53 protein-coding genes (1 of these 53 cut by a window edge) are annotated in these 56,406 nt (G+C 70.9%); 30 read left to right on the top strand and 23 right to left on the bottom strand.

What is annotated here, in order from left to right; all coding sequences use genetic code 11:
* Positions 1-1,518, bottom strand: the 5' portion of a protein-coding gene (katG, locus tag H293_RS0134925; RefSeq protein WP_020122460.1) for a catalase/peroxidase HPI. It extends 699 nt beyond the left edge of the window; the window shows 1,518 of its 2,217 coding nt (coding positions 1-1,518); its start codon is at positions 1,516-1,518; the stop codon falls past the left edge of the window.
* 24 nt (positions 1,519-1,542) lie between these two features.
* Positions 1,543-1,989: a Fur family transcriptional regulator gene (locus tag H293_RS0134930; protein WP_020122461.1), complete on the bottom strand. Its 447-nt coding sequence runs from the start codon at positions 1,987-1,989 to the stop codon at positions 1,543-1,545.
* A gap of 286 nt (positions 1,990-2,275) precedes the next feature.
* Here H293_RS0134930 and H293_RS0134935 point away from each other — a divergent pair, with 286 nt between their 5' ends.
* The 5 genes from H293_RS0134935 to H293_RS0134955 all read left to right on the top strand — a co-directional run bounded on the left by H293_RS0134935 (position 2,276) and on the right by H293_RS0134955 (position 9,315).
* The gene (locus H293_RS0134935) at positions 2,276-6,469 is read left to right on the top strand and encodes a molybdopterin-dependent oxidoreductase (protein ID WP_397895827.1); all 4,194 of its coding nucleotides are present in this window, start codon (positions 2,276-2,278) and stop codon (positions 6,467-6,469) included.
* Positions 6,470-6,517: 48 nt separating this feature from the next.
* Positions 6,518-7,093 (top strand): hypothetical protein, encoded by a 576-nt coding sequence (locus H293_RS0134940; RefSeq protein WP_028808470.1) that lies wholly within the window; start codon positions 6,518-6,520, stop codon positions 7,091-7,093.
* A 41-nt stretch (positions 7,094-7,134) separates the two neighbouring features.
* Positions 7,135-7,869, top strand: a complete 735-nt coding sequence (locus tag H293_RS0134945; protein ID WP_020122464.1) for a YcnI family protein — start codon at positions 7,135-7,137, stop codon at positions 7,867-7,869.
* Positions 7,870-7,901: 32 nt separating this feature from the next.
* Complete coding sequence (locus tag H293_RS0134950; RefSeq protein ID WP_028808471.1) at positions 7,902-8,543, top strand: hypothetical protein; 642 nt, start codon at positions 7,902-7,904, stop codon at positions 8,541-8,543.
* Positions 8,544-8,730: 187 nt separating this feature from the next.
* Positions 8,731-9,315 carry a sigma-70 family RNA polymerase sigma factor gene (locus H293_RS0134955; RefSeq protein ID WP_020122466.1) on the top strand — a complete coding sequence of 195 codons (585 nt, stop codon included), beginning with the start codon at positions 8,731-8,733 and terminating at the stop codon, positions 9,313-9,315.
* 188 nt (positions 9,316-9,503) lie between these two features.
* Here H293_RS0134955 and H293_RS0134960 read toward each other — a convergent pair whose 3' ends face one another.
* On the bottom strand, positions 9,504-9,983 hold the full coding sequence (locus H293_RS0134960) for a MarR family winged helix-turn-helix transcriptional regulator (protein ID WP_028808472.1): 480 nt from the start codon (positions 9,981-9,983) through the stop codon (positions 9,504-9,506).
* An 82-nt stretch (positions 9,984-10,065) separates the two neighbouring features.
* On the opposite strand from H293_RS0134960, the gene H293_RS0134965 reads away from it, so the two are divergent.
* A complete protein-coding gene (locus H293_RS0134965) occupies positions 10,066-10,581 on the top strand; it encodes a YceI family protein (protein WP_020122468.1) in 516 nt (171 codons plus the stop codon).
* Here the strand turns inward: H293_RS0134965 and H293_RS0134970 are convergent.
* Positions 10,562-12,286 (bottom strand): hypothetical protein, encoded by a 1,725-nt coding sequence (locus H293_RS0134970; protein ID WP_259294592.1) that lies wholly within the window; start codon positions 12,284-12,286, stop codon positions 10,562-10,564. The two genes, H293_RS0134965 and H293_RS0134970, sit on opposite strands and share 20 nt — an antisense overlap.
* Before the next feature lie 213 nt (positions 12,287-12,499).
* Here H293_RS0134970 and H293_RS0134975 point away from each other — a divergent pair, with 213 nt between their 5' ends.
* The 5 genes from H293_RS0134975 (at position 12,500) to H293_RS0134995 (ending at position 16,965) form a co-directional block, all read left to right on the top strand.
* A complete protein-coding gene (locus H293_RS0134975) occupies positions 12,500-12,889 on the top strand; it encodes a cell division protein SepF (protein ID WP_020122470.1) in 390 nt (129 codons plus the stop codon).
* 81 nt (positions 12,890-12,970) lie between these two features.
* Positions 12,971-14,167 carry an AAA family ATPase gene (locus tag H293_RS0134980; protein ID WP_033416010.1) on the top strand — a complete coding sequence of 399 codons (1,197 nt, stop codon included), beginning with the start codon at positions 12,971-12,973 and terminating at the stop codon, positions 14,165-14,167.
* Positions 14,164-14,490 carry a nucleotide pyrophosphohydrolase gene (locus tag H293_RS0134985; RefSeq protein WP_007385303.1) on the top strand — a complete coding sequence of 109 codons (327 nt, stop codon included), beginning with the start codon at positions 14,164-14,166 and terminating at the stop codon, positions 14,488-14,490. The genes H293_RS0134980 and H293_RS0134985 overlap by 4 nt, the downstream gene beginning before the upstream one ends.
* A gap of 177 nt (positions 14,491-14,667) precedes the next feature.
* Positions 14,668-15,132: a DUF6099 family protein gene (locus tag H293_RS0134990; RefSeq protein WP_020122472.1), complete on the top strand. Its 465-nt coding sequence runs from the start codon at positions 14,668-14,670 to the stop codon at positions 15,130-15,132.
* Between the two features lie 261 nt (positions 15,133-15,393).
* Positions 15,394-16,965, top strand: coding sequence for a recombinase family protein (locus H293_RS0134995; protein WP_020122473.1), 1,572 nt, complete (start codon positions 15,394-15,396; stop codon positions 16,963-16,965).
* Between the two features lie 51 nt (positions 16,966-17,016).
* On the opposite strand, the gene H293_RS0135000 is transcribed toward H293_RS0134995, so the two are convergent.
* From H293_RS0135000 to H293_RS0135015, 4 genes are all read right to left on the bottom strand, one after another.
* A complete protein-coding gene (locus H293_RS0135000) occupies positions 17,017-17,811 on the bottom strand; it encodes a hypothetical protein (RefSeq protein ID WP_020122474.1) in 795 nt (264 codons plus the stop codon).
* Between the two features lie 156 nt (positions 17,812-17,967).
* Positions 17,968-18,153, bottom strand: a complete 186-nt coding sequence (locus H293_RS0135005; protein ID WP_020122475.1) for a hypothetical protein — start codon at positions 18,151-18,153, stop codon at positions 17,968-17,970.
* Positions 18,150-18,371 carry a hypothetical protein gene (locus H293_RS0135010; protein WP_051138204.1) on the bottom strand — a complete coding sequence of 74 codons (222 nt, stop codon included), beginning with the start codon at positions 18,369-18,371 and terminating at the stop codon, positions 18,150-18,152. Before H293_RS0135010 ends, H293_RS0135005 begins: the two co-directional genes overlap by 4 nt.
* A complete protein-coding gene (locus H293_RS0135015; RefSeq protein ID WP_020122477.1) occupies positions 18,368-18,574 on the bottom strand; it encodes a hypothetical protein in 207 nt (68 codons plus the stop codon). The genes H293_RS0135010 and H293_RS0135015 overlap by 4 nt, the downstream gene beginning before the upstream one ends.
* A gap of 171 nt (positions 18,575-18,745) precedes the next feature.
* On the opposite strand from H293_RS0135015, the gene H293_RS0135020 reads away from it, so the two are divergent.
* Both H293_RS0135020 and H293_RS0135025 read left to right on the top strand, forming a co-directional pair.
* Positions 18,746-19,501: a DUF6879 family protein gene (locus H293_RS0135020; RefSeq protein WP_020122478.1), complete on the top strand. Its 756-nt coding sequence runs from the start codon at positions 18,746-18,748 to the stop codon at positions 19,499-19,501.
* A gap of 16 nt (positions 19,502-19,517) precedes the next feature.
* Positions 19,518-20,366: a helix-turn-helix domain-containing protein gene (locus H293_RS0135025; protein WP_020122479.1), complete on the top strand. Its 849-nt coding sequence runs from the start codon at positions 19,518-19,520 to the stop codon at positions 20,364-20,366.
* Positions 20,367-20,826: 460 nt separating this feature from the next.
* On the opposite strand, the gene H293_RS0135030 is transcribed toward H293_RS0135025, so the two are convergent.
* Positions 20,827-21,033, bottom strand: a complete 207-nt coding sequence (locus H293_RS0135030) for a hypothetical protein (RefSeq protein WP_020122480.1) — start codon at positions 21,031-21,033, stop codon at positions 20,827-20,829.
* Positions 21,030-21,377, bottom strand: coding sequence for a hypothetical protein (locus H293_RS0135035; protein WP_020122481.1), 348 nt, complete (start codon positions 21,375-21,377; stop codon positions 21,030-21,032). The genes H293_RS0135030 and H293_RS0135035 overlap by 4 nt, the downstream gene beginning before the upstream one ends.
* An 8-nt stretch (positions 21,378-21,385) precedes the next feature.
* On the opposite strand from H293_RS0135035, the gene H293_RS0135040 reads away from it, so the two are divergent.
* From H293_RS0135040 to H293_RS0135070, 6 genes are all read left to right on the top strand, one after another.
* Positions 21,386-21,691, top strand: coding sequence for a hypothetical protein (locus H293_RS0135040; RefSeq protein ID WP_020122482.1), 306 nt, complete (start codon positions 21,386-21,388; stop codon positions 21,689-21,691).
* Positions 21,657-21,938 (top strand): hypothetical protein, encoded by a 282-nt coding sequence (locus tag H293_RS0135045; RefSeq protein ID WP_158694479.1) that lies wholly within the window; start codon positions 21,657-21,659, stop codon positions 21,936-21,938. The genes H293_RS0135040 and H293_RS0135045 overlap by 35 nt, the downstream gene beginning before the upstream one ends.
* Before the next feature lie 68 nt (positions 21,939-22,006).
* Positions 22,007-22,549 (top strand): hypothetical protein, encoded by a 543-nt coding sequence (locus tag H293_RS0135050; protein ID WP_020122484.1) that lies wholly within the window; start codon positions 22,007-22,009, stop codon positions 22,547-22,549.
* A gap of 574 nt (positions 22,550-23,123) precedes the next feature.
* Positions 23,124-24,047: an LLM class F420-dependent oxidoreductase gene (locus tag H293_RS0135060; protein ID WP_020122486.1), complete on the top strand. Its 924-nt coding sequence runs from the start codon at positions 23,124-23,126 to the stop codon at positions 24,045-24,047.
* A 132-nt stretch (positions 24,048-24,179) separates the two neighbouring features.
* A complete protein-coding gene (locus H293_RS0135065; protein ID WP_020122487.1) occupies positions 24,180-25,658 on the top strand; it encodes a 3' terminal RNA ribose 2'-O-methyltransferase Hen1 in 1,479 nt (492 codons plus the stop codon).
* Positions 25,655-28,198, top strand: a complete 2,544-nt coding sequence (locus H293_RS0135070) for a polynucleotide kinase-phosphatase (protein WP_020122488.1) — start codon at positions 25,655-25,657, stop codon at positions 28,196-28,198. Before H293_RS0135065 ends, H293_RS0135070 begins: the two co-directional genes overlap by 4 nt.
* A 20-nt stretch (positions 28,199-28,218) precedes the next feature.
* Here H293_RS0135070 and H293_RS0135075 read toward each other — a convergent pair whose 3' ends face one another.
* Positions 28,219-29,112 carry an NAD(+)/NADH kinase gene (locus H293_RS0135075; RefSeq protein WP_020122489.1) on the bottom strand — a complete coding sequence of 298 codons (894 nt, stop codon included), beginning with the start codon at positions 29,110-29,112 and terminating at the stop codon, positions 28,219-28,221.
* Complete coding sequence (locus tag H293_RS0135080; RefSeq protein WP_020122490.1) at positions 29,109-30,113, bottom strand: SPFH domain-containing protein; 1,005 nt, start codon at positions 30,111-30,113, stop codon at positions 29,109-29,111. Before H293_RS0135080 ends, H293_RS0135075 begins: the two co-directional genes overlap by 4 nt.
* Positions 30,114-30,236: 123 nt before the next feature.
* Between H293_RS0135080 and H293_RS0135085 the strand changes: the two genes are divergently transcribed.
* The 4 genes from H293_RS0135085 to H293_RS53895 all read left to right on the top strand — a co-directional run bounded on the left by H293_RS0135085 (position 30,237) and on the right by H293_RS53895 (position 36,986).
* Positions 30,237-31,460, top strand: coding sequence for an arginine deiminase (locus H293_RS0135085; RefSeq protein ID WP_020122491.1), 1,224 nt, complete (start codon positions 30,237-30,239; stop codon positions 31,458-31,460).
* 59 nt (positions 31,461-31,519) lie between these two features.
* Positions 31,520-32,527, top strand: a complete 1,008-nt coding sequence (gene argF / locus H293_RS0135090) for an ornithine carbamoyltransferase (protein WP_020122492.1) — start codon at positions 31,520-31,522, stop codon at positions 32,525-32,527.
* Positions 32,528-32,628: 101 nt separating this feature from the next.
* The gene (locus H293_RS0135095) at positions 32,629-32,928 is read left to right on the top strand and encodes a trypco2 family protein (RefSeq protein WP_020122493.1); all 300 of its coding nucleotides are present in this window, start codon (positions 32,629-32,631) and stop codon (positions 32,926-32,928) included.
* A 62-nt stretch (positions 32,929-32,990) separates the two neighbouring features.
* Positions 32,991-36,986, top strand: coding sequence for a trypsin-like peptidase domain-containing protein (locus tag H293_RS53895; RefSeq protein WP_158694480.1), 3,996 nt, complete (start codon positions 32,991-32,993; stop codon positions 36,984-36,986).
* Here H293_RS53895 and H293_RS0135105 read toward each other — a convergent pair.
* Complete coding sequence (locus tag H293_RS0135105; RefSeq protein WP_020122495.1) at positions 36,968-37,420, bottom strand: ATP-binding protein; 453 nt, start codon at positions 37,418-37,420, stop codon at positions 36,968-36,970. The genes H293_RS53895 and H293_RS0135105 overlap by 19 nt on opposite strands.
* Before the next feature lie 320 nt (positions 37,421-37,740).
* Here H293_RS0135105 and H293_RS0135110 point away from each other — a divergent pair, with 320 nt between their 5' ends.
* Entirely contained in the window at positions 37,741-38,568 is an 828-nt protein-coding gene (locus H293_RS0135110) for an enoyl-CoA hydratase family protein (protein ID WP_020122496.1), read from the top strand.
* Positions 38,569-38,570: 2 nt separating this feature from the next.
* A complete protein-coding gene (locus H293_RS0135115) occupies positions 38,571-40,847 on the top strand; it encodes a bifunctional salicylyl-CoA 5-hydroxylase/oxidoreductase (RefSeq protein WP_033416014.1) in 2,277 nt (758 codons plus the stop codon).
* A 46-nt stretch (positions 40,848-40,893) separates the two neighbouring features.
* Here the strand turns inward: H293_RS0135115 and H293_RS0135120 are convergent, their stop codons facing one another.
* Entirely contained in the window at positions 40,894-41,706 is an 813-nt protein-coding gene (locus tag H293_RS0135120) for a PaaX family transcriptional regulator (RefSeq protein ID WP_020122498.1), read from the bottom strand.
* Between the two features lie 15 nt (positions 41,707-41,721).
* Positions 41,722-43,314 (bottom strand): AMP-binding protein, encoded by a 1,593-nt coding sequence (locus H293_RS0135125; RefSeq protein ID WP_020122499.1) that lies wholly within the window; start codon positions 43,312-43,314, stop codon positions 41,722-41,724.
* A 163-nt stretch (positions 43,315-43,477) separates the two neighbouring features.
* On the opposite strand from H293_RS0135125, the gene H293_RS0135130 reads away from it, so the two are divergent.
* Positions 43,478-44,605, top strand: a complete 1,128-nt coding sequence (locus H293_RS0135130; protein ID WP_020122500.1) for an acyl-CoA dehydrogenase family protein — start codon at positions 43,478-43,480, stop codon at positions 44,603-44,605.
* A complete protein-coding gene (locus H293_RS0135135; RefSeq protein WP_020122501.1) occupies positions 44,602-45,000 on the top strand; it encodes a RidA family protein in 399 nt (132 codons plus the stop codon). Before H293_RS0135130 ends, H293_RS0135135 begins: the two co-directional genes overlap by 4 nt.
* A 73-nt stretch (positions 45,001-45,073) precedes the next feature.
* Here H293_RS0135135 and H293_RS0135140 read toward each other — a convergent pair whose 3' ends face one another.
* Positions 45,074-45,268 (bottom strand): DUF5999 family protein, encoded by a 195-nt coding sequence (locus tag H293_RS0135140; protein ID WP_020122502.1) that lies wholly within the window; start codon positions 45,266-45,268, stop codon positions 45,074-45,076.
* Between the two features lie 242 nt (positions 45,269-45,510).
* Between H293_RS0135140 and H293_RS0135145 the strand changes: the two genes are divergently transcribed.
* Positions 45,511-45,939, top strand: a complete 429-nt coding sequence (locus H293_RS0135145; RefSeq protein WP_020122503.1) for a DUF6299 family protein — start codon at positions 45,511-45,513, stop codon at positions 45,937-45,939.
* 256 nt (positions 45,940-46,195) lie between these two features.
* On the opposite strand, the gene H293_RS60550 is transcribed toward H293_RS0135145, so the two are convergent.
* From H293_RS60550 to modA, 4 genes are all read right to left on the bottom strand, one after another.
* On the bottom strand, positions 46,196-46,330 hold the full coding sequence (locus H293_RS60550) for a hypothetical protein (protein WP_259294593.1): 135 nt from the start codon (positions 46,328-46,330) through the stop codon (positions 46,196-46,198).
* A gap of 150 nt (positions 46,331-46,480) precedes the next feature.
* Positions 46,481-47,560: an ABC transporter ATP-binding protein gene (locus tag H293_RS0135150; protein WP_028808475.1), complete on the bottom strand. Its 1,080-nt coding sequence runs from the start codon at positions 47,558-47,560 to the stop codon at positions 46,481-46,483.
* 437 nt (positions 47,561-47,997) lie between these two features.
* Positions 47,998-48,861 (bottom strand): molybdate ABC transporter permease subunit, encoded by an 864-nt coding sequence (gene modB / locus H293_RS0135155; RefSeq protein ID WP_020122505.1) that lies wholly within the window; start codon positions 48,859-48,861, stop codon positions 47,998-48,000.
* The gene (modA, locus tag H293_RS0135160; protein WP_020122506.1) at positions 48,858-49,676 is read right to left on the bottom strand and encodes a molybdate ABC transporter substrate-binding protein; all 819 of its coding nucleotides are present in this window, start codon (positions 49,674-49,676) and stop codon (positions 48,858-48,860) included. The genes modB and modA overlap by 4 nt, the downstream gene beginning before the upstream one ends.
* Before the next feature lie 261 nt (positions 49,677-49,937).
* On the opposite strand from modA, the gene H293_RS0135165 reads away from it, so the two are divergent.
* Positions 49,938-50,627: a M24 family metallopeptidase gene (locus tag H293_RS0135165; protein ID WP_020122507.1), complete on the top strand. Its 690-nt coding sequence runs from the start codon at positions 49,938-49,940 to the stop codon at positions 50,625-50,627.
* Positions 50,628-50,645: 18 nt separating this feature from the next.
* On the opposite strand, the gene H293_RS0135170 is transcribed toward H293_RS0135165, so the two are convergent.
* The 3 genes from H293_RS0135170 to H293_RS55540 all read right to left on the bottom strand — a co-directional run bounded on the left by H293_RS0135170 (position 50,646) and on the right by H293_RS55540 (position 52,906).
* Positions 50,646-51,041: a TOBE domain-containing protein gene (locus H293_RS0135170; protein ID WP_020122508.1), complete on the bottom strand. Its 396-nt coding sequence runs from the start codon at positions 51,039-51,041 to the stop codon at positions 50,646-50,648.
* A gap of 51 nt (positions 51,042-51,092) precedes the next feature.
* Positions 51,093-52,622: a helix-turn-helix domain-containing protein gene (locus H293_RS0135175; RefSeq protein ID WP_020122509.1), complete on the bottom strand. Its 1,530-nt coding sequence runs from the start codon at positions 52,620-52,622 to the stop codon at positions 51,093-51,095.
* Positions 52,623-52,705: 83 nt separating this feature from the next.
* Positions 52,706-52,906 (bottom strand): DUF4236 domain-containing protein, encoded by a 201-nt coding sequence (locus H293_RS55540; RefSeq protein WP_078612760.1) that lies wholly within the window; start codon positions 52,904-52,906, stop codon positions 52,706-52,708.
* A 645-nt stretch (positions 52,907-53,551) separates the two neighbouring features.
* Between H293_RS55540 and acnA the strand changes: the two genes are divergently transcribed.
* The gene (gene acnA / locus H293_RS0135180) at positions 53,552-56,269 is read left to right on the top strand and encodes an aconitate hydratase AcnA (RefSeq protein WP_020122510.1); all 2,718 of its coding nucleotides are present in this window, start codon (positions 53,552-53,554) and stop codon (positions 56,267-56,269) included.
* Positions 56,270-56,406 lie beyond the last annotated feature (137 nt).

The following is a 56,406-nucleotide window of genomic DNA, read 5'->3' on the forward strand; positions in this document are numbered from 1 at the left end:
CCAGCCGCGCTGCGGCTCCAGGCGGATGCGGGCGCCGTTGGCACCGCCGCGCTTGTCGCTGCCGCGGAAGGTGGACGCCGAGGCCCACGCGGTGGAGACCAGCTGCGAGACGGTCAGGCCGGTCTCCAGGATCTTGGCCTTCAGAGTCGCGATGTCGGCGGCGTCGATGGTCTCGCCCTCGGCCTGCGGCAGCGGGTCCTGCCACAGCAGCGTCTCGGCGGGGACCTCCGGGCCGAGGTACAGGGACTTCGGGCCCAGGTCACGGTGGGTCAGCTTGTACCAGGCGCGGGCGAAGGCCTCCGCGAACTGGTCCGGGTTCTCGTGGAAGCGCTTCGAGATCTCGCCGTAGATCGGGTCGAAGCGCAGCGAGAGGTCGGTGGTGAGCATCGTGGGCCGACGCTTCTTCGACGAGTCGTGGGCGTCCGGGATGATCTCCTCGGAGTCCTTGGCCACCCACTGGTTGGCACCCGCGGGGCTCTGGGTGAGCTCCCACTCGTAGCCGAAGAGGATGTCGAAGAAGTCGTTGCTCCACTGGGTGGGCTTGGTGGTCCAGGTGACCTCGAGACCGGAGGTGATGGCGTCGCCGCCCTTGCCGGTGCCGTAGGTGGACTTCCAGCCCAGGCCCTGCTCCTCCATGGAGGCGGCCTCGGGGTCGTTGCCGACCGCGTCCGCCGGGCCCGCGCCGTGGGTCTTGCCGAAGGTGTGACCACCGGCGATGAGGGCGACGGTCTCCTCGTCGTTCATCGCCATGCGGCGGAAGGTCTCACGGATGTCGCGGGCCGCGGCCAGCGGGTCCGGGTTGCCGTTGGGGCCCTCGGGGTTGACGTAGATGAGGCCCATCTGGACCGCGCCGAGCGGGTTCTCCAGCTCACGGTCGCCGGTGTAGCGCTGGTCGTCGAGCCAGGTGGTCTCGGGACCCCAGTAGACGTCCTCGTCGGCCTCCCAGACGTCGGCGCGGCCGCCGCCGAAGCCGAAGGTCTCGAAGCCCATGGTCTCCAGCGCGACGTTGCCGGTGAGGATCATGAGGTCGGCCCAGGAGATGGACTGGCCGTACTTCTTCTTGACCGGCCACAGCAGACGGCGGGCCTTGTCCAGGTTGCCGTTGTCCGGCCAGCTGTTCAGCGGCGCGAAGCGCTGCTGGCCCCGGCCGCCACCGCCGCGGCCGTCGCTGATGCGGTAGGTGCCGGCGCTGTGCCAGGCCATCCGGACCATCAGCGGACCGTAGTTGCCGAAGTCCGCGGGCCACCAGTCCTGCGAGGTGGTCAGCACCTCGGCGATGTCGCGCTTCACGGCGTCCAGATCGAGGGCCTGGAACGCCTCGGCGTAGTCGAAGTCCGCGCCGAGCGGATTCGCCACGACCGGGTCCTTGGCGAGGATCTTCAGGTTCAGGCGCTCCGGCCACCACTGGCGGTTGCCGCCGCCCTGGGTCGGGTGCGCGGCGCGCCCGTGCGCGACCGGGCAGCCACCGGAGCCGTCGGTCTTGGCGTCGGTGACGATTGCGTCGGGGTTCTCAGACATAGGGGTCCTTCCGAACGGGGTGGATCACGGAGCTGAAGTAAGCCTTTGGGGGGAGCAGTCGGGGCACAGGCCCCAGTAGATGACCTCGGCCTCGTCGATCGAGAAGCCGCGGTCGTCGGACGCTGTCAGGCAGGGCGCGTGACCGACGGCGCAGTCGACGTCGACGACGGCCCCGCACGACCGGCAGACCAGGTGATGGTGGTTGTCCCCGACCCGTCCCTCGAACCGTGCCGGGCTGCCGGGCGGCTCAAGGCGGCGCACGAGGCCCGCGGCGGTGAGTGAGTGCAGGGCCTCGTACACGGCCTGGAGGGATATGTGGCCGAGACGGTCGCGCACTCCCGTGGCGATCGCGTCGGCCGCGAGGTGGTCACCGGCCCGGACGGTCTCGAGCAGTGCGACGCGCGCGGCCGTCACCCGCAGGCCGGCACCGCGCAGCTCATCGGCGGTGTTCGGAAGCTGGGGGGCGGTCATGGGGACCAACCTACCCCCACAAACACGAATGGTTCAAGAAATGGAACTGTTCCAAGTCTGTGGCGCGTCAGATCGGGGCCCCTCTGATCGACGAAGGCGCTCACAACCGTGCCCGGTGAGGTGTGCGGGCGGTGTAACCCCTGATGAACGGCTCGGGAGACATCTGTGTAATGGGCATTTCGTACGGTCGGTGAGATCGATTCGGCTGAGGTCAGGAGGCGTGCCAGTGGTGCGGACGGTCTGCTCGTACTGCGGTGTGGGCTGCGGGCTGGTCCTCGACATCGGTATGGGCCCCGACGGACGGCGTACGGTCCTGAAGGCCTCCGGCGACAAGGAGCACCCCGCCAACTTCGGCAAGCTCTGCACCAAGGGCGCGACCACGGCCGACCTGCTCGCCGCGCCCGGACGGCTGACCACGGCCCTGGTACGGCCCGAGCGGGGCGAGGAGCCGGCGCCGGAAGCCGTCGGCGTGGCGATCACCGAGACGGCCCGGCGGCTGCGGGAGATCATCGACGAGCACGGCCCCGACGCGGTCTCCCTCTACGTCTCCGGCCAGATGAGCCTGGAGGCCCAGTACCTGGCGAACAAACTCGCCAAGGGGTTCCTGCGCACCAACCAGATCGAGTCGAACTCCCGGCTCTGCATGGCCAGTGCCGGCACCGGCTACAAGCTGTCCCTCGGTGCGGACGGCCCGCCCGGCTCCTACCAGGACTTCGAGAAGGCCGACCTCTTCCTCGTCATCGGCTCCAACATGGCCGACTGCCACCCGATCCTGTTCCTCAGGATGATGGAGCGGGTGAAGTCGGCGGGCGCCAAGGTGATCGTCGTCGATCCGCGGCGCACCGCCACGGCCGCGAAGGCGGACCTGTTCCTGCAGATCGAGCCGGGCACCGACCTCGCGCTGCTCAACGGCCTGCTGCACCTGCTGCACGCCGACGGCCATGTCGACCCGGACTTCATCGCGGCCCACACCGAGGGCTGGGAGGCGATGCCGGAGTTCCTCGCCGACTACCCGCCCGCCGCGGTGGCCGGGACGACGGGCCTCGCCGAGGAGGACATCCGGGAGGCGGCGCGGCTGATCGGCGAGGCCGGTGAGTGGATGAGCCTGTGGACCATGGGGCTCAACCAGTCCACCCACGGCACCTGGAACACCAACGCCCTGGTCAACCTGCACCTCGCCACGGGCGCCCTCTGCCGCCCCGGCAGCGGCCCCTTCTCCCTCACCGGCCAGCCCAACGCCATGGGCGGCCGCGAGATGGGCTACATGGGCCCGGGCCTGCCCGGCCAGCGCTCCGTCCTCGTCGACGACGAGCGGGCCTTCATGGAGGACCTCTGGGAACTGCCCCCGGACACCCTGCGCGCGGACGGCGTCGGCAAGGGCACGGTCGAGCTGTTCCAGAAGATGGCCGAGGGCGAGATCAAGGCCTGCTGGATCATCTGCACCAACCCGGTCGCCTCCGTCGCGGGCCGCCGCACGGTCATCGAGGGTCTGGAAGCCGCCGAGTTCGTCGTCACCCAGGACGTCTTCGCCGACACCGAGACCAACGCGTACGCCGATGTCGTGCTCCCGGGTGCGCTGTGGACGGAGGGCGAGGGCGTCTTCGTCAACAGCGAGCGCAACCTCACGCTGACCCCGGCCGTGGCCGACCCGCCCGGCGAGGCGATGGCCGACTGGCGGATCATCGCCGCCGTCGCCCGCGAGATGGGGTACGAGAAGGGGTTCTCGTACGACGGCGCGGAGGAGGTTTTCGAGGAGATCAAGCAGGCCTGGAACCCGAAGACGGGATGGGATCTGCGCGGGGTGACCTACGAACGGCTCCGGCGGACGCCGGTGCAGTGGCCGGCGGCGAGCGAGGACGGGCCCGACCGGAATCCGATCCGGTACGTGGGGGAGGACGGGACGCTCCGCTTCCCCACCGCGAGCGGGCGGGCCGTCTTCCACGCCCGGCCGCACATTCCGCCGGCCGAGATGCCGGACGACGACTACCCCTTCGTCCTGAACACCGGGCGGCTCCAGCACCAGTGGCACACGCTCACCAAGACGGCGAAGGTGGCGAAGCTCAACAAGCTGAACCCCGGGCCCTTCGTGGAGCTGCATCCGCAGAACGCCTCGGCCCTGGGCGTGGTCGACGGCGACTCCGTCGAGGTGGCCTCGCGACGCGGGCGGGCCGTGCTGCCGGCCGTGGTGACGGACCGGGTGCGGCCCGGGTGCTGCTTCGCGCCCTTCCACTGGAACGACCTGTTCGGGGAGCACCTGAGCGTCAACGCGGTGACGAGCGATGCCGTCGATCCGCTGTCGTTCCAGCCGGAGTTCAAGGTGTGCGCGGTGTCGCTGACGAAGGTGCCCACGCCGGTGACCGTGCGGACCCCGGTGGCCGCGGTGGCCGCGGTGGCTCCGCTTCCGGCAGCCGGGCCGGAGGACGCCGGGATCGCCCCCGCCGCATCGACGGCCGCGTCCAGGGCCGTGTCCGTCTTCGGCCTCGACCCGGCCCCGCCGCCTGTCCTCACCGCCCAGGAACGCCAGTACCTGGTCGGCTTCCTCGCCGGAATCCCCGCCGGTGCGCCCGGGGTGCCGGTCCTGCCGCCCGATGCGCCCTTCAGCCCCGAGCATGCTCTGTGGGTGAACGGCACACTCGCCGGGATGTACTCACGGGCGACGGGCACACAGCCCTCGACGACACAGCCTGTCACCACACAGCCTGCAACCACATGGTCCGCGAGCACCCAGTCCCTGGCCGCACCCTCCACGGCCACCGTTCTGCGCCGTGAGGTCGTCATCCTGTGGGCCTCGCAGACGGGCACCGCCGAGGAGTTCGCCGCCGCCACCGCCGAGCGGCTCACCACCGTCGGCCACAGGACCTCCCTGGTCGGCATGGACCAGGCCGACCTCGGTGAACTGCCCTCCGGCGCCGACCTGTTGCTGATCACCAGTACCTTCGGCGACGGCGACGCCCCCGACAACGGCAGCGGCTTCTGGGAGACCCTGGCCGATCCCGGCACGCCTCGCCTGGAGGGCCGGCGGTACGCGGTGCTGGCCTTCGGCGACTCCTCGTACGACGACTTCTGCGGACACGGCCGCCGTCTCGACCGGCGCCTCGACGAACTGGGCGCGCTGCGACTCGCCCCGCGCAGGGACTGCGAGCCGGACTTCGAGGACGCGGCGCACGGGTGGCTGGACGAGGTCGTGACGGCACTGGCCGACACCCCGGAGCCCTCCGGCACGGGCGGCTCGGCCCCCGTCGTGGCCGGCCCGACCTCGGCCCCTCGGGCCCCGCTCCCGTCGACCGTGGTGCGGCCGGTCCCCTCCGCTCTCCAGCAGGCCGCTTCGGCCCTCCCGGTCACTCCGCCCCGCTCGAAGAAACCCGCCCCCGTCCTCGCCCGTCTCACCGGCAACCGCCTCCTGAGCCTGCCCGGCGCCGGCAAGGAGGTCCGCAGGTTCACCTTCGACACCCGGGACGCGGATCGCCCGCTGCTCTACGAGGCGGGCGACGCCCTCGGCATCCGTCCGCTCAACTCGGCCGACCTGGTCGAGGAGTGGCTCGCGGTCACCGGCCTGGACGCCGGCGCCGCCGTGGACGTCAACGGCGTGGGCGAGGTCGCGCTCGGCGAGGCGTTCCGGCGCCACCTCGACATCACCAGGATCACCCCTGGACTGCTCCGGTTCGTCGCCGAACGCACCCGGGACCCAAGGGAGTTGAAGAAGCTCCTGCGTCCGGACAACAAGGACGAGCTCGCCAAGTGGGGCTGGGGCAGGCAGGCCGTGGACGTGATCACGGAGTACGCCGTGGAGGCCGGCCCACAGGAGTGGGCGCAGCTCCTCGGACGCCTCCAGCCGCGCCTGTACTCCATCTCGTCCAGCCCGCTGACCGACCCGCACCTCGTCTCGCTGACCGTGTCCGTGGTGCGCTACGAGAACCTGCACGGCAGGCCCCGCCAGGGCGTGTGCTCGCCCTTCCTCGCCGACGCCGCCGCGGACACCCCCGTGCCCGTCCACGTCCAGCGCTCCCCGCACTTCCGCCCGCCGGCCGACTCCGCCACGCCCATGGTCATGGTCGGCCCCGGCACCGGTGTCGCGCCCTTCGTCGGCTTCCTGGAGCAGCGCCGGGCTCTCGGCCAACGGGGCCCGAACTGGCTGTTCTTCGGCGAACAGCACCGGGCGACCGACTTCTCCTACGAGGACGAGCTGACCGGTTTCCTCGCGGACGGCACCCTCGCCCGACTGGACACCGCCTTCTCCCGCGACCAGCGCGCCAAGGTCTACGTCCAGGACCGGATGCGTGAACACGGCCCCCTGCTGTGGTCCTGGCTCCAGGAGGGCGCCCACGTCTACGTGTGCGGTGACGCCTCCCGCATGGCGAAGGACGTCGACCGGGCACTCCGGGACATCGCGGTCCTCCACGGCGGCATGGACGAGGCGGGCGCGGCGGCCTATGTGAAGCAACTTGCCACCGACAAGCGCTATGTGCGTGACATCTACTGACCGAACCCGTGCCCGGGGCTCGGGCCACACATGGGAGTATCGGTCGCCATGAGGGCGTCCCCTGCGGTCCGGAGCCTGCGCGCGGCGGTGTCCGCCGCGCTCTGCGTGCTGCTGGCCGCCGGCGGACACACACTGGCGACCGGCATGGCACCGCCGGTCTGGACGCAGGCGGCCGGGTTCGTGCCGCTGTTCACGGCCGGGTGGCTGCTCGGCGGCCGCGAACGGTCGCTCGCGGCCATCGGCGGGGCGACCCTCGCCTCCCAGGGCGGACTGCACCTGGCCTTCGGCGCGGCGCGACCGCACACGGTGATGGTCATGCACGGCATGCGCATGACCCACTCGCACGTCCACGCCCTGACTCCGCACGCCACCGCGGCCCACGTCTCGGCCGCCGTCCTGCTGACCTGGTGGCTGCGGCGCGGCGAGGCCGCCCTGTGGTCGATCCTGCGCCGGGCGGTCACGCTCGTACCGGGCCTCGCGGCCTGGTGGCAGGGATACGGCGAACCGGTCGCCCCGGACCCCGTACGCCCACCGGCCGACGGCCCGCGCACCCCCTGCCCGCTCCTGCTCCGCCACACCGTCCACCGGCGTGGACCGCCCACCTCGATCCCGTACGCGATCTGACCCCTTCACCCCTTTCCTGTCAGTACGGAGATCCCTCACCCATGTCCTCAGCACGCACCGCCCTGTGCCGCGCCGGCCTCGGCACCGCCCTCGCCGCCACCGCCGTCCTCACCGCCGCGGGCGTCGCCTCCGCGCACGTCACCGTCCATCCCGACAGCTACGCCAAGGGCGCCACCGACGGCGCCCTCACCTTCCGCGTGCCCGACGAGAGCGACACCGCGAGCACCACGAAGATCCAGCTGTTCCTGCCCACCGACCACCCCCTGCTCGGCGTGCTCGTCTCCCCGCACGACGGCTGGACCGCCAAGGTCACCGACACCAAGCTCAAGACGCCGGTCAAGACGGACGACGGCACGATCACCGACGCGGTCTCCGAGATCACCTGGACCGGCGGGAAGATCGGCCCCGGCCAGTACGAGGACTTCGACGTCGCCTTCGGCCAACTGCCGGACGACACCGCCCGGCTGACGTTCAAGACCCTCCAGACCTACTCCGACGGGAAGGTCGTCCGCTGGATCGAGGAGGCCGCCGGGGGCGGCGAGGAGCCGGAGAACCCGGCGCCCGTCCTGAAGCTGACCTCGGGAACCGGCACGTCCGCCGCCCCGAAGGCGTCGGCGACCGCCTCCGCCGCCTCCGCGAGCGACTCGACCGCCCGCGGTCTCGGCGTCGCCGGCCTGGTCGTGGGCGTCCTGGGGCTGGCGGCGGGCGCCTTCGCGTCGTACGGAGTCGCCGTGCGCAGTGAGCCGGAGCCTGTGGATTTCCGTACCCACAGGTGAAGGCGGGTGCCCGGATGGGAGGATGAGGCGCCATGACAGCAGGGTGGTGTTCACGCACGGTACGGGCCGCGGTGTTCGCGGCCGTCTGTGTGCTGCTCGCCGCCCTGGGCCACGTCCTCATGTCCGGCGCCCCTGTGCCGGGTTGGACACTGGCCGCGGGCCTGGCGGTGACCGGGTGTGCGGGCTGGTGTCTGGCCGGCCGTGAACGCGGGCTGCCGCTGATCGTGGCCGTAGTGGTCGCAGCCCAGACGGCCCTCCACTCGGCGTTCTCCTTCGCGCAGCCCACAACGGCGGCGCAGGACATGGGTGGGATGCACATGGAGTCCATGCACATGAGCGGCATGGATTCCCTCGACGCGGCCCCGGCGGGGACCTCGTCGGGCGTCGGCGCCCTCTCGTTCCTCGTGCCGTTCGGGATGTACGCCGCCCACCTGCTCGCCGCGCTCCTCACCGGGCTCTGGCTGGCGTACGGCGAACGGGCCGCGTTCCGCATCCTGCGGGCCGTCGGGGCGCGGCTGGTCGCCCCGCTGCGACTGCTGCTCGCCCTGCCCGCCACCCCGCACCGCCCGCGTCTGCGGGCACGCAGGGCCCGCTCGCAGCGGGCGCCGCGGCTTCTCCTTCTCGTCCACGCGATCACCCATCGCGGCCCGCCCCCGGGGACCGCTGTCGCCTGACGACAGACGGTTCCCCGAGGCGGCCCTCGCGCGCCTCGGGCTCGGTCGTGCACCCGCATCCGGGCGCTGCCGCACCTGTGCCCTCCGCACGTGTGGTCGCCGCACGGCCGTATCCCCTCACCGGACCGCCGTGCACCCCTGTGCGCCGGAGCGGCCCGGATCACGGCTGACCCGAGAAGGACACCTGGTGATCACTTCCGCCCTGCCCGCCTCCGCCGAACTCCGCGCTCAACGGGAGTCCGCCGACGCCTCCGCCACGGCCTGGGCACTAGCTGCCCGCGCCGGTGACACCGACGCCGTCGACCGTTTCGTCCGCGCGCTGCACCATGACGTCCTGCGCTACGTCTCCTACCTCTGCGCCGACCCCCAGTCCGTGGACGACCTGGCCCAGGACACCTTTCTGCGGGCGCTCGGCAGCCTGCACCGGTTCGAGGGGCGGTCCTCGGCGCGTACCTGGCTGCTGTCCATCGCCCGCCGTGCGGTGATCGACGGGTTTCGGCACGCGGCCGCTCGACCCCGCCGCTACGACGGTTCGGACTGGCAGGCCGCGGTGGAGCGTGCGCAGCCCCGGGATGTGCCCGGGTTCGACGACGGGATAGCGCTGCTTGATCTGTTGGGCGCGTTGTCCGAGGAGCGGCGGGAGGCGTTCGTGCTGACGCAACTGCTGGGCCTGTCGTACGAGGAGGCCGCCGCGGTCAGTGGTTGCCCTGTGGGGACGGTGCGGTCCCGGGTGGCGCGGGCCAGGGGGGTGCTGACGGAACTGGTGGTGTGAGTGCGCCTGTCGGGGTGCCACGAGGGGGGTGTGGCGCGGGTGCGGCAGCGTGATGGCCGGTCGCGCAGTTCCCCGCGCCCCTGAACTCGCTCACCGCCGGTTTGGAGGTCCGGCCGGCCGCAACCGCAACCGCTGCCGGGCAGAGCGGCCCAGCCGCCGGGGTCCGGTGACCCGCACCGCACCGGTGACTACTCCGGTGCCGTCTCCGTGGCGAAGTCGGGCATCAGCGCGCACAACGCCTGGCGCTGCGCCGGGCCCATGAAACGCCCCAGGGCCTCCTTGACCGACTCGGCGAGTGCCTCGGAGGCCTCCTTGAGCAGGCCCCGGGCCTTCTCGGTGAGGGCGACCTCGATGCCCCGCTTGTCGCCGCAGACCGACTTGCGGGTGACCAGACCGGCGTGCTGGAGGCAGGCGATCTGGTAGGTGAGGCGGGTCTTCGGGCGGCCCAGCAGTTCGGCGATCCGGGTCATGCGCAGGGCCTGGCCGGGGTCGGCGGCGAGCAGACACAGGACCAGGAACTCGTCGTGCGAGACGTCCAGCCGTTCCTTGACGACGGAGCGCAGCTCCTGCTCGACGGCCCCCGTCGTGGCCAGCATCAGCATCCATGCGTGCAGCTCAGGGGGCAGGAGCCCACCGGACGTGGCGGGGCATTCGGACGGATCGGCCATGCTTCGAGTGTAGCTGTTGTTCAAATTTGGAGTATGAGCTAGCGTGCTGTCATCCAAATTTGGACTACAGAAGTGAGGGATCATGACCGTCGCCGTCGAAACCGGAACCTGGCAGCTCGACCGGACCGCCACCACCGTCGCGCTCAAGCACAGGACGATGTGGGGCCTGGTCACCGTGAAGGGCACCTTCACCACCGTGGACGGTCAGGGCGAGGTGCGGGCCGACGGGTCCGCCGTCGGCACCGTGACCCTCGACGCCGCCTCACTCGACACCAAGAACGCCAAGCGGGACGCACACCTGCGCGGGGCCGACTTCTTCGACGTCGAGAACCACCCCGAGATCACCTTCGCGGTGCGCAGCGCCGAGCTGCGCGACGGCGACCAGGTCCATGTGATCGGCCAGCTCACCGCGCGCGGCGTCAGCCGCCCCCAGTCCTTCACCGCCCGGCTCGTCGACGCGAGCGCCGACGCGGTCACGCTGCAGGCCGAGTTCTCGGTGGACCGCGAGCAGTTCGGCCTGGGCTGGAACCAGCTCGGCATGATCCGCGGCCTGACCACGATCACCGCCGCGCTCCGCTTCAAGCGCTCGGCAGCGTGACGTAGGTGCTCGACAGCGTCTGCGGAGAGGACGTGAACACCCGCAGCCGGATCTTCTGACCCGGCTTCGGGAGGGCGTACGTCCCCCCGGGCGGCCGCAGCTCGTACGTCGCCGTCGTGTGGGCGGGCAGCGTGGCCGGACCGCGCAGCACCGAGAAGTACGGGTACATGCCCTGGCCCCGGGTGAGGGTGAAGTGGGGCGTGAGGGCGTCGTCGTCCGTGTTGGTGACGCGCAGAGTCAGCCGGGAGAGCGCGCGCACGTCGTGGCGCACCGAGGTGACCTCCATGCGCAGGGGCGGCGACCCGGTGGCCGCCAGCGTCGCGCTCAGCAGAGCCGGACTCAGCAGTACGACGGCCGCGGCGATCCGCGCCGGACGCCGGCGCGGGCCGGCGAGCCGGCGCGTGAACGGCTGCCAGGCCCCCGCGAAATCCGAGGCGGGCGCGGTGACCGCCGCCGCCAGCCACAGCGGGGTCATCATCAGGTAGTAGCCGTCCTGCGAACGCGTCGCCAGCCAGAAGGCCAGCCACGGCAGCACGGTCGCCGCCGGACCCAGGCGGCGCACGAACAGCACGAACAGCGCCAGCAGGCCGGCGAGCAGCAGCAGACTCGCGTACCCGTACCAGTCGAGCCGGTCGCTGCCGTCCGTGAGATACAGCGACACGCCCACGAGGCCCTGGCCGTGCAGCACCGCGCCCTGGATCAGCGGCAGCGCGATCCCCTTCAGCCACGCGACCGGCTGGCTCACGACGAAGTACGTGTTGATCAGCAGCCATACGGTGGTGGCGACCCCGGCGAGCCGCAGCACCACCAGGCCCGCCGCCCGCCCGCCGAGCTCCCCGCGCCGTACCGCGTAGATCCCGGCGAACAGGAACGGCGCGAGGAACCACGGCAGTTGCTGTGCCGCGCACGCCGCGCCCAGACAGGCGGCCTGCGCCACCCCGGCGGGGCCCAGCCGACCGCCCCGGCCGATCCGGGTCCAGCGCACCACCACCGGCACCAGCAGGGCCAGCGCCAGGATCGCCGGGTAGCCGAGACGGCCGTACATGGGAAGCGTCGAGAACCCCAGGCACGTCATGGTCGCCGCCGACCGCCACGGTGCGGGCAGCAGCCACCACAGCACGACCGTGCCGACGAGCAGTGCTCCGGTGCTCATCGCTATGGCCGGCAGGCCGCCGTGCCCGAGCCACAGGAGGGGGGCGGTCAGCAGCGGGGCGAGCGGGGGATAGCCGTACGTGTAGTCGTAGCCTCCCGTGACGGTCGGGGTGAGCGCGATGCCGTTGCCGCCGAAGAGCCAGGGCCAGGGGCGGCCGTAGATCCCGTGCCCGGCGACCAGGTCGCGGGCCGCCTGGGCGGTGAGGACGGACTCGTCGGAGCCGCGGTGGAACAGGACGAACGCGCACAGGGCGAGCGTCAGGCCGGTCACCAGCACGCACAGGTCCACGCGCGCGAGCGACCGCCGGCCGCGCACGACCAGGGCCAGGACACCGCAGACGAGGATCGAGGCGTAGCAGACCGAGATCACCGCGGCCACGGCCGGCCGGTGGGTGGCCGCCTGGGTCCACACCTCGCGCGTGCCGATGAAGAGGCTGACGTCCGCGAGCAGCGTCAGGACGCGATGCCACTGCGCGGGGGGTTCCGGGGCGGCGGACACCGCCGGCTGGGTCGGCCGGCCGGATGCCGACAGCTGAGTATCTGCCAGGAGCACGGCATCGGACGCTAATCGGAGCTGGTGAGGGGGCCTTGGCCGGAGGCCAAGAGTCCGGTGTGAGCCGGGTAAGACCCTTTCGTCCGCGGCGAAGGCGGTGTGATGTGACCGCCGCGACGGTCGCGGACCGTGTCGTTGTTGGGCCGAACGGGTGACTTGGCGTAAGAATTGGCTGGTGCAGGCATTGAAGGCGAGTCGGATCGGGGGGAGCCGGTGAACAGGTACGACGTCACCGATGAACAGTGGGAGGGGCTCGCCCAGGTCGTTCCGTTGCGCGGGCGGGACGCGTGGCCGTCCGCGGTCGGACACCGGTCCATGCCGGAGGCCGAGACCGAGGCCAGACGGCGTTTCGTCGTCCTGCGGATCAACGTCTTCGCGGACGCCCGCGAGGTCGCCGAGACCCTGATGGCGGGCATCCCCGTCCTGCTCGACCTCACCAGCGCGGAGAGCGAGGTCGCCAAGCGGGTCCTCGACTTCAGTACGGGCGTCGTGTTCGGGCTGGCCAGCGGGATGCACCGGGTCGACCGGAACGTGTTCCTGCTCACTCCGGCCGGAACCGAGGTGACGGGCCTGATGGAGAGCGCGGGGATGCCGGGGGCCTGAGCCTCGGGGAGGTTAGCCCGTTCGTAGGAAGGCCACCGCGGAGGAACGGTTCGCCCGGTGGCGGACTCCTACGGTCCGGATATGCGTCTGTCCCCCACCTCCTCCGTAGTGCCGGCTCAGTCGGCCTCTCCGCTCGCGGAGCCGACGCAGGGTGCTGCGCGCCGCCCCGACCGGCCCTGCCTCGTCGAGCTGCGGCTCTCCGCGTACGCCGTGCACCGGCGGGCCGGGCTGCCGCTCGGACCGCTGACCCTGTTCGCCGGGCCCAGCGGCAGCGGCAAGACGAGCGCGCTCAGGGCGTACGAGGCGCTCGCGCGACTCGGTGGCGGCGCGAGCCTCGGCGAGGTGTTCCTCCGGCCCGAGGCCTGTGTCCCCGACCGGGCCCGCCCCGACGCACAGCGCCGCCGCGGCTTCCGGATCGGCTGCACGGCCGACGGGCCCGAGGGGCCGGTCAGGCTCGACCTCGCCGTCCAGGCCGAGCCCGAACTGCGCGTCGTGGGGGAGCGGTTGACCTCCGGCGGGCTCGTCCTGCTGGAGACCGCCCTGCGCGATCCCTCCCGCCGGGCCGTGCAGGCCGCCTGGCACACCGCCGGGAGCGCCCCGGTCACCCGCGCCCCGCTCCCGGACGACCGGCTCGGCACCCCCCTGCTGCCGCTGCGCGTGGCCGGCAAGACGGACGGACAGCGGCGGGTGCTCGCCGCCGCCGAACAGATGGTCGTCGCCCTGCGCTCCGTCTTCGGCTGCGACCCGCGGCCCGGACGCATGCGCCTGCCCGTGCCGACCGGTTCGGGACGGCTGCTCGGCGGCTGCGACAACCTCGCCGACGTGCTGTGGCGCACCCGGGCGGAGTGCGGCCGACGGCACGCCCAACTCGTCGCCGCGGTGCGCGCCGGATGCGCGGGCCCCGTCGCCGACGTGCTCGCCGAACCCCTGGACGCCGGGAGGGTCAGGGCCCTGCTCGACCGCGGGGACGGCGGCCGCACGGAACTCGCGCGGCTGGGCGACGGCGAGTTGAGGTATCTCGCCCTCGCCCTGGTGCTGCTCACCGGGCCGGGGGTGCTGGAGGTCGATCCGGCCGGCGAGGTGCCCGCCGCGATGCAGACGCTCACCGTGCTCGCCGACAACCTCGACCGGAGCCTGGACCCACGGCAGCGGACCGAACTGCTGGGGCTGGCCGTGCGGATGTGCGAGCGCGGGCACATCCGGCTCGTCGGGGCGGTGAGCGACGCCTCGTGGGCCGCCGGGGTGGACGGCGTCACAGTGGTACACCTGGAGCCGTGACCGAACCTCTCGACGTGGCGAAACTGCAGCGCCGGCTGGCCGACTTCGCGGCGGCGCGCGACTGGCAGCAGTACCACACCCCCAAGAACCTCGTCGCCGCGCTCAGCGTGGAGGCCTCCGAACTGGTCGAGATCTTCCAGTGGTTGACCCCCGAGGAGTCGACCCGGGTCATGGACGACCCCGACAGCGCGCACCGCGTCACGGACGAGATCGCCGACGTGCTCGCGTATCTGCTCCAGCTGTGCGAGGTGCTCGGCGTCGATCCGCTGACCGCGCTGGACGCGAAGATCGACCGCAACGAGCGGCGGTTTCCGGCGCCGTGAGGAAGGATTCAGTCCTCTTTCACGTTCCGTGACGAAAAGCTGCTTCGAAACCGATTTGTTGTCCACAGATTTCCGTCTACCTCTGGTTTTTCGTTCCGAGCGAGCTCACTCTGGGTAGTGGACAAGGGAGTTCGGGCGGACGTGCCCGGGGTACGTCGCGACAGACGGGGGCAGCCGATGGACGCGGTGCGGCTCATCGTGACGAGCAGGCGTGCCCTGGCCGGGGGCGGCGAGGCGCCTCAGGTCATGGCGGAGGTGTGGCAGGCGCAGGCCCTGGCCCAGGCGATAGGGAGCCGCCTCGCGGTCGCCGGACCCCCGGAACTCCGGGGCGAGGCGCTGGGGTTGACCGAACTGGCGGGCCGGGGCTGCGGGGTCCTGGAGCGTCCCGACATCGCCCTGGCGGAGCTGCGGGCCGCCCAGCTCACCGAACTCGGCGATGCCCGCCAGGCCCTCCTCTACCTCGGCGGCCTCCTCGGCGAGGTGGGCATAGCCCTGGTCGGCCTCGCCTGCGCGGCGGACGACGAGACGACGTACTGGCAGTGCATGGAGGCGATCGACGCGGCGGACGAGTCGCGGGACCGGGTGCTGCAGATGCTGCGAAGACTGGCGGACCGGGGGGACGAGTTGCCGGAGGCGGGGTGAGTCCTCGGCCGCGGGTGCGTCGTGGCTGGTCGGGTGGGTACAACCGGACACAGCTCGACCGCACCCACTCAGGGGCGCGGGGCTGTGACATCAGCGGCTCCGCCGCGGGGCGCGACCAGCCCCCACCGGCCCGCAGCCGAAAACCGTCCTCAGCCGGCCTCCTCCTCGCCGACCCCCCGCCCCACCGAACCCCCGGATCCCTGAAGGTCCGCGTCCAGTGCCGACAGCTCCAACTTACGTCTGAGGGCGTATTTTTGAAGTATGGCCACGAACCAGACAGCGCGGCAGCTCCGAGCCGTCATCTACACACGCATCAGTCATGACCCCTCCGGCAAGGCCGAGGGCGTCACCCGGCAGCAGGAAGCCTGCCGTAAGCTCGCCGCCGAACTCGGCTGGCGGATCGTCGGTGTAAAGACCGACGACGACCGCACCGCCATCGGCAAGAGCGGTGACCGCGCCCGGCGCCCGGCCTATGCGGAACTGCTCGACATGCTGTCCGCCCGTGAGGTCGACGCTGTGCTCGTCTGGCACACGGACCGCCTGTACCGGCAGGCACGTGACCTCGAACCGCTCATCGACATCGTGGAACGCACGCACGTCGTGATCCGGCCGGTCAAGCAGGGCGAGCTGGACCTTGCCACGGCGTCCGGGCGGATGGTCGCCCGTATCCTCGCCAGCGTGAGCACGCACGAGGTGGAGCACGCCGTCGAGCGCATGAAGGCCAAGCATGAGGCGAACCGCCGGGCCGGGATCAACCACGGCGGCCCGCGCACCTTCGGATTCCGCGCCGTGAAGCCCAAGGCCGTCAAGGACCAAGCCCCCCAAGTCCCAAAGGTGGACCCGAGGGAAGCCGCACTGATCTGTGAGGCCGCCAACGCGGTGCTCGCCTACGCTGCTGATCCTGCGACCGGCCGCACCCTGACCGGCATCTGCCGCGACTGGAACGAACGCAAGATCCCCACCCCGCGTGGGAAGACGTGGACCATCCAGTCCCTGCGTGGAGTGCTGCTCTCGCCCCGGATCGCCGGACGCATCGCGCACAAGGGTGAGGACGCTGGCCCGGCGCAGTGGGACGCCATCGTCGACTACGACCTGTGGCTGGCCCTGCGCAACGTGCTCAAAGACCCCTCCCGGCGCCAGGGTTCTGGGGGTGACGACGACCGTCAACCCAAGTATCTCGGCTCGGGCCTGTACCGGTGCGGCCGGGACGGCTGCGGCGCCGTGGTCCGCCCGGGCGGAGCGAGGGCCGGGCAGCGCCAGCAGTACCGCTGTACCTCCAGCGCGCATATGATCCGCACTGCCGAGCCGGTCGACGACTTCGTGGAGCGCGTGATCGTCGCCCGGCTGTGCCGCGAGGACGCCCGAGCGGCCTTCTCCGCGCCCGTCGAGGCGCCCCCGGCTGGGGTGTCAGCCAAGGACCTGAACGCTCGTCATGCGACCCTGACGGCCCGGCTGGAGGCACTCGCGGAGACCTTCGCAGAGGACGATGAGGCGGACCCCATGGAGTACCGGACCGCCTCCCGCAAGATCAAGGAACGGATCGCCGCCGTCGAGCAGGAGATCACCGAGGCCGCTGCCGCCGCTGCCTCCGCAGCGGCGCCGGGTCCGCTCGACAGCATTGACCTACCGGAGCTGGTCCGACGGCACGAGGCCGATTCGGACGACGCCCTCGTGTGGTGGCGCCAGACGTATCCGCTGGAGCGGCGCCGCAAGATCCTCACGCTGCTCGCCGAGGTGACCCTTATGCCTGGTCGGCGAGGTCGTCCGTTGGGTGTCGCCGCTGGAGGTCTTGATCCCGCCTCTGTCCGCATCGACTGGAAGGGAAACTGCTGACCCCCGCCCGCGCACTGGAGCCCCTGCCGACGGGTGGGGGCTCAGTGCTGCCTACCGCGTGAGCCGGGACAGGAAGCTGTCCACGAACTTCTCAACCTCGGCCCGGCTCTTCACTTCCTCGACGTTCAGGCGGTCGACGTACCTCACCCCTGCGTTCAGGAGCAGACGGCTTCGGCTGTGGTCCCGCCCGGCGTGGCCCTTGTGCTGCGGCCCGTCGATCTCGATCACTCCGACGTACCCGCGATACGTGATCAGCAGGTCGGGCTCAAAGGTCCAGCCCCTCACCCGCATGCCACACAGAGGCACGATCCCGATCGTCTCGTCGTCCGGCAGGGACTCCTGCCTCTCCCTGAGCACCCGGTACACGTCCAGCTCCCACTCGTTGGTGAAGCGCATCTGGTCTTCGACCGGGTGGCCGGGTTCGAGCTGCACCTTGCGTCCCTGGTTGCTCGGCTTGGGGCCGTCGGCGGTCTTCACCTGCCTACGCCAGTCCGGGCCGAGGCGGGGGATCGACGGCCGGGCGAGAAGTTGATCGATGGTCTTGCCCGAGCCCCACAACACCTCGCGCATCACCTCGGCGATGCCCTCCATGGCATCCTCGTCGTACGTCGGGTACAGGCCCGGCTCCACAACGAGCACGATCCGGTAGCCCTCCTGGTTGTACTCGGTGTCCCAGAGGCGCACCTCTGCCGAGGACACATCGGCGATCATCCGGGCGACGTCAGTCTTGTCGAGGTGATACGCCAATACAGCGCTCGTGCCGAGCAGCCACTCACTCACCAGGGGAGCGTTCTCGGGGGTGTCGAGGGCGTGGGACAGGTGGGGCGACGCCAGCTCATCACTCATGCACGGAATTGTGGCAGCCACCACCGACTACGGAAGGGCGCCGGATCAAGCAGGGCTTCCGTCAACGTGGTCAGCCGGCAATGGGGTTGAGAACCGACCTAGGTACGACGGAGCCCGGCCGGGCAGCATCACCGGCCGGGCTCCGCGCTGTTGGGGCTATGCCTCGGGGCGCCCTCGGTGACAGGTGCACCCGCACCGGCGCGCGAGCAATAAGCCGCCGCCGTGGGGCAAGGGCACGTCCTTGGTCTGCGTGCACTGGCCGTGCAGGTCCTCGTACCCGGGCTGCTGGGCGAGCGCGCACTCGGCCGACATGGCCGATGTGTCCACAGCGGGCGCGCTCACGGCGCCTCTCCCCGGCTCCGGGCGTTCGCCAGGGCCACACCCGCCGACAGCCTGTCCGCCGCCGTAGCGGGCCGCAGGGGGCCGCGAGCGTCCCACTCCCGCCCGCCGCCGACCGGCCTCAGTTGCCAGTACGGGCCCTCATGCCCCATCACCCGGCCGACCTTGCGCGTGGCCTCGTCCCACACCAGCTCGCCGGTCTCCGGCTCGTACCGGTTCATGCGCACCCCCGCTGGATCACGTCGGCCAGCCGGAGCGCGACGTCCGCCCGCACCCGGCCGAGGGTGATGAGGTTCAGGGCGGGCGACGCTTCGTCCGCCCCCAGGGACGGCAGCACGATCCCCGCTGCCGTCAGTGCTTCCCGCAGAGTTTCGACCGCCGCTGTGACATCCGAGGTGCCCGGCTCTTGCTGCGCTGTGACCATGAACTCAGTGTTCTGGTATGCCAGTTGAGAGGGCTAGTGCCTATACCCGTTTATTCTCGGGTAGGGACTGCCTATAGCCGTTTATGTCCCCAGGGGCCCGGCGAACCCATACCGTCCACCCCCGAGCGCGTTGATCATGAGGGCATCCGTACCCGGCGAAAGGAACTGACCATGGCGCGACGGCTGCGCTTCAACGGCACGGGCAGTGGCGTGAACGGCTGCCCCGCCGTGCACGAAGATCTCGACACCGGCGAAGTGATCATCCACGGACCGGCGCTCACCGACCCCGACGACATCGCCCGCCTGCGTCATCTTGGCGACGGTGAGGTGCCCATCGTCGTCCCGCGCGAACTGCTCGTCGACTTCGGCCCCAAGGAGGTCACCCGAGTGCCGAACATCATCGGCCTGGATGAGTTCGACCGGCTGTTCACCGGTTTCAAGCACACGGCCTGGCGGCTGGAGACCCGCCGCCGGTACGCCTCCGACGAGGGCACCGACACCTACGCGCAGTTCCTCCGGGGCGAGCCCGTCGACTGGACCGGCCGGGACCCGGAGTGGTGCGCCGAGCGACGCGAACAGGTGGCGCTCGGCAAGCGGTTCGAACGCGTTCGCGTCGTCGACAACCCGCCCGCCCCGGGTCAGCTCTACCTGCTCGACAACGCCCGGCGGAACAGCTCCGTCGGCGAGGACATCCGGCAGCTCTGGCGGGCCGAGGCCGAACGGCTCCAGCTCCCCGAAGAAGACTTCTGGATCTTCGACTCGCGGCTGGTGGCCCGGCTCAACTTCGACGACGCCGACAACCTGGCGAACGTGGAGCTGATCACGGAACCGGTGGAGGTCAACCGGTACGCCCAGGCACGCGATGCCGCCACGCACTACGCCGTGCCGTACGAGGAATTCGCGGCGAGGCTCGCCGCCAGCGAGTAAGCAGGGAGCGGAACCGGTGACCACCGACTACCAGCAGGCGCGCGAAGCGCTCGGGGTGCGGCTGCGTGAGCTGCGGTTGTCCGCGCCGGACGGTCGGCTCACCGGCTCCGCGCTCGCCCGGCAGCTCGGCTGGCCGCAGCCCAAGGTCTCCAAGCTGGAGAACGGCCGACAGACCGCCACGCCCGACGACCTCCGCGCCTGGGCCGAGGGCACCGGCCAGCCGGACGCGTACGACGAACTGCTCGCCCGCCTAAGGGGGTTCGAGTCCCACATCCGTTCCTGGCGGCGGCAGCTCGCCTCGGGGCACAAGCCCGTGCAGGACACCCACCTGAGCGCGCACGCCGACGCCTCGGTGTTCCGGGGCTGGGAGTCGTCCATGGTCTTCGGCATCCTCCAGACCCCGGACTACGCGCGGTCGATCTTCACCCGGTATGCCGAACTCCAGCAGTCGCCCCGGGACACCGAGGGCGCCGTCCGCTCTCGCGTGAAGCGCCAGGAAGCCCTGTACGACCCCACCAAGCGCTTCCACCTGATTCTATGGGAGGCCGCGCTCCGGGCCCTGGTGTGTCCGCCCTCGGTACTGGCCGCGCAGCTCGACCGGCTGTCCGGCGCCGTCGGGCTGGACACCGTGGAGCTGGGAATCATCCCGTTCAGCGCGTCGCTCAAGATCCCGCCCGCCACGGCCTTCTGGGTCTACGACGATGCCCGCGTGATCGTCGAGACCTGGCACTCGGAGCTGTGGATCGAGGACGAGCTCAGCGTGAACACCTACCTGCGGACGTGGAACACCTTGCGGGAGTCGGCGGTCTACGGCTCCGACGCGCATCGGCTCATCAGTGCCGCACGCCGGGACCTCAACGTCTGACCCGGCGATCAAGCGGCTGACCCGTCAGACCACGGCTGCGCGAGAGAGTGTTAGGCCGGAGCGCTTCTCAGACCTTTGACGGGGTCTGACTGATCAGATGCGCGATCGCCGGGATAGCCGCAGGCCGGAGGCCCTTTCGGAGGGCTGACCGGCCGAGCCGACGACGACGGCCTGATCAGGGTCTGACAGGAGCCCCGAACCGGGCTGACAGCCGTGTCACCCACCCGGGACAGCCGTGTCCCGGGAGGGTGACACGGGAGGGACACGCTGTCCCCGTGTCACGGTGTTGTCCCCCGACCGGGGACACGGGCGGGGGACAACTGATCCCCCGTGTCCCCGTGTTGTCCCGTGTCCCGGACAACCGTTCCCGTCTGTCCCCCGTGTTGTCCCCGGCGGGGCTCCGTCGTCAGGTTCTCCATGCTCCTGGGAAGTTGAGTGCCGGCTGGCAGGTCTGCCCAGCTCAGGCGGGCCAGTACCGCCCGTCGCCGTCCCGGCGGACCAGTGACCGGTACAGCACCTCGGACAAGCCCTCGGTGATGAGCAGCCGCATCTGCACGCCGTCGGCCGCCTCCAGCAGCTCGGGGCGTGTCAGACCCGGGTGCTCGGAGACGAAGGCTGCCAGTATCCGCCGCTGCCCGGGGTTGATCTGCGGCAGATGAGCGCTCAACTCAGGCCCGCCTGGATCAAGTTGTCCGCGATCTGCTCGTGCACGTCCTCCAGCAGGCCGGGCATCAGCTCCCCGAGGGCCCGGGGGTCGCTGGGCAGCATCCACTGCCGCACGATCCGCATCGCCTCGACGTACGCGGCGGCCTGCCGCTCCATCCGGGCCAGCTCGGGAAAGTGAGCGTCCATCACGGCAGGCTTCGCGGCGGCCAGCGTGACGCCGGTCTGCTGCTCCACCACCCGGACCACGGCGGCCGACGCCTCTGCCGACGCGCGCTGGATGTCGGCCAGCGCCTCCCGCCCGGCCTCAGCTATCCGTTCGCGTTCTCGGTCCAGTTCACCAGGCATGGTTCGCAGTGGCCGCAGCCGTGCCCGACCTGGACGAGGGCTTCCGCCGCAAGCTCCAGGAGTACGCGCTGACGGTCGCGGGCCGGACGCTGGCGGCCGAGTCGGGCGCCGACCTCGGCCCCGAGCCCGAGGCTCCCCGGCCGCAACTCGCCCTGCCTCCGGGCCCGTCGGCCCCCGAGCTGCCGCGCTGGCGCGAGCGGGACAGCGTGGACGAGGTACTGGATCAACTGGCCGCGATACAGGACGAGTTCGGAGATCTGCTCAACGAGGAGGGCGACGATGGACCGGAAGATGATCAAGGCGAAGCTGCGTGAACTCGCAGCCGACCCCGGCCAGCCGGGTGCGGCGGCCGAGGTACAGCGGCTCAAGGGTGCCCTGCGACGCCTGCCCCGCACGCAGCCCGAAAAGGCTCAGTCGGCCGAGCGCACCCGCTCCGACACCTTACTGCCCGACGGCCTGTCCGAGGCCGACCGGGCCGCCGTGGAGACGTGGCCCCCGGAGTTGTGCGCCCGGCTGCACGATCACGCCCTGACGCAGACCATCCTGCCGTGGCGGGTCTGACGTACCAACTTCTGTGCCGTGCCGTGGCGTTCGCCCGTGGGACGCCAGTCCGTCCATACGATCTCACCATGGCATTGGAACCTGTTGAGGCCACGCTGATAGCCGCGTCGGTCGGGGCCCTCGCCTCGACCGCCGGTGTGCTGCTCAACAACCGGCTGACCCGTGAACGTGAGCGCCAGCACCGTGTGTGGGAGCGTCGCATGAACACCTACCAGGAGGTTTTGCGCACCCGGCAGATGCTGGCACGACATCGGGCGGAGCTGCTCCGGACGCAGTCGTCCAAGATGGACTTCATCGACCCGGAAAGGGAACTCAACGCGGCATCCCTGACCCGGGTCCAGTTGGACATGTTCGGCACATTCGGGATCAGGACCGTGGACATGCTTGTCTGGGTGGCGTTCAACCACTGGGCCCGCGCTGTGTCGGAGTGGCGGGAGCTGCACGCCCGTGCCACGGCCCACCTCAATGACCACGACCTGTGGGGTGAGGTCGACAAGAAGTGGGAGGAGATCAAAGACCTCTCCAAGACCCTCGACCTGGCTGACACAAGGCTGACCGAGGCCATCCGGGAAGAAGCCGACTTCAAGGAGTACGGCACACGCACGCGGTAGGAGCGTCTGAAGGTGGGGTTGCAGCGGCTCCGTGTCCGACCGAGGCCGACTGAGAGCGAGGAGACTGCTCCGCCGACATCCGCCGCCTGATTACACCCCGGGAGAGGGCGCCTTCGACCTGTCCGTCTGCCAACCGTAGGCGCTACGGCCCGTCTGCCTGTGTTTTCCAGCCAGGCTGGCGGGCCGTGATCACGTTGGCGGGTGTAAATCGGCGTCGCCCCAAGTCAGGCGCCCTGTGATTCATCAGGCGGAAAACCCGCTCAGTGCCGCCATCAACTCCTCCATCTGCTGCAGCAACCCCTTCGGCTGCCCAGCCCCCGCAGTCAGCGGCACGGTTTCTTCGGACATGACGGCCTCCTCGGCCCAAGGACCCCGGCGAAGGGACCGACGCGGGTAACGGATCACGCACCGGCGACGACAAGCCGGCTCCGCCCGAGCCAACGATCACCAAAGGGCCGGGTCACTGGCTCGGTCAGCCCGCGCACCCCGTTGCCGGATTTTCACCCGCCCGGGGACGCGCGGGAGCACAGGGACCGATGGGAGTTTTGCGAACCGGTGCGTGCAGGATGGAGTCATGGATCTCCGCATCTTCACCGAGCCCCAGCAGGGCGCGAGCTACGACACCCTCCTCACCGTCGCCAAGGCCACGGAAGACCTCGGCTTCGACGCGTTCTTCCGCTCCGACCACTACCTGAGGATGGGCGACGCCGACGGCCTCCCCGGCCCCACCGACGCCTGGATCACCCTCGCCGGCCTCGCCCGCGAGACCAAGCGGATCCGCCTCGGCACCCTGATGACCGCCGCCACCTTCCGGCTCCCCGGCGTCCTCGCCATCCAGGTCGCCCAGGTCGACCAGATGTCCGGCGGCCGCGTCGAACTGGGCCTGGGCGCCGGGTGGTTCGAGGAGGAGCACACCGCGTACGGCATCCCGTTCCCGAAGGAGAAGTTCTCCCGTCTGGAGGAACAGCTGGAGATCGTCACCGGCCTGTGGGCCACCGAGCCCGGCGAGACCTTCGACTTCCACGGCAAGCACTACCAGCTCACGAAGTCGCCCGCGCTGCCCAAGCCCGCCCAGGACAGGATCCCCGTGCTGATCGGCGGTCACGGCGCGACCCGCACCCCGCGCCTGGCCGCGCGGTACGCCGACGAGTTCAACATGCCGTTCGGCTCGGTCGAGGACAGTGAGACGCAGTTCGGCCGGGTCCGAGCCGCCGCCCAGGAGGCGGGCCGCGAGGCCGACGCGATCACCTTCTCCAACGCCCTCGTCGTCTGCGTCGGCAAGGACGACCAGGAGGTCGCCCGCCGTGCCGCGGCCATCGGCCGTGAGGTCGAGGAGCTCAAGACCAACGGCCTGGCCGGGACCCCCGCCGAGGTCGTCGACAAGATCGGCCGCTACGCCGCCGTCGGCTCCCGCCGGATCTACCTCCAGGTCCTCGACCTCGACGACCTGGACCACCTGGAGCTCATCTCCGCTCAGGTCCAGTCGCAACTGTCGTAAATCGAAGGCACTGGTCACAGCCCCTGTGCGAAGCTGAGGGCGTCGTCCTGCCGAGCCCCCAGGATCACCCGTCCTGGGGGCTCTCGCGCGTACGGCACCCTGTCCCTGCCACCGGCCGGAGAGGCCACTCGCATGTTTCTGACGATCAGCACCACCGGCACTCCCGAGCGCCCCGCCACCGACCTCGGCTACCTGCTGCACAAGCATCCCGAGAAGGCGCAGGCGTTCTCCACCTCCTACGGCAGGGCGCACGTCCTGTATCCCGAGGCGGACGATCAGCGCTGCACGGCGGCGCTGCTGCTGGAGGTCGACGCGGTGGCGCTGGTCAAGCGCGGCAAGGGCAAGGGACACGGCGGCGCCCCGGACGCGGCGCTCGCGCAGTACGTCAACGACCGTCCCTACGCGGCCTCCTCGCTGCTCGCGGTGGCGCTGAGCGCGGTCTTCTCCAGCGCGATGCGCGGCGTGTGCACCGCGAAGCCCGAACTGCCCTCGCAGCCCCGGCCGTTGCGCATCGAGGTACCGGCGCTTCCGGCCCGAGGCGGCCTGGAGCTCGTACGGGGTCTCTTCGAGCCGCTCGGCTGGACCGTGACCGTCGAACCGGTGGCGCTGGACAGCGAGTTCCCGGAGTGGGGCGACTCGCGCTACGTCCGGCTCGAACTGGAGTCCACGCGGCTCACCGTCGCCGAGGCCCTGCGCCACCTGTACGTGCTCCTCCCCGTCCTCGACGACGCCAAGCACTACTGGGTGGCGTCCGACGAGGTGGACAAGCTGCTCAGGGCCGGTGAGGGCTGGCTGGCCGAGCACCCGGAGCAGAAGCTGATCACCAGCCGCTACCTGTCCCGCCGCTGGTCGCTGACGCGGGAGGCGATGGAACGCCTGGAACTGGTGCGGCTCGCCGAGGCCGACGACAGCGAGGTCGAGGACATCGACAACGCCGTCGAGGCGGAGACCGAGACCGAGGAGAAGCCCACCCCGCTCGCCGTCCAGCGCCGCGAGGCGATCCTTCAGGCGCTGCGCGCCGCCGGTGCCGCCCGCGTCCTCGACCTCGGCTGCGGACAGGGCCAGTTGGTGCAGGCGCTGCTCAAGGACCCGAAGTTCACCGAGATCGTCGGCGTCGACGTGTCGGTGCGGGCGCTCACCATCGCCTCCCGGCGGCTGAAGCTGGACCGCATGGGGGAGCGGATGGCTTCCCGCGTCCAGCTCTTCCAGGGCTCGCTGGCCTACACCGACAAGCGGCTCAAGGGGTACGACGCCGCCGTGCTCAGCGAGGTCATCGAGCACCTCGACCTGCCCCGGCTGCCCGCCCTGGAGTACGCGGTGTTCGGCGCGGCCCGGCCGCGGACCGTCCTCGTGACGACACCCAACGTCGAGTACAACGTCCGCTGGGAGTCGCTCCCGGCCGGACACGTCCGGCACGGTGACCACCGCTTCGAGTGGACGCGGGAGGAGTTCCGGGCCTGGGCCTCCTCGGTGGCCGAACGGCACGGCTACGACGTGGAGTTCACGCCGGTGGGGCCGGACGACCCGGAGGTCGGGCCGCCCACCCAGATGGCCGTTTTCGCATTGCGCACAGCTGTGACCACGACCGAGAAGGAGGCGAAGGCGGCATGACCGAGACCCAGCGCACGGGACGGACTCTTCCCGTCACGGACCTCTCCCTCGTCGTCCTCGTCGGCGCTTCCGGCTCCGGCAAGTCGACCTTCGCCCGCAGGCACTTCAAGCCGACCGAGGTGATCTCCTCGGACTTCTGCCGCGGCCTGGTCTCCGACGACGAGAACGACCAGGGCGCGACGAAGGACGCCTTCGACGTCCTGCACTACATCGCGGGCAAGCGCCTGGCCGCCGGCCGTCGTACGGTCGTCGACGCGACCAGCGTGCAGTCGGACTCCCGACGGCAGCTGATCGACCTGGCCAGGCAGTACGACGTGCTGCCCATCGCCATCGTGCTCGACGTGCCCGAGGAGGTGTGCGCCGAGCGCAACGCGGCCCGCACCGACCGGGCCGACATGCCGATCCGGGTCATCAAGCGGCACATCCGCGAACTGCGGCGCTCGGTACGCCATCTGGAGCGCGAGGGCTTCCGCAAGGTGCACGTCCTGCGCGGGGTGGCGGACATCGAGAACGCCACCGTCGTCACCGAGAAGCGCTTCAACGACCTGACCCACCTCACCGGCCCCTTCGACATCGTCGGCGACATCCATGGCTGTGCCGCCGAACTCGAGTCTCTGCTCGGCAAGTTGGGCTACGTCGACGGCGTCCACCCCGAGGGCCGTACCGCGGTCTTCGTCGGTGACCTCGTCGACCGCGGCCCGGACAACCCCGGTGTGCTGCGCCGGGTGATGTCGATGGTCAAGTCGGGCAACGCGCTGTGCGTGCCGGGCAACCACGAGAACAAGTACGGGCGTTACCTCAAGGGCCGCAAGGTCCAGCACACCCACGGTCTCGCGGAGACCATCGAGCAGATGGAGTCCGTGTCCGACGAGTTCAGGGCCGAGGTGAGGGAGTTCATCGACGGCCTCGTCAGCCACTACGTCCTCGACGGCGGCCGCCTGGTGGTCTGTCACGCCGGTCTGCCGGAGAAGTATCACGGTCGCACCTCGGGCCGGGTCCGCTCGCACGCGCTGTACGGCGACACCACCGGGGAGACCGACGAGTTCGGGCTGCCTGTGCGCTACCCGTGGGCGGAGGACTACCGCGGCCGGGCGGCCGTGGTCTACGGCCACACCCCGGTCCCGGAGGCGACCTGGCTCAACAACACCATCTGCCTGGACACCGGCGCGGTCTTCGGCGGCAAGCTCACGGCGCTGCGCTGGCCGGAGCGGGAGCTGGTCGACGTACCGGCGGAGCGGGTCTGGTACGAGCCCACGAAGCCGCTGAAGTCCGAGGCCCCCGGTGGCCAGGACGGCCGGCCGCTGGACCTCGCCGACGTGCACGGCCGCCGGGCGGTCGAGACCCGGCACGCGGGACGGGTCGCCGTCCGGGAGGAGAACGCGGCCGCGGCCCTGGAGGTCATGAGCCGCTTCGCGGTGGACCCGCGGCTGCTGCCGTACCTGCCGCCGACGATGGCTCCGACGGCCACCAGCCACGTCGAGGGCTTCCTGGAGCACCCGGCGGAGGCGTTCGCGCAGTACGCCGGGGACGGGGTCGAGCGGGTCGTGTGCGAGGAGAAGCACATGGGCTCGCGGGCGGTGGCCCTGGTGTGCCGGGACGCGGAGACGGCCCGGAGGCGCTTCGGCGTCGACGGTCCTACGGGCTCCCTCTACACCCGCACGGGCCGCCCGTTCTTCGACGACGAGTCGGTGACGGAGACGATCCTGGACCGGCTGCGGACGGCTGTCGGCGAGGCGGGTCTGTGGGACGAACTCGCCACGGACTGGCTGCTGTTGGACGCCGAGCTGATGCCGTGGTCGCTGAAGGCCTCGGGCCTGCTGCGCTCGCAGTACGCGGCCGTCGGCGCCGCGTCCGGCGCCGTGTTCCCGGGTGCGCTGGCCGCGCTGGAAGGCGCCGCGGCGCGCGGTGTCGAGGTCGCCGACCTGCTGGCCCGGCAGCGGGAACGCGCCGTGAACGCCGCCGCGTTCACCGACGCGTACCGCCGCTACTGCTGGACCACGGACGGCCTGGACGGCGTCCGCCTGGCACCGTTCCAGGTCCTCGCGGTCCAGGGCCGCAGCCTCGCCGGGCTCCCGCACGACGAGCAGCTGGCCCTGCTTGACCGCCTGGTGGAGCACGACAGCACGGGCCTGCTCCAGACCACCCGACGCCTCTACGTCGACACCGGTGACCCGGAGTCGGTGCGGGCGGGCGTCGACTGGTGGCTGGAGATGACCGGGCGGGGCGGCGAGGGCATGGTCGTCAAGCCGCTCGGCGCGGTGGTCCGCAGCACGGAGGGCCGTCTGGTCCAGCCCGGCATCAAGTGCCGCGGCCGGGAGTACCTGCGGATCATCTACGGCCCCGAGTACACCCGTCCGGAGAACCTCGACCGCCTGCGCAAGAGGTTCCTGAACCACAAGCGCTCCCTCGCGATCCGCGAGTACGCCCTCGGCCTGGAGGCCCTGGACCGGCTGGCGGAGGGCGAGCCGCTGTGGCGGGTGCACGAGGCGGTGTTCGGGGTGCTGGCGCTGGAGTCGGAGCCGGTGGACCCCCGCTTGTGAGCGGTGGGGTCACCCCACGGTCACCCCACCAACCGCAACCGTTCCGCGCACACCCCCACCTCCACCGTCTGCCCCCACGTCAGCTCCAGTGAGTCGCCCTCCATCCCGTCCCCGAAGGCGATCAGACGCTCGGACTCGACGGTGAGGCGGAGGCGGGTGGGGGCCGGGAGCTCGCCGGCGGTCAGGGAGGTGCCGGTGGCCGGGGACGGCCAGGCCTCGCGGACGAACCAGACCAGGCGGGTCTCCGTCGGGGCCGGCAGCCGTAGGGCACCACCCCGTTCCTGCCACACGGACCGGAGCCAGCCCGTGGCTCCGGTCCCGGTCCCCACCAGCACCCCCGACGAAGCCTGGGCCTCGACGACACCCCCGTCGCCCTCCAGGCCCAGGCGGTATCTGGCGGTCTGATGACCGGCGGCGCCCAGGTAGATCTCGTTCAGTGCGACGAGCCGCTGGGTGTCGTCCGCGACGGCCTCGACCATCGTCAGCTCGTCGACGCTCGTACCACCGGCCGCCGCCAGCAACCCCGCCGTGTCCCGCGGACGGTGGCGCACCAGGACACCGGGGTTGCGGCCCGGCTCGGTGTCGATGCCCAGCACCGGTTGGCCGGACAGGTACTTGGCCACGTTCGCCACCAGGCCGTCCTGGCCGACCACGATCACGACGTCCTCGGGGGCGAACAGGAAGCGGTCCAGGTCGGCCCGCTCCACCCGTGCCTGCCGCCAGGTCAGCGGGATCGCGGAGGTCACCTCGGCGAGTGCGCGGCGGGTGCGCTCATGGCGTTCGGCGACCTCCTCGATGTGCCGGCCCCGGGAGGAGAGGAAGAAGGCGGCCTGGCCGTGGGTGCCGTGGTGGGCCACCAACTCCTCGTACTCCGTGGTGCGATGGACCAGGACGGCCCGTGGCGCGAGACTCACTCCGGCTCCCGTGTGCCCAGCTTGGCGAGGAGACCCGTCAGCACGTCCGGCGAGATCGTCACGCTGTCGATGTGGGGCAGGTTCTCGGCGAGCCGGGTCCCGGTGAGGGCGTGCAGTGTGGCGACCTCGACGTCCTCGTGCACCTTCAGCCAGGCGGCCTGCGCCTGTGCCTTCGCGTCGCCGACCGCGCGCGCTCCCTCGGCCTCCGCGCGAGCCAGCCGTACCGAACGGGTCGCCTCCGCCTCGGCCCGTACCGCGTCCGCCGCCGCGTGCTCCTCCGCCTCCCGGCGTGCGTTCGTGCCCCGCTGTTCGACCAACTGCTCCTCGCGGCGGGCGAGTTCGATCTGGCTGGCCAGTTCGTTCTCGGCGATGGCCCGCTCGCGCTCCACGGCCACGGCCCGCCGTTCGTAGGTGGCCCGGTCGGCCTCCTGCTGGATCTGTTCGCGGGCCGGGGTGCGCAGCGCCCGCTCCACCTCCGGCTCGGGTCTCAGTGCCATCACGCGCACGGCGACCACCTCGATGCCGGTGGCGGGCAGCCGTGGCTCGGCGTCCAGGCCCGCCGCGACCCGCTCGCGCACCGCCGCCACGCCGTCCACCAGGGCGGCGGACAGGGGAGTGCGGGCCAGCACGTCGAGCGCGTGCTGCTGGGCCGTCTCCGTGAGCAGCGTGCCCAGTTGCTCCAGGGGCGCACCCCGCCACACCCCGGTGTCCGGGTCGATCGAGAAGTCCATGCGGGCGGCGGCGAGCGCCGGGTCACCGATCCGGTAGGTCACGGTCGCCTGGACCGCCACGTCCTGGAAGTCGGACGTACGGGCATGGAAGGTCATGGCCAACTCGCGGTCGTCCACGGGGACTTCGGAGAGTGCGGCCGTCAGCGCGCGGAACCAGAAGCTGAGCCCCGGACCGTCGTGCAGCAGGGTGCCGCCGCGGTGGTGCCGGATGTGCGCCGTGGGCGCGCCGCGCAGATGGCGCCAACCGAGGCGCCGGGTGATGTCGGCCATCGAACCCCCTCTTTTCGTCCGTACGACGATAACCGCACGATCCGTTTATCGTCAAGAGGACGAGAACGGGAAATCTGTACGAACGAAGGGGTCAAGACGCTTTTCGTTGGTCAGGATGGAGGCATGGGATTCCATGTCGACTCCGAAGCCGGGCGGCTCAGCCGCGTCATCCTGCACCGGCCGGATCTCGAGCTCAAAAGGCTCACCCCGAGCAACAAGGACGCACTCCTCTTCGACGACGTGCTCTGGGTGCGCCGGGCGCGCGCCGAGCACGACGGGTTCGCCGACGTGCTGCGCGACCGCGGGGTCGTCGTGCACCTCTTCGGTGACCTGCTCACCGAGGCCCTGGAGGTGTCGGCGGCCCGGTCGCTCGTGCTCGACCGCGTCTTCGACGAGAAGGAGTACGGCCCGCTGGCCACCGACCATCTCCGCGCCTCCTTCGAGGCGCTGTCCGCCGAGGAGCTCGCGGAGGCTCTCGTCGGCGGCATGACCAAGCGGGAGTTCCTGGAGGCGCACCCGGAGCCGACCTCCGTGCGCTTCCATGTCATGGACCTCGACGACTTCCTCCTCGCCCCGCTGCCCAACCACCTCTTCACCCGGGACACCTCCGCCTGGATATACGACGGGGTCTCCGTCAACGCCATGAAGTGGCCCGCCCGTCAGCGTGAGACGGTCCACTTCGAGGCGATCTACCGCCACCACCCGCTCTTCCGTGACGAGACGTTCCACCTCTGGTCGGAGGGGCAGGCCGACTACCCGTCCACCATCGAGGGCGGTGACGTCCTCGTCATCGGCAACGGCGCCGTCCTCATCGGCATGAGCGAGCGGACCACGCCCCAGGCCGTCGAGATGCTCGCGCACAAGCTGTTCGCCGAGGGCTCCGCGCAGTCGATCGTGGCCCTCGACATGCCGAAGCGGCGGGCCTTCATGCATCTGGACACCGTGATGACCATGGTCGACGGCGACACCTTCAGCCAGTACGCCGGGCTCGGCATGCTCCGCTCGTACACCATCGAACCGGGCGTCGGCGACAAGGAGCTCAAGGTCACCGACCACCCGCCGGAGCACATGCACCGCGCGATCGCCGCCGCGCTCGGGCTGAGCGAGATCCGGGTCCTGACCGCCACCCAGGACGTGCACGCGGCCGAGCGCGAGCAGTGGGACGACGGCTGCAACGTCCTCGCCGTCGAGCCGGGTGTCGTCGTCGCCTACGAGCGCAACGCCACCACCAACACCCATCTGCGCAAGCAGGGCATCGAGGTCATCGAGATCCCGGGCAGCGAGCTGGGGCGGGGAAGGGGCGGGCCGCGCTGCATGAGCTGTCCGGTGGAGAGGGCGGCTGTATAGAAATGCTGAATATCGTATAGACTTCCATCGTCCTGTTCTCGTCCCTCTGGAGCGCCCCCATGGCGACTGTCCTCACCGCCCTCGCCGGGCGTCACTTCCTCAAGGAGCTCGACTTCACGGCCGAGGAGTTCCTCGGCCTGGTCGAGCTGGCGGCCGAGCTGAAGGCCGCCAAGAAGGCGGGGACCGAGACGCGGTACCTGAACGGGAAGAACATCGCGCTGATCTTCGAGAAGACCTCGACGCGCACCCGCTGCGCGTTCGAGGTCGCCGCGGCGGACCAGGGTGCCTCGACCACCTACCTGGACCCGTCAGGCTCGCAGATCGGGCACAAGGAGTCCGTGCGCGACACCGCGCGCGTGCTCGGCCGCATGTACGACGGGATCGAGTACCGCGGGGACAGCCAGCAGAAGGTGGAGGAGCTGGCCGCGTACGCCGGGGTGCCGGTGTACAACGGCCTCACCGACGACTGGCACCCCACGCAGATGCTGGCCGACGTGCTGACGATGACCGAGCACACCGCGAAGCCGGTCCGGGAGATCGCGTTCGCCTACCTCGGGGACGCGCGGTTCAACATGGGCAACTCGTATCTGGTCACCGGCGCGCTGCTCGGGATGGACGTACGGATCGTCGCGCCGAAGACCTACTGGCCCGCGCAGGACGTCGTCGAGCGGGCGCGGGCGCTCGCCGTGGACAGCGGGGCGCGGATCACCCTCACGGAGTCGCTGGAGGAGGGCGTGCGGGGGGCGGACTTCGTCGCCACCGACGTCTGGGTCTCCATGGGAGAGCCGAAGAGCGTGTGGGACGAGCGGATCGCGGCCCTCGGGCCGTACGCCGTGACCATGGACGTACTGCGGGCCACGGGCAACGCCGACGTGAAGTTCCTGCACTGCCTGCCCGCCTTCCACGACCTCGGTACGAAGGTGGGGCAGGAGATCTTCGAGACCCACGGGCTGGAGTCCCTGGAGGTCACGGACGAGGTGTTCGAGTCGGCGCACTCGGTCGTGTTCGACGAGGCGGAGAACCGGCTGCACACGATCAAGGCCGTGCTGGTGGCGACGCTGGCCTGAGGCCGCGTGCACCTGCCACCGCGCCGGGCCAACTGCGCTGTATGGGCCGCCTGTTGGGTAACCGGCGAGTACCCTGAGGACATACGACCAGGGGGCACGCAGTGATCGAACTTTCCGAAGTCATCGGTGAACTCCGGCGGGAGCTAGACGAGGCGATGACAGCCGGCGCGGGACAGCGGTTACGTTTCCAACTCGGGCCAGTCGAACTTGAGGCGACCGTGGCCATGGAGCGCAGTGGTGGCGCAGGCGCCAAGGTCCGCTTCTGGGTCGTGGACACGAGTGTGGACGGCCGCATTGCCCATACCGCTACCCACCGCGTCACCCTCACCCTGAATCCCGTCCTCTCCGGACAGCACGGCCCCCCGGAGATCGTCGGTGGCGAGGCGCACGGCGAACGTTGACTCGGGGGGTGGCGGTAGTGCCGACTGGTGAAGGGCTTGTCGCGGGACGAGCGGCTGAAGTGATGGTCACCCGCAGCCGAGGCAATGGCGTGCGAGGCTCCGGATACCTGGTCCGGGACGGAATCGTCCTGACCGCGGAACATGTCGTGCGCGGCGCGCAACGGGTGGACCTCCGGTTCGACGCCGATCGCAGGTCGGCGCGTACTGTGCGTGCCGACGTCCTCTGGCTCGACCGAGACCTCGACCTGGCTCTGCTCTCCGCTCCGGGCGAGCGAGCCGAGAAGATCCTCGCCCTCGCGCGCGTTGCCGAGCGTGATGCCGTGCTGCACTGCTCGACGCTGGGCTTCCCCCGTTTCAAGCTCCGCCACGATGCAGGAACCGTCGGCTCCGTCTATAGGGATCTTTGCCACGCCGAAGGTACGGTCGCGGTGCTTTCGAACCGTCGAGAGGGCACGCTGGAACTCGTCGTGCCCGCGCCCGCCCCGGACCCTGAGCCGGGGTGCTCGCCGTGGGAGGGCATGTCGGGCGCACCTGTCCTGAGTGACGGTCGCCTGGTCGGCATCGTCGGCCGACACCACCGCTCGGACGGGCTGGGCCGCCTCGCGGTGCTGCGCGTGGACGGCTGGCACGATCGGCTCTCGAACGGGGATCGGCTGGCCGAACTGGAGGCCCTGCTCGGCGCCAGCGTGCACCCCGACGCGCTACCCGACGTATGTGCCGTGGACACGGGTGAGTTGGTGCACACGGCTCATCTCCGGCAAGTCCGGGAGATCGCGCCGACACACCTTTACGACCGGACAGCGGAGATCGAGGAGCTTGTCAGGTTCTGCGCGGGCGACGAGCGTTACCAGTGGTGGCAGGCGCCGCCTTGGAGTGGCAAGACCGCCTTGGCCTCGACCTTCGTGATCGAACCACCCGCAGGAGTGCGTGCGGTGTCGTTCTTCATTACCGCCCGCTGGGCCGAGCAGGCGGACAGCGATGCCTTCACCGAGAGCCTGATTGCTCAACTGGCTCCATTGGCGGGCCTTGAAACCGTTCCGGGCGGACGGGACGCGCAGCGCCGGTTCCTGTTCGAGGAGGCGGCCAAACGCCTCGCCGAACGGGAGGAGACACTCTTACTCGTCGTAGACGGTCTGGACGAGGACCGCTCGAAGGACGGTGGCGGGCATCGGGCGAGCATCGCGTCCCTGCTGCCTCCGCGACCGCCGGCCAACGTACGGGTGCTGGTCACGAGTCGCCCCCACCCAGGCGTCCCACTGGACGTGGCTTACGATCACCCGCTGCGCTCCTGCACGCCGCGGCACCTCGCCCCGAACGAATACGCGCGACACACCGAGGCCGAGGCGCGTGGCGAACTGTACGCAGCTCTGCACGGCGACCGGGCTCAAGTGGATCTGCTGGGTCTTCTTACGGCGGCCCAGGGTGGTCTCACTGTCAGTGACCTGACGGAACTGACGGGTCTCCTGCCTTATGAGGTCGAAGATCGGATCGCCAGCGTGGCCGGGCGCAGCCTGCGCACCCGGACGCGCTGGGACCTGGAACAGGAACAGGGCATCCTCTTCGCCCACGAGTCATTGCGGGAACAGGCCGAATTGGCCCTCGGCAGCGGCCTCGACGCATACCGCAAGCGGATCCACACCTGGGCCGACGGCTATCGTGAGCGCCGTTGGCCCTCCGACACCCCGGGCTACCTGCTGCACAGCTATGGTCGTCTGCTCTCGGCGGGAAACGACACGGAGCGTTATCTCCGTACCATCACCGACCGGGATCGACAGGCTCGGTTGTTCCGGGTCACCGGCAGCGACTCGGTGGCGCAGGCGGAGATTGCCACCGCGCGCAGTCGGTTCGCGGGCCGACGTCCCGCCGACTTCCGTGTTCTCGGAGAACTAGCCCTGCTCGCCGACGAATTGGTGGCCCGCAACGCGGGACTGCCTGTCGGGCTGCCGGCGGTGTGGGCGTCTCTCGGGAGAGGGGCTCAGGCGGAGGGGTTGGCTCGCACTCTCCTGGACCCGTGGGACAGGGCGCGTTCCCTGGCGCGGGTGGCGGCGGAAGTGGCGAGTTCGGATCCGCGGCGTGCTCTCCGGCTGGTGGACGAGACTGCCGCGTGGCTCTCCGAGCCACCCGCGGACAGCGAGAGCGTGGCCGCCTATCGCCACACCGAGTTGTGTACGCACCGCGCCATTGCCACTCTGCGAGCCGAAGGCGGAAGGGCAGCCCTGGCCGAAGCGTTGCGCCCGCCTGAGCCATGGGAGCAGACGCTCGTCCTGCGAGGGCTGTCGCGACAGGCACGTTCCGACGTTCAGATGGCTCACGAACTCATGGACGCGGCTGAGCACTTGGGCAAGCACACTCACCGGCAGCCTGACAAAGCGATCCTGCTTGCCTGTGCCGGCCTGTTGGCGACCCCTACCGATCCGGAGCGTGGGGCCGCTCTGCTGGAACTCGCACATCGAGTGCCACCACGCCGAGCTGTGCTCACGCTGGCGTGCCTGGGCATGCTGATCGGTGGCGACGACCCGGGTCACGCCATCCGCCTTGCGGAACGTGCCCGGATCCGGGCCGCGAGGCGGGGCCTGCTGCCCTCTATCCGCGCGGTGGGCACGCATGACCGAACCGTGGTGGCCGCACTGCGTCACACCGCGATCGTCTCCGGGGAGGAGCACGATGGTGTGTTCGCCGTCTGCGCCGCAGTTGAAGAGGGAGAGTCCGAGCCCGCGTGGCCGCAAGCCTCTGAGGAGGCCCTGTGCGTCGCCGAGCGCCTGGCCCTGTACGGCCGGGTCGGTGATCTGGGAGAGCTTGTCGGACAGATGTCCGAGAAGGACCGGGCGGAAGTCTTCGCCATGACCGCCTTGCGGACCGCGGCGCAGTCCCCGGAGGACGCGGCTCGTGCGGCCCGGCTCATCGCACGCGACTGCCGCGAGGCTGCCGACGCCAACCGCATGACCTTGCTGCCGCTGCTCGACACACTTGCCGAGGCGTTGCAGCACGCCGGGGATCCGGCGAAGGCAAAGGCAGTGACCAGGTATTTGCCCAGGTCGTCCGACTACTGGCGTCTTCCGCTCTACGCAACGGCCGATCGCGACCAAGTGGCCGGCCTGCGAAAGGCCCGAGGCCGTGTCGACGAAGAGGAGGAGCTGGAGAGGATCGCCCACAGGCCCGACGGCGTGGAGGTGCTGGCTCACATACGGGGTGTCGACTATGCCGCAAAACTGGCTTCCCAGTTGCCACCCGTGCGGGCCGCTCAGTGTTTCGCGGTCCTGGTGCGAATGCGGTCGGTCGATGACGAGCGCCGAGCGGAGTACGCAGCACACGCGCGGTCCAGCGCGCAAGCACTCCTGGACGGCTCGGGCCAGCTCACGGACGTGGAGGAGGCGTGGTGGGCAGGGCTTCTGGCGACGGTGCGCGTCGATCCTCTGGCTGCCCGTGCCTGGATTCACGGTGGAGCGAGGCGGCGGCAGAGGCGTTCGGCCTCCGGTGTCGTGGCGCGCGCAGCCGACCGCCCGGGGCTCACCACTTCATTTGCGAAGGCCTCCGCGGTACTCGCACTCTCCCGGACTCATCCGCAGGAGGCGGCTGAGTTGTGGGCCGAATGGTCGACCCGGCCCCGGCAGGGATACCGGGGGGCTCCAGTGGATCCACGTAGGTCGGTCGAATCGGCCCAGGTCTGGTGGGCATTAGTCCGCATGTTGACCGGACAGCCAATGGACGGAGTTCGACTTCCCGAGCGTGACTCCGCAAAGATCCGCGCGGCTGTCGCCGTCGCCGCACTCGACGGCTGTGACACTTGGCACCCCGTGGCGCCGGACGGAAGCTTGGAGACGGACATCCGTCGTCTACTCCTGCTCGACGGCTACGCGGGCCCTTCCCGCATCCGCAGCAGTACTGTGGCCACGGACCTGATCGTCGAATTGCTGGTCGAGCCGGAATGGTGGCGGGCTTTGCCGGCTCTGGGCCTACTGGACCCCGACGTAGTGCGGTGGGTCGGCGCCGATGTGCTCAGCCGGCTGGGCCCGGCACCGGTCACGGATGATGCCGAGCCTCATGCGGGCCGCCACTGAGGCGGCACCACCGCCAGCCGGAACCACACCGCCTTGCCGCTCTCGGTCGGGCGGTGGCCGCACGACGAGCTGAGCGCCCTGATCAGGAGCAGTCCCCGGCCGTGCTCCTGCCAGGGGTCCGGGTCCCTGGTGTCCGGCTGGGTGAGGTGACCCGGGGGCGCCGGGTCCGGGTCGTGGACCTCCACCTGGCAGCCGGTCGGCAGCAGCTCCACGACCAGCTCTATCGGGGTGTCGCCGGCCGTGTGCTCCACGGCGTTCGCCACCAGCTCGGCCGTCAGCAGCTCCGCGGTGTCGCAGTCCGCCCCGTGCTCCAGCTCGGCCAGTGCGGTGCGGACCAGAGCGCGCGCCACGGGCACGGCCGCGGCGGAATGCGGCAGCGCGATGCGCCAGGAGGCGGAGGCTGAGGGGCGATCGTGCAAGGCGGTTCCGTTCATGAGCAGGCTGTCCTGCTTTCAACCGTATGAATGGTACGGCGCCGTCGGCACAGTCGTCCGGCTGGCACCGCAGGGGACCTTCGGCCCCGTTGGCAGGCGGCTTACCCGTAGCAACGGCTTGCCTCCCACGGCTGATCCCGCCGTTGCCGGTCTGTCGACGAGCCGTGACGGATGTGACGGGGCCAGGTCACATCGGGATGCGCCGGGTCACATCCGGATGCTCCTATCGCGCACTCGTGACGACAGTCAAAGATGGGTGATAGCTTCGAAGGGCAGAGCGCACCTCGAACCTCGCCCGAGCACGAGGAGGCCGCACGGACATGAGCCCCTTCACCGGCTCCGCCGCCCGCACCCCCCACTGGCAGCACCTGCGCGTCGACCTCGCCGACGGGGTCGCCACGGTCACCCTCGCCCGCCCCGACAAACTCAACGCGCTCACCTTCGGCGCCTACGCCGACCTGCGTGACCTGCTCGCCGAGCTGTCCCGCGAGCGCTCCGTCCGGGCCCTGGTCCTGGCCGGCGAGGGCCGCGGCTTCTGCTCCGGCGGTGACGTCGACGAGATCATCGGTGCGACCCTCGCCATGGACACCGCCCAGCTCCTCGACTTCAACCGGATGACGGGCCAGGTCGTGAGGGCCGTACGGGAGTGTCCGTTCCCGGTGATCGCCGCCGTGCACGGGGTGGCGGCGGGCGCGGGCGCGGTCCTCGCCCTGGCGGCCGACTTCCGGGTGGCGGACCCCTCGGCCCGCTTCGCCTTCCTGTTCACCCGCGTCGGCCTGTCCGGCGGCGACATGGGCGCGGCCTATCTGCTGCCCCGCGTGGTCGGCCTCGGCCACGCCACCCGTCTCCTCATGCTCGGCGAACCCGTGCGCGCACCCGAGGCCGAGCGCATCGGCCTGATCAGCGAACTGACGACGGACGGCGGCGCGGACGAGGCCGCGCAGGTCCTGGCCCACCGCCTGGCCGAGGGCCCGGCACTGGCGTACGCCCAGACGAAGGCACTGCTGACGGCGGAGCTGGACATGCCGCTCGCGGCCTCGGTGGAACTGGACGCCTCGACGCAGGCCCTGCTGATGAACGGTGAGGACTACCGGGAGTTCCACGCGGCGTTCACGGAGAAGCGGCCGCCGAAATGGAAGGGGCGGTGATCATGTCCACTCCTGTCCGGCGCATCGCGATCATCGGCGGCGGCCCCGGAGGGCTGTACGCGGCAGCCCTGCTGAAGCGGCTCGATCCCGGGCGGGACATCACCGTGTGGGAACGCAACGCTCCCGACGACACCTTCGGCTTCGGCGTGGTGCTCTCCGACGAGACCCTGGGAGGCATCGAACACGCGGATCCCGAGGTCTACGAGGCCCTGTGCGAGGACTTCGTGCGCTGGGACGACATCGACATCGTGCACCGGGGCCTGCGGCACACCTCCGGAGGTCACGGCTTCGCCGCACTGGGCCGCCGGCGACTCCTCGACATCCTGCACACCCGCTGCCGCGCGCTCGGCGTCGACCTCCGCTTCCGCACCGAGGCCCCGCCCGACCTGGCCCGGAGCCACGACCTGGTCATCGCGGCCGACGGAGTCAACAGCACCACCCGTCAACGCCTCGGCCATGTGTTCCGCCCCCATGTGACCCCGCACCACTGCCGTTACATCTGGCTCGCCGCCGACTTCCCCTTCGACGCCTTCCGCTTCGAGATCGCCGAGACCGAGCACGGCGTGATGCAACTCCACGGCTACCCCTACGCCCCCGACGCCTCCACCGTGATCATCGAGATGCGCGAGGAGGTCTGGAGGGCGGCCGGCTTCGACGAGGTCACCCCGCAGGAGTCGACGGAGAGCTGCGCCAAGATCTTCGCCGACGCCCTCCGCGGACGCCCGCTGAGCTCCAACAACTCCACGTGGACCACTTTCCGCACGGTGGTCAACGACCACTGGTCGCACGGCAACACCGTGTTGCTCGGCGACGCGGCCCACACCGCCCACTTCTCCATCGGCTCCGGCACCAAGCTCGCCGTGGAGGACGCCCTCGCCCTGACCGCCTGCCTCGAAGAACAGCCTTCGCTGGAACGAGCGTTGGCGGCCTACGAGGCGGAGCGCAAACCCGTCGTCGCCTCCACGCAACGCGCCGCCCGCGCCAGCCTGGAGTGGTTCGAGAACCTCCGCCTGTACCTCGACCAGCCGCCCCGCCAGTTCGCCTTCAACCTGCTCACCCGCAGCCGCCGCGTCACCCACGACAACCTGCGTCTGCGCGACCCGCGTTTCACCGGCGCCGTGGAGCGCGAGTTCGGCTGCCCGCCCGGCACGCCCCCCATGTTCACCCCGTTCCGGCTGCGCGGTCTGACCCTGCGCAACCGGGTCGTGGTCTCGCCGATGGACATGTACTCCGCCACCGACGGCGTCCCCGGCGACTTCCACCTGGTCCACCTGGGCGCCCGGGCCCTCGGCGGCGCCGGGCTGGTGATGACCGAGATGGTGTGCGTCTCGCCCGAGGGGCGCATCACCCCCGGCTGCACCGGCCTCTACAGCGGCAGACAGGCCGAGGCCTGGAAGCGGATCACGAACTTCGTGCACGCGCGGTCACCGGGTACCGCGATCGGTCTGCAGCTCGGGCACAGCGGCCGCAAGGGCTCGACCAGGCTGATGTGGGAGGGCATCGACGAGCCCCTGCCGGAGGGCAACTGGCCGGTCGTGGCGCCGTCCCCGGTCCCCTACAAGCCCTCCAACCAGACCCCGCGCGAGCTCGGCCGTGCCCAACTGACCGATATCCGCGAGCAGTTCACGGCCGCCGCCTGGCGTGCCGCGCGAGCCGGCTTCGACCTTCTCGAACTGCACTGCGCCCACGGCTATCTGCTCTCCGGCTTCCTCTCCCCGCTGACCAACCGGCGCACCGACGCCTACGGCGGCTCGCTCGCCAAGCGCCTGCGCTTCCCGCTCGAAGTCTTCGACGCGGTCAGGGAAGTGTGGCCGCAGGAGCGACCCATGACCGTCCGTATCTCCGCCACGGACTGGGCCGAGGGCGGCACCACGGCCGAGGACGCCGTCGAGATCGCCCGCGCCTTCGCCGCGCACGGCGCCGACGCCATCGACGTGTCGACCGGGCAGGTCGTGGCCGAGGAACACCCGGAGTACGGGCGCTCGTACCAGACACCGTACGCCGACCGGATCCGCCACGAGACCGGCCTCCCGGTGATCGCGGTCGGCGCCATCTCCTCCTGGGACGACGTCAACTCACTGATCCTGGCCGGGCGTACGGATCTGTGCGCGCTGGCCCGCCCCCACCTCTACGACCCGCACTGGACCCTGCACGCGGCCGCCGAGCAGGGGTACGAGGGTCCCGGCGTCGTCTGGCCCGACCCGTACCGCGCGGGCAGCCGGCGACCGCAGACCGGACGCACGGACGCCCCCAAGCCCCGCCTCACGCTGGGGACTTGAAGGCCCCGTCCGTCGGACGGGGCCTTGGGCCGTGCCAGGCCCGGGATCACAAGCCGGCGAACGTGGCCCCCGCGTCCCGCAGCCGCTCGTGCAGGCCTCGGAACACCGCCGCCGCCCGCTCACCGGGCCAGTCCTCCGGGAGCAGCGGGGCGGGCAGGCCGGGGTCGGCGTAGGGGAGGTGGCGCCAGGAGTCGAGGGCGAGGAGGTAGTCGCGGTAGGCCTCCTCCGGTGGGGTGTCGGCCCGGTCCTCCCAGTCGCCCAGCACACGCGCGTGGCGGTCGAGGAACGCCTCGTGCTCCTTGGCGATCGCGGCCAGGTCCCACCAGCGGGCGACCGCCTCGACGGTGGCCGCGAAACCGAGATGCTCGCCGCGGAAGAGGTCCACGTACGGGTCGAGCCGCAGCCGCTGGAGGGTGTGCCGGGCCTCCTCGTACAGCCGCGCGGGCGCGATCCACACCCCGGGGGCCGCCGTGCCGAAGCCGAGTCCGGCCAGCCGTGAGCGCAGCACGTGCCGCTTCTGCCGCTCCGACTCGGGCACCGAGAACACGGCGAGCACCCAGCCCTCGTCCTCGGGCGGCGTCACCGCGTAGATGCGCCGGTCGCCGTCGTCCAGCAACTGGCGGGCGTCCGGCGACAGTTCGTACCCTGCGGCGCCCCGGTCAGTGCGGGCCGGCAGCAGCAGGCCGCGCCGCTTGAGGCGGGACACCGACGACCGTACGGAGGGGGCGTCCACGCCGACCGCGGCCAGCAGCCGGATCAGCTCGGCGACGGGCACGGGGCCCGGCATGAAGCGGCCGTAGGCTCCGTAGAGCGTGACGATGAGAGACCGTGGTGCATGCTGGTCGGACACGTTGATCATCTTAGGTCGTGTGGATCACTGCTGGTCACCACCGGTGCGCAACCGGAACCGCTGGAGTTTGCCGGTCGCCGTGCGCGGCAGCGCGTCCAGGAAGACGATCTCGCGCGGGCATTTGTAGGGCGCCAGTTCGGCCTTGACGAAGGCGCGCAGCGCCTCCGCGTCGCGCTCGGCGCCCTCCTTGAGGACGGCGAAGGCCACGACGACCTGACCGCGCGCCTCGTCGGCCCGTCCCACGACCGCCGCCTCGACCACGTCCGGGTGTCGCAGCAGGGCGTCCTCGACCTCCGGTCCGGCGATGTTGTACCCGGCGGAGATGATCATGTCGTCGGCGCGGGCCACATAGCGGAAGTACCCGTCGTTCTCGCGGATGTATGTGTCGCCCGTGATGTTCCAGCCGTCCCGCACATAGTCGCGCTGGCGGGGATCGGCGAGATAGCGGCAGCCCACGGGGCCGCGCACGGCGAGCAGACCGGGCTCGCCGTCGGGCTTCTCGCGACCCGTCTCGTCGACCACGCGCGCGTGCCATCCGGGTACCGGCACCCCGGTCGTCCCGGGCCGGATGCGCTCATCGGCCGCGGAGATGAAGATGTGCAGCAGCTCGGTGGCGCCGATGCCGTTGACGATCCGCAGCCCGGTGCGCTCCCGCCAGGCCCGCCAGGTGGCCGCCGGCAGGTTCTCCCCGGCGGAGACACAGCGGCGCAGGGACGAGACGTCGTACGCGTCGAGCTCGTCGAGCATCGCGCGGTAGGCGGTGGGCGCGGTGAAGAGAACGGAGACCCGGTGCCGGGCGACGGCCGGCAGCAACTGGCGGGGTCCGGCCTGTTCGAGGAGGAGGGAGCTGGCGCCCGCGCGCATCGGGAAGATCACCAGGCCACCGAGCCCGAAGGTGAATCCGAGTGGGGGGCTGCCGGCGAAGACATCGTCTCCATGTGGTTTGAGCACATGCTTGGAGAAGGTGTCGGCTATCGCGAGCACGTCCCGGTGGAAGTGCATACAGCCCTTGGGGCGCCCGGTGGTCCCGGAGGTGAAGGCGATCAGCGCCACGTCGTCGGCCGCGGTCCGCACCGCGGGGTACGGCGTCCCGGGCGCCTCGCGGTTCAGGAGGTCGTCGGGGGCGTCGCCACCGTACGTCGTGATCCTCAGGCCCGGTATCTCGGCCTTGGTGAGGTCGTCCACGGCGCGTATGTCGCACAGGGCGTGTTCGACGCGCGCGATCTCGCACATCGTGGCCAGCTCGTGCGGGCGCTGCTGGGCCAGTACCGTCACCGCGACCGCGCCCGCCTTCAGCACCGCCAGCCAGCAGGCCGCGAGCCAGGGCGTGGTCGGGCCGCGCAGCAGGACGCGGTTGCCGGGGACGACCCCGAGGTCGCCGGTGAGGAGATGCGCGAGCCGGTCGACCCGGGCGCGGAGTGTGCCGTACGTCCATGTGGCCCCGGTCGGGGTGTGGAAGACCGGGCGCTCGTCGGGCGGGCCCGTCAGCAGCTCGGCGGCACAGTTCAGCCGATCGGGGTACCTCAGCTCCGGCAGGTCGAAGCGGAGCTCCGGCCACTGGTCGGGGGGCGGGAGGTGGTCGCGCGCGAAGGTGTCGACGTGGGCCGAGACGTTCATGGCGGGTCGCCCCCTTGCCTTGTGGACCGCGTGGCCGCATGGCCGCGTGGGCCGCCTTGTGGGCGTCGATGGTGGGCTCGTACGAGGAGCGTATCGTGTTGGTGACGACAGTCAACGGCGCGCGATACTGTCGAGGGGTCCTGTCGACGAGAGGGGACCGGCAATGCCCGCATTCTCGCTCGAACCGTCACATACCGCCCGGTGTGCGGAGCTGCGTGCCCTGGCCGAGGAACGGCTGCGCCCGCTCGCGGAGAAGGGCGAGCCGGGGCAGGTGAACCGTCCGCTGGTCGCCGAGCTCGGCCGACTGGGGCTGCTGGAGCGGCTGTTCACCGCCGGCGCCCTCGATCTCTGCCTGATGCGGGAGTCCCTCGCCTACGCCTGCACGGAGGCGGAGACGGCCCTCGCCCTCCAGGGCCTCGGCGCCCACCCCGTCCACGCCCACGGCACCCCGGCCCAGCGGGAACGCTGGCTGCCGGCGGTCGGCGAGGGCACGGCGGTGGCCGCGTTCGCGCTGAGCGAGCCCGGGGCGGGGTCGGACGCGGCGGCCCTGTCCCTGTCCGCCCGGCCCGACGGCCCCTCCCGCTGGCGGCTCACCGGGGAGAAGTGCTGGATCTCCAACGCTCCCGAGGCCGACTTCTGCACCGTCTTCGCCCGCACCACCCCCGGCGCGGGAGCCCGCGGGGTCACGGCGTTCCTCGTGCCCGCCGACCGGCCCGGGCTCACCGGCACCGCCCTCGACATGCTCTCCCCGCACCCCATCGGCGCCCTCGCCTTCGACGCCGTACCGGTGAGCGCCGACGACGTCCTCGGTGAGGTCGACCGGGGCTTCCGGGTCGCCATGGGCACCCTCAACCTCTTCCGGCCCAGCGTCGGCGCCTTCGCGCTGGGCATGGCACAGGCGGCACTGGACGCGACCCTCGCGCACACCTCCCGACGGGACGCCTTCGGCGGCAAGTTGAGAGACCTCCAGAGCGTCGCCCACACGGTCGCCGAGATGGCCCTGCGCACGGACGCGGCCCGCCTCATGGTGTACGCGGCGGCGACGGCGTACGACGAAGGCGCCCCGGACGTGCCCAAGCGCGCCGCGATGGCGAAACTGCTCGCCACCGAGACCGCGCAGTACGTCGTCGACACCGCGGTCCAACTCCACGGCGCCCGTGCCCTGCAGCGCGGTCATCTGCTGGAGCACCTGTACCGGGAGGTGCGCGCCCCGCGCATCTACGAAGGGGCCAGCGAGGTCCAACGGGGCATCATCGCCAAGGAGTTGTACGCCCACCTGGAGGTGCCGTGAGCGCCGAGCGCATCAACCCGCCCGAACTGTCCCCGCCCACCGGCTTCTCCCACGCGGTCGTCGCCACCGGGTCCCGGGTGGTCTTCCTCGCGGGGCAGACCGCGCTCGACGCCGACGGCAAGGTGGTGGGGGAGACTCTCCCCGAGCAGTTCGAGCGGGCGCTCACGAACCTGCTGACGGCCCTGCGAGCGGCCGGCGGCACGCCCGCCGACCTCGCCCGGGTCACCGTCTACGCCACCGACATCGCCGCCTACCGCGCCCATGCCCATGAACTCGGCCGTATCTGGCGGGAGTTGGCGGGCCGCGACTATCCCGCGATGGCGGTCGTGGAGGTCGTACGGCTGTGGGACGACCAGGCGGCGGTGGAGCTGGACGGTTTCGCTGTGCTGCCGTAGCTCCGGCGAGTCGCCCGCGACCTCGTGCAGAGGCGGTGCCGTTCTGCCGGGTGGCGCCCCGAGGCGGAAGTGGTCAGGCGGCGACGGCCAGCTCTCCGGTCGGCACTCGGTGCGGGGCGACGACGCTGCCGTCGGGCAGCAGCTCGCCGGTGTCGTCGAAGACGATCGCGCCGTTGCACAGGAGGTTCCAGCCCTGCTCGGGGTGGGCGGCGACGATGTGCGGGGTGATGTCGTCGGACGAAGCGCTCGAAGACCGGTGAGAACACATGGCGCACCTCCACATTCGGCGGACCGTCCCTATGGGGTCCGTATCCGTATGGGTAGACCATGCTCCCGTCGCGAACTCATCGGAACAGCCGGACATGAAGCGTGACAACACGCGGACAACTCTCGGACGGTTCCACGACGCTCGGTGCGGACTCGCCACCGAATGAGTGACGGTCACGGCTGTCCGGGCGGGTTCCCGGTAGCAGTGGAGGCCCCCATTCCACTCATCCGGGAGGTACCCCCGTGTCCGTTCGCCCCGCTCTCGCCGCCGCTGCCGGTGCCGCGCTGTTCCTGCTGGCCGCCCCCGCGCTGCCGGCGAGCGCCGTCCCGTACGAGACCGTCACCGTCGACCCCGTCGGCCGTATCGCCCAGGACGGCACCGTGACCCTGTCCGGCACCTACCGCTGCACCGACGGTTCGGGCCCCGTGTTCGTCAGCTCCTCCGTGGGCGAGCGCTCCTCGTCGAGCCGGTACGGCGTCGGCGGGACCCGCGCGGTGTGCGACGGCGTGGAGCACAGCTGGCAGAACACGGGCAAGCCCACCCCGGGCGCCCTCGCACCGGGTGCGGCTCATGTCGAGGCCACCCTCATGGAACTCACCCTCCAGGGCGGTCTGCCGCTGCCCCGCTTCCACGCGGCCGAGCAGCGCGACATCACCCTGACGCAGGGCTGAGCGCGGCCCACGTGCGTCCCGGTGGCCTCGCCCACCACCGGGCGCGCGGGCGGTCAGCGCACGAGTGCGATCTCCGGAGGCCATAGCACTCCGTCGGCCAACAGCAGGGCGGGGCCCAGGTGCTGAGGGCACACGACCAGGGGTGGCCGGGCGTGGCAGGCGATCTCGAAGCGGGCGCGGGCTCCGCACTCCTCCCCGTCCCGCGGTCCGGAGTGCCGACTCGCGCACCGTCGTGCGGGCGGGTCCTCCGCGGCCGTCACCGGACCCCTGCCTTCGTATCGGGTGTTCGTTCGAGGGTGGCCAGGATCACGGTCTCCTCCTCCTGCGGCCCTGCGGCCCTGCGGCCCTGCGGCCCTGCGGTCTGCGAGGGGCCGGGCAGACGTACCCGCATGCGTTCACGCTAGGAACGGGCGGGTCGGGCAGCCTGTCCTGGCGGCCGTTCGGGTGAGGCCGGGAGGGACGGGCGCCAGGCGGTGGCAGTGCGTGATCACCCGTGAGTCGTCGACCCGGTCCCCGCAGGACCTCCCTCCGGCCCCGGACGTCAGACGGGATACGCGTGCGTCTGCGTCGCCTTGACCGCGGCCCAGACCTCCGCGCCCGGATGCAGGTCCAGTTCGGCCGCGGCCACCGTCGTGAGGTCCGCCGCCAGGGGGAGCTCGCCGGTGAGGTCGGCGCGGATCTGGTCGCCGTGGGTCTCCAGGCCGGCCACCTCGCAGCGCCAGTGGTTGCGGGCGCTGGAGCCGGCGGGGGGTTCGCGGTAGAGGGTCACGGCACTCGGCGGGAACGCCACGAAAACGGGCCCCGTGAGCTCTTCCGTGGTCGTGAGCGCGGGCCCGGCGTCGAGGCGGACCGTGTGGCCGTCGGCCTCGCCCCGGTAGAGGTTCAGGCCGACCAGCTGGGCGATGTAGTCGGTGCGCGGATGGCGGGCGATGTGGGAGGGGACGCCCTCCTGGACGACCTCGCCGTGTTCGACGACCACGAGGCGGTCGGCGAGGACCATGGCGTCCAGCGGGTCGTGCGTGACCAGTACGGCGACGGCCTCGAACTCGGCCAGATGGCGCCGGAGTTGGGCTCGGACCTCCAGACGGGTGCGGGCGTCGAGGGCGGCCAGGGGCTCGTCGAGGAGCAGCAGCCGGGGGCGGGTGGCCAAGGCGCGGGCCAGGGCGACGCGTTGGGCCTGACCACCGGACAACTCGCGGGGCTTGACGCCCGCGTGGGCCGCGAGACCCATGCGGTCGAGCCACTCGGCGGCCCGTGCCCGTGCCTGCGCCTTGCTCGCGCCCTGGCAGCGCGGGCCGAAGGCGACGTTGTCGAGGGCGGTGAGGTGCGGGAAGAGCAGATAGTCCTGGAAGACGACGCCGACCGGGCGGGACTCGGGAGGCGTGCGCTCCAACGCGGCGCCGTCCAGCCGTAGATGGCCGTCGGTGAGCGGGGCGAGCCCGGCGAGGGCGCGCAGGGCGGTGGTCTTGCCGGCGCCGTTCGGGCCCAGCAGGGCGACGACCTCGCCCGGGGCGACGGCGAGGGACACGTCGAGGCGGAAGGTACCGCGGTCCACGACCAGTCGGGCATCGAGGCCGGCCGGGGTGGCGTCGGGGACGGCGGCTCGGGTTCTGCCGGTCATGGGGTGGTCACTGGTCCCGTCCGTATCGTTGCCACCGAGCCCGTCCGTATCGTCGCCACCGGTCTGAGCCGTCCGCCCGTCACCGGCCTGTGCCGCACGCCCGTCACCGGCCTGTGCCGTCCGCCCGTCACCGGTGCCGACCGTGAGATTGCCTCCGGTGCGGCTCGCGGGGCCGACGCCGGTCGCGGCGGCTGGACGGGTGCCGGTCTGCGTGGTCCGGTGCTCAGCGGTCTGGGCGGTCTGGGCGGTCCGGGCGGCCTCGGTGTCACTGGGGTCGTGCGTCGCGTGGTCGGCATCGATGCCGGTCGCGGCGGCCGGACCGGCTCCGGTCTGCGCGGTCCCCTGCTCGGCCGGCCGGGCGGCCCCGGGGATCGCGGCGTCACCGGGGTCATGCCACGCATGGTCGCCGCCCCCCGCCCTCCCGCCGCCGGTCTCGTTCATCCCGCCGCCATCCAACGGTCGCGGAGCCCAGCCAGTACCGCCACCGACACGGCCAGCAGCACCAGGCTGAGGGCGATGGCCGCCTCCGGGTCGCTCTGGAGGGCGAGGTAGACGGCCAGCGGCATGGTCTGGGTACGGCCGGGGAAGTTGCCGGCGAAAGTGATCGTCGCGCCGAACTCGCCCAGCGCCCGCGCCCAGGCCAGTACGGCGCCCGCCGCCACACCCGGCGCGATCAGCGGCAGCGTGACCCGCCGGAACGCGGTGAAGCGGGAGGCGCCCAGGGTCGTCGCCGCCTCCTCGTAGCGCGGGTCGGCGGCCCGCAGTGTGCCCTCCACGCTGATGACGAGGAAGGGCATCGCGACGAAAGCCTCGGCGACCACGACCCCGGCGGTGGTGAAGGGCAGCGTGATCCCGAACCACGCGTCCAGCCACTTCCCGACCACCCCGTTGCGCCCCAGTGCCATGAGCAGCGCGACACCGCCGACGACCGGCGGGAGGACCAGCGGCAGGGTGACCAGGGCACGGACCAGGCCTCGGCCGGGGAACTCGACACGGGCGAGCAGCCAGGCCAGCGGGACCCCGATCACCAGGCTCACCGCGGTCGCGGCCGTGGCACAGACCAGGGACAGCTGGAGCGCCTGCCACACGGCGGCGCCGGTCAGCTGTTCGGGCATGCCGCGCCAGGGGGCCCGTACGAGCAGGGCGACCAGCGGCACGGTCAGGAACGCCACGCCGATCAACGCGGGCACGAGCAGCGGCAAGGGCACACCGCGGCCACCGCCGGGAGCCCGGACACGGCGGCGCCGCGGCCCGCCCCGGAGGGTCTCGGACGCGGCGGCGGCCTTGTCGGTCGGGCTCACGGCTTCAGGAACCCGGCCCCGGTCAGGACCGTTTGGCCCTCGGCGGACCGCACGAGCGCGATGAACGCCTTCGCGGTCTCCGTGTTCTGGGTGCCCTTGAGCAGGGTGATCGGATACTCGTTGACGGCGTCGGCGGACTCGGGGAACTCCACGCCCTCCACCTTGTCACCCGCCGCGTGCACATCGGTCTTGTAGACGACGGCCGCGTCGGCCTCCTTCAGTTCGACCTTGGTCAGCGCGGCCTTGACGTCCTGCTCGTAGGAGACCGGAGTGAGTTTCAGCTTGCTCGCCGCGAGGGCCTTCTGCGCGGCGGCGCCGCAGGGCACCTCCTGGGCGCACAGCACGACCTTCAGGTCCTTGTCCGTGAGGTCCTTCAGCGATCCGACCCGGTGCGGGTTGCCGGGCAGGGTGGCGATCTCCAGCTGGTTGCGCGCGAAGGTGACGGGCGTGCCGGAGGCGTCCCCCGCGTCCGTGACGATCTTCATCGTCTTGGGGCTGGCCGAGGCGAACACGTCCGCCGGGGCGCCGCCGGTGATGCTCGCGGCCAGCGAGTCGCTGCCGCCGAAGCTGAAGGTGACCATGGTGCCCGGGTGGGCCTTCTCGAACTGCTTGCCCAGTGCCGTGAAGCTCTCCTGAAGGGATGCGGCGGCGAACACGGTCACCGTGCCGGAGAGCCGGCCCGAGGCGGAGGAGTCCGGCTTCGTGGACGAGGAGTGCGAGCCGGACGACGAACAGGCGCTCAGGGCCAGCAGCGCGGCGGCACCGGCGCCGGCCGTCCGCACGGCCCGGTGGTTCCGGCGCGGGGTAGGGGTCATCACGGGTCCACTCCCTCTGGTCCTCACGGACACGATCACCTGCGTCCCGGCGGTCCCGCTCGTCGGCGATCCGCGTGTACGTCGATCATACTGGCGCAGATGCCAGGTGAAAGTCTCCTGTCACATCGCATGAGCGGTAGATCTCATCCATCAGGTTGGCATGTGCGTCCCTACGGACTGCCGTCGTGGCTGTGGAGCGGCCGGGGCGGCGCGAAGGAATTCCGTTGCCGGCCACGAACCGAGGTGCATACGTTCGGGCCCATGGCGGACGACGAACCCACACGCGCGGCAAAGCTGCTGGTCGCCCAGGCGAAGGCCGCCCGGCTCTTCGCGGAGATCGAGGCGCGCGGACTGGTCGCGCCGGGCCAGGGGGAGCGGGCGGTCAGCGACCGGATCCGGGACCTGGCGAACGAACTGTTCGGAACCACCCGGCACTGGCACAAGCGGATCGTGCGCTCCGGACCGCACACGCTCCAGCCGTACCGGGAGAACCCGCCGGACCGCGTGATCGGCGCGGACGACATCGTCTTCGCCGACTTCGGCCCGATCTTCGAGGAGTACGAGGCCGACTTCGGGCGGACCTTCGTCCTCGGCGACGACCCGGTCAAGCACCGCCTCCGCGACGACCTGCCGAAGATCTTCGCGGCGGGCCGGAGCGCCTTCGAGTCCGCCCCGGACATCACCGGCGCGCGGCTGTACGCCGAGGTCGAACGGCTCGCCGCCAAGTCCGGCTGGGCACTGGGCGGTTGGCACGCCGGACACCTCGTCGGCGAGTTTCCGCACGAGTGGATCGACGGCGCCGACGTGGAGTCGTACATCACCCCCGCCAACGACACCCCACTGCGCCGCACCGACAAGGCGGGACGTCGCTGCCACTGGATCCTGGAGATCCATCTCGTCGACGCCGAGCGGGAGTTCGGCGGTTTCCACGAGGAACTGCTCACCCTCTGACCCGGGCGACGGCCCCGCTCAGGTGCGGTCGATGTGCACGTTCGTCGACTTCACCCGGGCGGTGGCCTCCACCCCGACCTCCAGGCCGAGTTCCTCCACGGCCTCCCGTGTCAGCAGCGACACCAGCCGGTGCGGGCCCGCCTGGATCTCCACCTGGGCCGCGACATCGCCGAGCTTCACGGCGGTGACGATGCCGGAGAAGGCGTTGCGGACGGACGTGTGGGACACGCCCTCCTCACCGCCCTCCCCCTTCGCCAGTTCCACGGAGAAAGCGGCCAGATCCCTGCCGTCGACGAGGCGCCGCCCGCCCTCGTCCCGGTGCGTGGGCACCCGCCCGGCGTCCGCCCACCGCCGCGCGGTGTCGGGGCTCACGCCGAGCAGCCGTGCGGCCTGGCCGATCGTGTAGGACTGCATACGCGCCAAGATAGGCGATCAGGGCACTCCGAGCGGTCCCGCACTCGTCCGTCAGATGTCCCGGAAGATCTCGATCTGCGCGCCCACCGAGTTGAGCCGCTCGGCCAGGTCCTCGTAACCGCGGTTGATGACGTAGACGTTGCGCAGCACCGACGTGCCGTCGGCCGCCATCATCGCCAGCAGGACGACCACGGCGGGGCGCAGGGCCGGCGGGCACATCATCTCGGCGGCGCGCCAGCGGGTCGGGCCCTCCACCAGTACCCGGTGCGGGTCGAGGAGTTGGAGCCGTCCGCCCAGCCGGTTGAGATCCGTCAGGTAGATCGCGCGGTTGTCGTAGACCCAGTCGTGGATGAGGGTCTGGCCCTGGGCGACCGCCGCGATGGCCGCGAAGAACGGGACGTTGTCGATGTTCAGGCCGGGGAACGGCATCGGGTGGATCTTGTCGATCGGCGCCTCCAGCTTGGAGGGGCGGACCGTGAGGTCGACCAGCCGGGTGCGGCCGTTGTCGGCGAAGTACTCCGGCGTGCGGTCGTGGTCGAGCCCCATCTCCTCCAGGACCGCGAGCTCGATCTCCAGGAACTCGATCGGCACCCGGCGCACCGTCAGCTCCGACTCCGTCACCACGGCCGCGGCCAGCAGGCTCATCGCCTCGACCGGGTCCTCGGAGGGGGAGTAGTCGACGTCCACGTCGATCTGCGGCACGCCGTGCACGGTGAGGGTGGTGGTGCCGATGCCCTCGACCCTGACCCCGAGGGCCTCCAGGAAGAAGCACAGGTCCTGGACCATGTAGTTGGAGGAGGCGTTGCGGATGACGGTGACGCCGTCGTGGCGGGCGGCCGCGAGCAGCGCGTTCTCCGTCACGGTGTCGCCGCGCTCGGTCAGCACGATCGGACGGCCGGGGCGGACCTGCCGGTCGACCCGGGCGTGGTACTGGCCCTCGGTGGCCGCGACGTCCAGACCGAACCGGCGCAGCGCGATCATGTGCGGCTCGATGGTCCGGGTGCCCAGGTCGCAGCCGCCGGCGTACGGCAGCCTGAAGCTGTCCATGCGGTGCAGCAGCGGGCCGAGGAACATGATGATCGAGCGCGTGCGGACGGCGGCCTCGGCGTCGATGGCGGCCATGTCCAGCTCGGCCGGCGGCACGAGTTCGAGGTCGACGCCGCCGTTGATCCACCGGGTGCGCACCCCGATGGAGCTCAGCACCTCCAGAAGGCGGTAGACCTCCTCGATGCGGGCGACCCTGCGCAGCACCGTGCGCCCCTTGTTGAGGAGCGAGGCGCAGAGCAGGGCCACACACGCGTTCTTGCTCGTCTTGACGTCGATCGACCCGGACAGCCGACGACCGCCGACCACACGCAGATGCATCGGGCCCGCGTAGCCCAGAGAGACGATTTCGCTGTCGAGCGCTTCACCAATACGGGCGATCATCTCAAGGCTGATGTTTTGGTTGCCTCGCTCGATGCGATTGACGGCGCTCTGACTGGTGCCGAGCGCCTCGGCGAGCTGCGACTGTGTCCAGCCCCGGTGCTGTCGGGCGTCACGGATGAGCCTGCCGATACGTACGAGGTAGTCGTCTGCCATGGCGTCGAGGCTATCTCAGATATGAGATGACGCATTTCGGGGGGTCTGTTCGGGGGAAGGGCCCGGACGGACCTGAGGGAACGTCAGTGACGCTTGGTGGTACGGGTCCGCCGCCACCCGAAAGGTCCGGGCAGATCCACCGATGTCGTTCGACGTCCGGTGCTGCTGTGCGTGTGCTTCGGTCCGTGACTTCCGCCACCGGTCGTGATGGACCAGGAGTGCCGGTTGATGTTCAGCCGCACCCCGGGAAGAATCCGGAAACTCTTGCGGAACGTGAGCGGCATGGGGGCCTCCCCTTGAAGGTCGGTCGCGTGCTTTCGACTCCGTCCGCCTACCCCGGCTCGGTGAAGTGATGGGTACCGGGTTTCGTACCGCCCTTTCGGCGTGGGCGAGTTGGGGCTGCTGGGTGTCGGGCGCCGGGTGGGTGAGGGTGCGAAGGTGCCGAGTCGGTCAGGGGGGCGTCCCGGTGAAGGGTCGCGCAGCTGCGGGCGGCACGCGGCACGCGGGCCCTGACCTGGAACTGGATCTGGAGTCGATATGGGAAAGCCGGCCCCGGCCGGCATCGGCACCGATGAGCTACCGGCCGATGAGCCCGTCCATCCGGGTCGTCGACACGCGCCGGCGTGACACCGAAGGCGCGCGCCCCGAGGCCCGCTCACGTCGCCCACTCGTCCCCGGCCGAGCCACCCCTCACCGCTCGCGGGGAATCGCGGGGCGGCGCACATCACTGCCAGGCCGGGCATGACCATCCCGGCCTCATGTACTAGAGTTATCTCGACATCGAGATATCTGCCGAGGCGTACCGCAGTCGCACGCTTCCGCCGAGCCTGGCAGTAAGGCATGCCTAACTTAGCCTTACCTTAGCGGATCGGCCAAGCGGAGTGGCGGCAGGATGCGGTGGTAAGCGCACAAAAATGAAGGAGACTGTCGTGTCGGCGAACAGCTTCGACGCCCGCGCCACGCTGAGCGTGGGCGACGAGTCGTACGAGATCTTCCGGCTGGACAAGGTGGAGGGCTCGGCCCGCCTGCCGTACAGCCTCAAGGTTCTGCTGGAGAACCTGCTCCGTACCGAGGACGGCGCGAACATCACCGCCGACCACATCCGCGCCCTCGGCAGCTGGGACTCGCAGGCCCAGCCGTCGCAGGAGATCCAGTTCACGCCGGCCCGCGTGATCATGCAGGACTTCACCGGTGTGCCCTGTGTCGTCGACCTCGCCACCATGCGTGAGGCCGTGAAGGAGCTCGGCGGCGACCCCGCGAAGGTCAACCCGCTCTCCCCGGCCGAGCTGGTCATCGACCACTCCGTCATCGCGGACAAGTTCGGCACCCACGACGCGTTCGCGCAGAACGTCGAGCTGGAGTACGGCCGCAACCGCGAGCGCTACCAGTTCCTGCGCTGGGGCCAGACCGCCTTCGATGACTTCAAGGTCGTCCCGCCGGGCACCGGCATCGTCCACCAGGTGAACATCGAGCACCTGGCCCGCACGGTCATGGTCCGCAACGGCCAGGCGTACCCCGACACCCTGGTCGGCACCGACTCGCACACCACCATGGTCAACGGCCTCGGTGTGCTGGGCTGGGGCGTCGGCGGCATCGAGGCCGAGGCCGCGATGCTCGGCCAGCCGGTCTCCATGCTCATCCCGCGTGTCGTCGGCTTCAAGCTGACCGGTGAGCTCAAGCCCGGCACCACCGCCACCGACCTCGTGCTGACCATCACCGAGATGCTCCGCAAGCACGGAGTGGTCGGCAAGTTCGTCGAGTTCTACGGCGAGGGCGTCGCCGCCACCTCGCTCGCGAACCGCGCCACCATCGGCAACATGTCGCCGGAGTTCGGCTCCACCGCCGCGATCTTCCCGATCGACGACGAGACCATCAAGTACCTCAAGCTCACCGGCCGCTCCGAGCAGCAGCTCGCGCTCGTCGAGGCGTACGCCAAGGAGCAGGGCCTCTGGCTGGACCCGAAGGCCGAGCCGGACTTCTCCGAGAAGCTGGAGCTCGACCTCTCCACGGTCGTCCCCTCCATCGCAGGACCGAAGCGCCCGCAGGACCGCATCGTCCTCGCGAACGCGGCCGAGCAGTTCAAGACGGACGTGCGCAACTACGTCGACGACGTCGACGAGGCCGGCAAGGAGTCCTTCCCGGCCTCCGACGCCCCGGCCGTGGCCCCGAACGGCGCCCCGTCGAACCCGGTCACCGTGACCGCCCCCGACGGTTCGACGTACGAGATCGACCACGGCGCGGTGACGGTCGCGGCCATCACCTCCTGCACCAACACCTCCAACCCGTACGTCATGGTCGCCGCCGCGCTGGTCGCGAAGAAGGCCGTGGAGAAGGGCCTGACCCGCAAGCCGTGGGTCAAGACCACCCTCGCCCCGGGTTCGAAGGTCGTCACCGACTACTTCGACAAGGCGGGCCTGACCCCGTACCTCGACAAGGTCGGCTTCAACCTCGTCGGCTACGGCTGCACCACCTGCATCGGCAACTCCGGCCCGCTGCCGGAGGAAGTCTCCAAGGCCGTCAACGACCACGACCTCGCGGTGACCTCGGTCCTCTCCGGCAACCGGAACTTCGAGGGCCGTATCAACCCCGACGTCAAGATGAACTACCTGGCCTCCCCGCCGCTGGTCGTCGCGTACGCCCTCGCCGGCTCCATGAAGGTGGACATCACCAAGGACGCGCTCGGTGTCGACCAGGACGGCAACCCGGTCTTCCTCAAGGACATCTGGCCCTCCGAGGCCGAGGTCAACGACGTCGTGGCGAACGCCATCGGCGAGGACATGTTCAACAAGTCCTACCAGGACGTCTTCGCGGGCGACGCCCAGTGGCAGGCGCTGCCGATCCCGACCGGCAACACCTTCGAGTGGGACGCCGAGTCGACGTACGTCCGCAAGCCTCCGTACTTCGAGGGCATGACGATGGAGACCACCCCGGTCTCCGACATCACCGGCGCCCGCGTGCTCGCCAAGCTGGGCGACTCGGTCACCACCGACCACATCTCGCCCGCCGGTGCCATCAAGGCCGACACCCCGGCCGGCAAGTACCTCACCGAGCACGGTGTCGAGCGTCGTGACTTCAACTCCTACGGCTCTCGCCGAGGCAACCACGAGGTCATGATCCGCGGTACGTTCGCCAACATCCGCCTGCGCAACCAGATCGCGCCGGGCACCGAGGGCGGCTACACCCGCGACTTCACGCAGGACGGCGGTCCGGTGTCGTTCATCTACGACGCCTCCCGCAACTACATCGAGCAGGGCATCCCGCTGGCCATCCTGGCCGGCAAGGAGTACGGCTCCGGCTCGTCCCGCGACTGGGCCGCCAAGGGCACCGCCCTCCTCGGCGTCAAGGCCGTCATCGCCGAGTCGTACGAGCGCATCCACCGCTCGAACCTCATCGGCATGGGCGTCCTGCCGCTCCAGTTCCCCGAGGGCCAGTCCGCCGCGACCCTCGGTCTGACCGGCGAGGAGACCTTCTCCTTCACCGGTGTCGAGGAGCTGAACAACGGCACCACGCCGCGCACGGTCAAGGTCACCACCGACACGGGCGTGGAGTTCGACGCGGTCGTCCGCATCGACACCCCCGGTGAGGCCGACTACTACCGCAACGGCGGCATCATGCAGTACGTGCTGCGCAGCCTGATCCGCAAGTAGGTCCCAGGGCACGTCCTTCCGGGCCTCCGAGGGCCGCACTCCCGTGACGGGGGTGCGGCCCTTCGCCGTACCCGCCGCGGCGCGGGTCATCACCCAGCCTCAGGTGGGACACAGGATTCCCTCAGCGGGCGGGGACA

This window comes from Streptomyces canus 299MFChir4.1, from assembly GCF_000383615.1.
Lineage (GTDB): Bacteria > Actinomycetota > Actinomycetes > Streptomycetales > Streptomycetaceae > Streptomyces > Streptomyces canus_C.

Excerpts from the sequence above, each read along its gene's own strand:
- H293_RS0134930 (WP_020122461.1), bottom strand. The coding sequence starts at position 1,989 with ATGACCGCCCCCCAGCTTCCGAACACCGCCGATGAGCTGCGCGGTGCC.
- H293_RS0134935 (WP_397895827.1), top strand. The coding sequence starts at position 2,276 with ATGGGCCCCGACGGACGGCGTACGGTCCTGAAGGCCTCCGGCGACAAG.
- H293_RS0134940 (WP_028808470.1), top strand. The coding sequence starts at position 6,518 with ATGAGGGCGTCCCCTGCGGTCCGGAGCCTGCGCGCGGCGGTGTCCGCC.
- H293_RS0134945 (WP_020122464.1), top strand. The coding sequence starts at position 7,135 with ATGTCCTCAGCACGCACCGCCCTGTGCCGCGCCGGCCTCGGCACCGCC.
- H293_RS0134950 (WP_028808471.1), top strand. The coding sequence starts at position 7,902 with ATGACAGCAGGGTGGTGTTCACGCACGGTACGGGCCGCGGTGTTCGCG.
- H293_RS0134960 (WP_028808472.1), bottom strand. The coding sequence starts at position 9,983 with ATGGCCGATCCGTCCGAATGCCCCGCCACGTCCGGTGGGCTCCTGCCC.
- H293_RS0134965 (WP_020122468.1), top strand. The coding sequence starts at position 10,066 with ATGACCGTCGCCGTCGAAACCGGAACCTGGCAGCTCGACCGGACCGCC.
- H293_RS0134980 (WP_033416010.1), top strand. The coding sequence starts at position 12,971 with ATGCGTCTGTCCCCCACCTCCTCCGTAGTGCCGGCTCAGTCGGCCTCT.
- H293_RS0134990 (WP_020122472.1), top strand. The coding sequence starts at position 14,668 with ATGGACGCGGTGCGGCTCATCGTGACGAGCAGGCGTGCCCTGGCCGGG.
- H293_RS0134995 (WP_020122473.1), top strand. The coding sequence starts at position 15,394 with ATGGCCACGAACCAGACAGCGCGGCAGCTCCGAGCCGTCATCTACACA.
- H293_RS0135000 (WP_020122474.1), bottom strand. The coding sequence starts at position 17,811 with ATGAGTGATGAGCTGGCGTCGCCCCACCTGTCCCACGCCCTCGACACC.
- H293_RS0135010 (WP_051138204.1), bottom strand. The coding sequence starts at position 18,371 with ATGAACCGGTACGAGCCGGAGACCGGCGAGCTGGTGTGGGACGAGGCC.
- H293_RS0135015 (WP_020122477.1), bottom strand. The coding sequence starts at position 18,574 with ATGGTCACAGCGCAGCAAGAGCCGGGCACCTCGGATGTCACAGCGGCG.
- H293_RS0135020 (WP_020122478.1), top strand. The coding sequence starts at position 18,746 with ATGGCGCGACGGCTGCGCTTCAACGGCACGGGCAGTGGCGTGAACGGC.
- H293_RS0135035 (WP_020122481.1), bottom strand. The coding sequence starts at position 21,377 with ATGCCTGGTGAACTGGACCGAGAACGCGAACGGATAGCTGAGGCCGGG.
- H293_RS0135045 (WP_158694479.1), top strand. The coding sequence starts at position 21,657 with ATGGACCGGAAGATGATCAAGGCGAAGCTGCGTGAACTCGCAGCCGAC.
- H293_RS0135050 (WP_020122484.1), top strand. The coding sequence starts at position 22,007 with ATGGCATTGGAACCTGTTGAGGCCACGCTGATAGCCGCGTCGGTCGGG.
- H293_RS0135060 (WP_020122486.1), top strand. The coding sequence starts at position 23,124 with ATGGATCTCCGCATCTTCACCGAGCCCCAGCAGGGCGCGAGCTACGAC.
- H293_RS0135065 (WP_020122487.1), top strand. The coding sequence starts at position 24,180 with ATGTTTCTGACGATCAGCACCACCGGCACTCCCGAGCGCCCCGCCACC.
- H293_RS0135070 (WP_020122488.1), top strand. The coding sequence starts at position 25,655 with ATGACCGAGACCCAGCGCACGGGACGGACTCTTCCCGTCACGGACCTC.
- H293_RS0135080 (WP_020122490.1), bottom strand. The coding sequence starts at position 30,113 with ATGGCCGACATCACCCGGCGCCTCGGTTGGCGCCATCTGCGCGGCGCG.
- H293_RS0135085 (WP_020122491.1), top strand. The coding sequence starts at position 30,237 with ATGGGATTCCATGTCGACTCCGAAGCCGGGCGGCTCAGCCGCGTCATC.
- argF (WP_020122492.1), top strand. The coding sequence starts at position 31,520 with ATGGCGACTGTCCTCACCGCCCTCGCCGGGCGTCACTTCCTCAAGGAG.
- H293_RS53895 (WP_158694480.1), top strand. The coding sequence starts at position 32,991 with ATGGTCACCCGCAGCCGAGGCAATGGCGTGCGAGGCTCCGGATACCTG.
- H293_RS0135105 (WP_020122495.1), bottom strand. The coding sequence starts at position 37,420 with ATGAACGGAACCGCCTTGCACGATCGCCCCTCAGCCTCCGCCTCCTGG.
- H293_RS0135110 (WP_020122496.1), top strand. The coding sequence starts at position 37,741 with ATGAGCCCCTTCACCGGCTCCGCCGCCCGCACCCCCCACTGGCAGCAC.
- H293_RS0135115 (WP_033416014.1), top strand. The coding sequence starts at position 38,571 with ATGTCCACTCCTGTCCGGCGCATCGCGATCATCGGCGGCGGCCCCGGA.
- H293_RS0135120 (WP_020122498.1), bottom strand. The coding sequence starts at position 41,706 with ATGATCAACGTGTCCGACCAGCATGCACCACGGTCTCTCATCGTCACG.
- H293_RS0135125 (WP_020122499.1), bottom strand. The coding sequence starts at position 43,314 with ATGAACGTCTCGGCCCACGTCGACACCTTCGCGCGCGACCACCTCCCG.
- H293_RS0135130 (WP_020122500.1), top strand. The coding sequence starts at position 43,478 with ATGCCCGCATTCTCGCTCGAACCGTCACATACCGCCCGGTGTGCGGAG.
- H293_RS0135140 (WP_020122502.1), bottom strand. The coding sequence starts at position 45,268 with ATGTGTTCTCACCGGTCTTCGAGCGCTTCGTCCGACGACATCACCCCG.
- H293_RS60550 (WP_259294593.1), bottom strand. The coding sequence starts at position 46,330 with ATGCGGGTACGTCTGCCCGGCCCCTCGCAGACCGCAGGGCCGCAGGGC.
- H293_RS0135150 (WP_028808475.1), bottom strand. The coding sequence starts at position 47,560 with ATGACCGGCAGAACCCGAGCCGCCGTCCCCGACGCCACCCCGGCCGGC.
- modA (WP_020122506.1), bottom strand. The coding sequence starts at position 49,676 with ATGACCCCTACCCCGCGCCGGAACCACCGGGCCGTGCGGACGGCCGGC.
- H293_RS0135165 (WP_020122507.1), top strand. The coding sequence starts at position 49,938 with ATGGCGGACGACGAACCCACACGCGCGGCAAAGCTGCTGGTCGCCCAG.
- H293_RS0135170 (WP_020122508.1), bottom strand. The coding sequence starts at position 51,041 with ATGCAGTCCTACACGATCGGCCAGGCCGCACGGCTGCTCGGCGTGAGC.
- H293_RS0135175 (WP_020122509.1), bottom strand. The coding sequence starts at position 52,622 with ATGGCAGACGACTACCTCGTACGTATCGGCAGGCTCATCCGTGACGCC.
- H293_RS55540 (WP_078612760.1), bottom strand. The coding sequence starts at position 52,906 with ATGCCGCTCACGTTCCGCAAGAGTTTCCGGATTCTTCCCGGGGTGCGG.